The sequence below is a fragment of the Lacrimispora sp. BS-2 genome, assembly GCF_040207125.1.
Taxonomy (GTDB): domain Bacteria; phylum Bacillota; class Clostridia; order Lachnospirales; family Lachnospiraceae; genus Lacrimispora.
On record NZ_CP157940.1, the window covers coordinates 1,899,343 to 1,957,013 of the forward strand.

The window sequence follows — 57,671 nt, forward strand, 5'->3', positions numbered from 1 at the left end:
AAGTGATGTTTTTTACGAATAGTTTTGTCTCACCCACACAGCTGCTCCTTCTCCGTATGCCTAAAGCCACTTCTCTGCCTACCATCATTTGTGCAAGGCTGTCGGAGGTTACGCCTTCTACGGGAACATTGGACTGGATCAGCCTTCCATCCCTAAGAACGCTGACACGGTCTGCTATCTCAAGAGTTTCTTTCAGCTTATGCGTGATAATTACAATGCTTGTCCCATTCTTTTTCAGTTCTCTTAAGATCCGGAACAGTTCTTCTACCTCCTGAGGAATCAGGACAGCAGTGGGCTCATCAAGAATCAGAATCCTGGCACCTCTATAAATAGCTTTTAAAATCTCAACCTTCTGCTGCTCTCCTACAGAAAGCTCCTTTACCTTTTGCGAAGCAGATATATGAAAGCCATAACGGTCGATCATCTCCTGGACATTTTCCTCTGCCTGATTCTTGTCAAAAAAGATTCCCTTTGCCGGTTCACAGCCCACTACGATATTTTCGGTTACGCTTAATACAGGAGTCAGCATAAAATGCTGGTGCACCATGCCTATTCCCATATCAATCGCCTGCTTGGGAGACCTTATATTCATTGGCTTTCCGCCAATCCATATCTCCCCCTCATCTGGCCTGCAGATTCCATACAAAACCTTCATGAGAGTTGATTTCCCAGCTCCGTTTTCTCCCAACAGCGATACAATCTCCCCCTGTTCCAGAGAAAAGTCTACATGGTTGAGAGCACGGACCAGAGGATACTGCTTTGTGATATTTTTCATCTCAACTGCATACATCACATTTACACTCCAATCAGACTCGTTTTATTTGGTGTACTGATTCTTGGCAACCCAGGCATCCAACTCTTCTGCCGTCTTACATGGCGCCAGTTTTTCTGCAACCAGCATTTCCCTTATATCCTCTACTGTTGCTTTGATCTCCTCAGGCAGTTTTACATTGGAACCCTCCGTATCATATCCCACGGCGCTTTCCTTGATCCCACTCATATGCAGTCCTGGTTCCCAGTTTCCGTATATTACTTTTTCAATTTCGTTATAAACCATCCAGTCTACGCTTCTTACGGAAGAGGCCACCACATGATCCGGATCCTCCAGGTTCTGATTAGAGCCTACACCGAATGCATATCTATCTGCTTCCTTGGCAGCACCAAATACCCCCAAACCGGAAGCGCCTGCAATACACTGGATGAAGTCTGCACCTTTGTTGTACATGGAAAGACCTATTTCCTTGCCCTTACCTGGATCATTGAACGCTCCTACAACTCCCTCCAGTACCTGTACATCCGGATTGACATATCTTGCTCCTGCTGTAAATCCTATTACGCCTTCTCTCAGATTCGGAAGGTCATCTCCCAGTATGACACCTATAACATTATCTTTATTTGCTTTCTCCATATCGCTCAGTGTTCCAAGTCCTGCGATCACACCTGCTAAGAAGGTCTGCTCACTCCACTCGGTCTGAATCGTGCTGACGCCCTCAATCTTTGCCGCACTGTCAAGAATCGATATCTTCTGTTCCGGGAATTCTTCTGCTATTTCCTGCATGGCCTCTTCCTGGTCTGCCCCTACGGCTATCAGCAGATCATATTCTCCTGTCTCCGCAAACTGCCTTCCAAAGGGAACAAAATCGCTGATAGAATTAGGTTCAACATAGTCAAACTTGATTCCCAGTTCTTCCTGAGCTCTGGTAACTCCCGCATATGTCATGTCATTAAAGTTTTTATCTCCCAGACCACCGGTACCAAATATGACTCCTACCTTAACGGTATCTCCTGATGCCCCTTCGGTACCCTCGGCTGATGTACTTTCTGCTTCTTCTTTCCCAACTGATGTGCCAGCCTCACTTTCCCCCTTGCTTTTAGATGCGCCGCATCCTGTCGCAGAAACTGTCATTGCCGCTATTAAACATATTGCTGCCAACCTTCTCAATTTCATCTTTGCTCTCCTTCCAATTGTTCCTATGCAATTCTTTATGAGTATTTTTTTCATATCTATATTGTACAATTTTAAAAAGAAAAATAAATAAAAGCTGTGAACTTTATCTTGAAGTATTTTAACTTCATACAGTTTCACAGCTTTATCCTCTATTAATTTTATGACTTTCTATCAATTTTTTGACCTCTGGCCAATTCCGGAGTTATTCCCATATACTCATGATAGACCTTTGAGAAGTAGCTTGGTGTGGTATATCCCACTGCATAGGCTATCTCATATATCTTCATATCTGTATTTAACAGAAGCGATCTGGCCCGCTCTAAACGATAAAGCATAAGATAGTTGCTGAAATTCTGGCCTGTCTCTGATTTAAAAAGGCGGCTTAAGTATTCAGGAGAACGGCAAATTGCCTGGGCCACCACCTTTAACGACAGATCCTGGTTGGCGTAATTTTGATGGATATATTGAACTGTCTCCCGTATACTCTGGGAATAACTGAACTTATTCCCGGAATAAAGCAGACTTATAAGCTTTATACAGATGTCTCTGCACAACCCTGCCGTCTGAAGTCTTGTAACCTTGTGCTCCTCCTGATAGTCCGTAAAATGCTCCGCACATTTCTCTTCTAATCTTATCACGAATTTAATGCATATTTCTTTCGCCCACTCTGTATCCTGCAAGCATACTTCTTTGAAATATTCAAACCATATAATAATGTCCTTACTGACTTTATCTTCCTCATCATGCAGAAGTCTATTTAATATTCTTTGATACTCTTTTCGTATTTTTTCGCGGTCAAGCGGCGCCATCAGCCTGTCATCGTTTATCCGAAAGCAGCCCTTATTATAGAAAAATTCATACTGAAGCATTCGCTCTGTCCTGTCAATCTCCGGCATTATTTGTTCAATTCCCCATGCCGAAGGTCCGGCAACAAGAACTCCTCCTCCATTTGCACTCCAGGTTTCATAAAACGCCGCCAGACTTTCCTCAAGTTTCCTTTCATCTTCAGACTGCATAATGAGATAAATGCTCTCTTTTCGAAGAACAGGGCGAAGAATATGGATTTTTTGTTTTTTGATGAAGTCATCTAAAAAACCTTTCTGATCCCAGCTTTCCGTGCTTTTAAAGGCTGCCACGCAAAACATTTCATTTTCCCTGAATTGATGCTTTTTCCAGAATCCCCCTACAAATTCAGCCTCCTCCATATTGCAGCAGCAGGTATAAATATCCAAATAACCGCTGAAATAACAATCCTCTTTTTTTCCTATAAGCAGCCTTTCATTACTTTCGTGGATTTCCATAAGAGCCTCCAGAATATCCTGTCCCCGAAGCTCTGACTTAAGAAAATATTTCCTGGCACCATAAGTGATAGCTTCCCTTGCGTAAGAGAATTCCGCATAGTTTGTCAGTATAATAAAAGAGACATATGGTATTTCTTCCAGAAGTTTTTTCATCAGCATCAAGCCGTCCATTCCTGGCATTTTAATGTCTGTAATCACCGTATCAACCTGATACTTTACAGCCAGTTCGAAAGCCTCATTGCCGTTTTCAGCTACGCCTGCAATCTCAAAATCCGGATTATTCCCCCGCTCAATGCTGAACTGAATCCATTCTCGTATTGGTGTCTCATCGTCTGCTATCAGTATTTTCACCCCAACCGTTTCCTTTCATTTGTTTCCGGCATCTCCATTATAACCTCAGTGCCTTTGCCCTTTTCGCTCATAATTCGTATACCGTAGGACTCTCCAAAGTTTAGGCGAAGCCTGTCATTTACATTGCGAAGCCCAACTTTGTTCATATTCATTCCCTTCTCCAGAACGCTGCTTATGATATTCTCATCCATCCCCACTCCATCATCCTTTACGCTGATAAAAAGTTTTCTATCCCTGATATAGCTGCTGATAAGAATATGGCAGACCTGCTTCTCCTTTAAGCTGTAAAAAATGGCATTTTCCACAATGGGCTGCATAATAAAATCAGGTACAATACAAGGAAGTGTGTTCTCTTCCATGTTAAATTTCACTTCAAAACGGTCCCTGTACCGGGCTTTCTGAAGCTCTATATAATATTCAAGCGTTTCACATTCCTCTTTTAAACTAATGAATTTTTCTGAGCTTGAAAGGGTCTTTCTAAGAATCTTTGAAAAATCAATCAGCATTTTCTCAGCTTCTTCATTTTTCCCCATCTCTACATAAAATCGTATGGAGCTTAGGGTGTTATAGATAAAATGAGGATTTATCTGTGTCTGTAGGAAATCCAGATGAAGTAAATGCCTCTTCCGCTCTATCGTGCGTATCTCTTCCACCTGACTCTCTAACTTTCCTACCATATAGTTGAAGGAATCCGCAATCTCCGATAGCTCACCCTTCCCTTTTTCCTTCTGACTAATCCTCGCCTTAAATTCTCCTTGAGCAACCTGATTCATCTTGTTCTTAATAATATCAATAGGTTTTAAGATCGTCTGCAGAGCCAGAAAGATAGACGGCAGGAAACAGACTGCAAATACCACCACAAGAATTCCCGCAAACCATGCGGTTCTGTCAAGCGGTGCGAATATATGGCGCAAATCCGCATTTTCCAGCAGATACCAATTGGTTCCTGATATCATTCCATAAAAATAAACGTTATCCGGATATGCGTCTGATATGCCGTAGCCTACTTTTTGAAATTCTTCATCTGATATTATAATATCATTTTTACTGTAAGGAGCTCCAATATCCCTCTTATTCTTTGCAGAAATCACAATGCCATTCCCGTCTACAATACAGTAATCCCTGTCTGGTTCAATCAGCTCCTGATACATATCATATAGTATCACCTCGCTGAACTGAATCAGCACATATCCCCGCACTGTTCCGCTTAAAAGATCCTGAACAGGCCGTACCATATAGAAACTATGACGGTAAAGCCCGTCCTCCTTATCGCTGCGGATCAAACCTTCCAGATAAATGTCTTCCTTTACTCCAGAGTTTCTAAGCTTCTCTGCCTGCTTAATGGATGGCTGGGCCTCTTCCCAGGAAATCTCCGGGAAATCACTGGCATATCTAAGCTTTTCCAGATCATAGATATAAATTCGGAACTTATTACCTCTTTTATAGTTCCCGTAAATCTCATCCCGAATAAGCATTTCAATTTTCCCGCTTCCCTCGGTTTCCTCCATAAGCCATTCCATGACCCCGGCATTCTCAGTGATTTTCTCCAGGCTTCCCCTTAAACTTCGGATCGTAGAGGCCGGCTGTATAATGGATTGACTTAAAATAGACTGATGAAGACTAATGATCTCTTTTCCAACAACCTTTTTCGAGAAACCTGTAATAGCAAACACAAGAATCCCTATTAATATGATTACTGCTGCAAACATTTTCAAAAAGAACCGTTTCATGTAACTCAGTTTCATAAAGTTCAGTTTCATACTCTACTCCCATGGAAAAACTGTCATCCTGGTATTACCTCTTCCTCAGTTCTGACTGCATCAGCTGTCTGGCAATCTCTTCCATCCTTGAACGGGTTTTCTCAAAAAAATACTTATAAGATGAACAGAAATAATTCTGGCCAAGTTGGCCTCCCTCATCGATCTGGCGGTTCCTGCGGCATCCGCCCCGGCATAGATATGCATAGTTGCAGGTTTTGCACTCTTCTGGTTTATTTAGGGAAGCCTCTACAAATCCACTCTCCAATCCCCTGTTTCCCATATCCTCAATAGAATTATCCAGGAAATTTCCGATTTTATACTCATCCATCACATAGAAATCACAAGGATAAACAGATCCATCTGCTTCTACTACATGCTGGATGCTGCAGCACCCCTTCATATCACATGCCTCCGGCGGGTATCCCATCAAAAGGCTGATATAATTTTCAAACTGGCGAATGTATGGCTGTTCTCCTTTCATAAGATCCAGATACCAAAGATCGAACAGCTTTACAAGAAACTCCCCGTAGACCTCCGGCGTCAGAGAATACTCCCGGCTTCCCTTTGGCTCTCCAAATGGATCAAGACAAGCGATATACTGCTGATATTTCCAGTTATTTTTCTTATAAAATTCATAAATTCGCGGAATCCGCTCCGCTGTTCTTCGGTTTACAACCGTCAGGATATTATAATCCACCCCTTTTTTATCAAACAGCTTAAGGGTCTTCATAATTTCGCCAAAGGAACCTTCACCCGCAGAATTCTCCCTATAGGCATCATGGGTATATTTAATCCCATCCAGGGATACACCTACCAGGAAATTATTTGCAGCAAAAAACTCTGCCCATTCTTCGCCCAGCTGGTATCCATTGGTCTGAATAGAATTCATAATCTTTACATTACGTATGTTATGCTTACTCTCAAATTCCAGCAGCTTTTTATAAAAGTCAAGGCCCACCAAAGTGGGTTCCCCTCCCTGGAAGATAAACTCACACTGCCGCTCAGTATAAGCCAGTGTCTTCTTAACGATCTCCTCCAAGGTCTCTAAAGACATAAATCCGTAATTTTGCCGCTCCCGTTTCTGCATCTCGTCATGATAAAAACAATATTTGCATCTTAAATTACAGCTTCCGGAGGCTGGCTTAATCAACAACTGTATTGGTGGCATATCTTTATCTCCTTACATAACTTATTTCGTCATATATTTTTATCTTTGTCCATGTTTCTTTATTATACATGACCACATATAGAAAGTGAATCGTTATTTTATTAATGCTTTTATGGGCCCAGAGTTGCCTCATCTGTTGAAAACAGCATTTTCTTCAGACCAGCCATGGTTATATCCTGCGCCTTCCGCCTCCCTTTTACCAGCTTGAACTGTTCTGACTGAATCTGCTCTTGGATATTCTTCTTCCACCTTTTCGTAGTGTTCAGGCAGGGTTTTTTATTGACCTTCAATTGATTGCCTTTCTTTTGCATATATTCTGTATACTCGCATCTTTACTCAGTTTTTCTATACTATTAACAGCCAAATTCAATAACTTTGTACTTTTTGACTTTCAAAATCTCAGAATTGCTGTATAATCATTAGAGACTCGTTAATGAAACAGATTGTTACTATTCAGACCATTCGATGCTTATAGATAACAGAAAGTACAGGAATGCAGGAACTTTATATTGGATTAAAATAGCCTTTGGCTTTTTAATAAAATAATGCACTTGGGAGGGAAAGAAGTATGAAAATCTTATGTAAAATTCTGGCGTATGTGGAATTAGTATTAGGAATCATTGGAAGCATTTTTCTATCGTACACACTTGGTATGAAGCTAAATTTCCACACTTTAAAATTGGAACGGGATGGAACTGCAACCTTTGCTATCCTTGTCTCAACATTGCTTAGTGTTATAACTCTTTGGGCGATATTGTATGCCTTCTCCGAAATATTGGAAAACCAGGATAAAATATTTAAATTGTTGGAACACCCCGGTAAAACAGAGCCAATGTCCCAATTGCAAAAGGATAAATGACGGCTCTGTTGAAAGGTGTATATGCGGTATCACCAGGCCCACATAAGCAGTAATCGATCGAAGCAAACAAATATGGTACTACCAACGCCGATTGACCTGAAATTAAAACAGACGATGGCATTTTAATAAAAATTATAAAAAAGAAAAGGAATCAATAGATATGAAAAAATTAAACTTATTGACAGCATCAATTATTTTCTCCACATTAATTCTATTAACTAGCTGCGGCAAAAATACAGATTCTGCTTCTGCTATATCTGAAACCGTCAGCGCTGAGATTTCAATAAAAGAATCTAATACAAACGCTGAAACAAAAAACGACTTAGACGCTATTGGAAATGCGGATGTTGAATTAAATATTCCTGCTAAATTTATTGGAAAACAGACGCAAGATGATCTTAACGAATTATGCAAAGAAAAAGGTTATAAATCTATCACTTTAAATGGCGATGGAAGTGCTACATATATCTTAACTAAGAAACAGCATAAAAAGATGATGAATGAACTGAAAGATAACATTAACTCATCAATCTCTGAAATGATCGGTTCTGAAGATTATCCAGATTTTACAGATGTAACGGCTAATGAAAATTTTACCGAATTTGAGATATCCACGAAATCTACTGAATTAAATATGGCGGACCGTTTTTCCATATTAGGCTTCTACATGTACGGAGGCATGTATAATATATTCAACGGTACAGCCGCTGACAATATTTCAGTAAAGTTCGTCAATGCTGATAGCGGAGAAGAGATTTTAACTGCAAATTCCAAAGATGCTGGCAAATAATTTTTTGATGCGCCATTACTATTGACGCATTGGGACTGCTGGCGTCACTATGCCTCAATCTGTCATTATTACCACAAAATAAAATCAGCACTTTGAATCTATGCAGCTTGAAATGCAGCATAAATGCCATATTTAGTATAGTATACGTATTCGTAAAAATAATTGCCGTATCGTCTTCACATGCACTGATAATATTATCGTACAATTTTACATAAATAAAAAGCCGTAAAGCCCTTTATTTTAAGGCCTTTAACGGCTTTTTATATTGAAACAGTTCTTTTATCTCAATCGTATCGGTCAGAGTATCACTCCATTAATTGGAGGCAATTTAAGATCAAATAAATCTTCAATCAAATCGCTTAGCCATTACCAATAAGCTTCTCTATGTAGTATTGAGTATTAATAACAAACCACATTTGGGCATCAAACCTCATAATGGTCCAAAGAGATAATCCCTGGAGATTATATTCTACTACCAGCCTGGCTCGTGCGTCAAAACTTCTTGCATCTTTCGTCCATACTACATGCAGATTCCCATCACTATCCATATAATAGAAATAGGGCGACTGTGCTATTTCACTAAATTGTATTGGTATACCGTTATCCGCTGCAATTTGTACCGCACTGTTATAAGTTATTACAGTAGCGTCCGACGCACCGGGAACATATGGAAGTGTCCAATCATAACCCAGAGCAGTAACTCCCAGAAAGATTTTTTCAGGGGGAATAATACTAACCCAGTAATCTAACATCTCTCTTAAGATATTAACCGGAAAAATTGCGTTTGGATAGCTGTAAGACCTTGCCCAGTCATAGGAAGAAAATATGATTCCATCAACAAATTCAGATAATATTGAATAGTCTATTCTTTCAAAACTAATATTAGAGGTTTCAATATCCGTAGTCGGCGTTATGGTAATCAGTATCTTGTAACCTTCTGAGTGAAATATCTCAGAGGCTCTTTTCAAAAATTCTGCACTGCTGTTTATGGTGTCATAGGTGATACTTTCGGCATATATGTTAATACCATAAAAGCCTTTCTCTTTCATTATGCGAAGGGCATTCTCAATAAGGCGGTCCTGTACAGAAAGATTATTTAAAATATTATAGGACACTTCACGGCTGATTATTCCTTCTTCTGTCATAGTGGAGACAAACATCATGGGTGCAGCGCCATAAACTTTAGCCAGATTGACAATTTCAGTGTCGTCGTATCTGAAGATAATTTCTCCTTCATTTGTAGCCCTATAATTGAATATAGTCAGATACGTTAAAAAAGGTAGTGTTTTTATTAATACAGATTTATCTATATAAGAAAAGGCATAACCAATAGTGGTAACTGTTCTTATTTTATTCGTTTGATAGCTTATGACTATAGTTTCACCGGCATACAAAAATTCTCTATCCGAAAGATAGGGATTATTTCTTAATAAATCCAATGGCGTTGTACCATGCTGCTCCGCAATACTCTCCAAAGTATCGCCAGGCTGGACGGTATAGACTATTTCCGGTTGAACAATCACAATGGTTTGGCCTATTGCCAGATTGTCGGGGTTTGTGATTCCATTTTCCAATATTAATCTGGCAACAGGGATTTTGTAATACTCTGATATGGAATAGATGGTTTCCCCTGGCTGAACAACGTGTATGATCATGGCTTTCCTCAAATGATCTTATTAATTCTATTATATGCCGCTCTTGCTTGTTCATAACATTATAATGCAAATAATTATATGTATCTGAATAATCTCATGCAATAACATGGCTACGGCAATCCTTGCTCAACAATCTATTTATACATTTGTCCATACATGGCCGACTCAATCATGAAGATATGAAATAGTCAATTTATTTCTTTCTTAATAATATTTGATTAAAATATCTGAAACTGAATTGATAATTTCATCGTTCATTTATATTCGCCTATAAATTTATCTGTCCTGTATGTTCATCAACTTTATTAATAAAAGGTATGGCTCTCCGTAACTACTTCAAACGAAGTCTTTCTTCTCTCCATCTATATGAATACAATAAACTTGACTTCTATATTCTTTAGGCACTAGACTTCTCGATTTGCACCAGTGCTCACGAGTGGAGACTTTCACTCCAGAGAACTCTTGCTTTCAGAACTCTTGGTTCGTTTTTGCACTGCATCGTAACCGCTGTTTCTAATACGCAAAATAGTATCGTACTGCCAAGACTGGTGCGACTGCCTGTCGCACATAAAAGGTACTGGATTATTCTCCAATGCCTTTTAACTGATTACAATATTCTTCCCTCTTCTTAGCCAACAACAAACCCGTACTAAAGAAATCCTTCCATATAATATGTGAAGAGGCAATTTCACATGACATCACATGTGAGGTTCGTTTCATCCATTATATTTATTCTGGTTCAAGATTGATAGAAGGTATCCGGCTGATCTGTTTGAATAGGTAGGTTTCTCCATCTATCATAATTGTAAACGTCTGCTTTTTCCCATCATATAGTATTTTGGTATTATGAAATTTGGAGCCATTGATATAATGTTCATTATCTGGTCCTTTTGAATAGGTTCCTTTATCCTTTTCATCATAATTGTAGTAATAAAATGTATAGTTATCATTTAAATCAAACGCCATAGACGCAAAAGGAAGCTTTTCACATGTGAAGGTTCCTTGCAAAGTTGGGGATTCCTTCACTGAATACTTGGATTTCAGCCAAACAAGAAAAATGCCAATTATACATATAAATAAAAAAACAAGAAGTCCAACCAATGTTTTTTTATGTGTTTTCATATTTAACTTACCTCCACCACTTTTCTATTTTTATGGCAGTTCTTAGATCTTATCATTGTTCCGGATCTTCCAAATTCTTCATATGCTGATCAACTCGTTCATCCATTGTTGGAAGTCTCCGGCTATTATTTCTATAATAGCTTGTAAAAATAACACCTGCAAACAACAACGTGTTGACCACCAGTAATAAAATTACACCATTCCATGTTACGTCTTGATTTTGAAGAACATCCTCCGTATAATTTCCGGTAATAATCGGAATCAAATTATTGTTGATAAAATGCAAAATAACAACCGTCCATATGTTATCGGTTTTTAAATAAGCCCAACCATAAAATATTCCCAATGTAACACATGTAATTAATTGTCCTGCCAGGCTTATAATCCCTACGGAAGGAGATGAATAATAAAAGAAATTAATAGGTAAATGCCACACTCCCCAAGCAATTCCAAGAACAAAAACACCGCGAACCATTCCAAACTTTTTTTGCAGTATAGGCTGAAGAAAGTACCTCCAACCGTACTCCTCTCCAAAAAATGCAATAAATATTAAAAAATAGTTTATGGGCAATGTTAATAACATCAGCCAAGTAACAGGCTTTTGCATAATTTCAGTCATGGTTTGCATTTGACCACTTAAGATATACATGATAGCGGTTCTGCTAAAGTAAAGAATTAAATATAGCAGAATAATGAAAGCAGCTATTTTCCAACGCCCGCCTCTCAATCCATAGGCAATACGCTTATCTTTTTTCTCAGTAAGAAGTAAAATCCATGCTATAACAGAACCAAGTACCATTACAAATTGAGAAATGACATTCCAATTCATTCCAGGCACAATAATACTTGCCACTGTACAAACCAATAACAGTAAAGTAAGAATTAAAAAACCAATAAAAAATCTCTTAGGAATCAGCTGATCTTCTTTGTGCGTGATTAAAGCGGCCAGTATCGCTCCCGAAGCAGGGTAAAACATTTGAGCCGAGGGGAAAACCGATACATCAAGCCCCTTAGTATAGCCAATCCCCATTAAAATACCCAGTATATACGGTAATGCAAAGACCACACCCAGAAAAATAAGCATCTGAGTTTTCTCATAATTTTTTTGATGTTCCATTTTAATCTCCTTTTTCATAACATTTATTTAATTGATTCTGTTATCCTATTTATATTTCCCCTTCTTTCCTTAATATCTGTCTCACTGTTTTATTATCTAGACAAAACGCCGATGCCACTCTCTTAATATCATTAAATCGCTGGTATTCCTTTATAATATCCTCATTGGTAAATACGCAATTCACCGGTTTGTTCATATATTTTTCCATAATTTCTCCTATAAAATAATCCTTTTCTATGCGGCCTTATTTCTATTCCGACCAACTGTCAGCGTCGATAGTAAACCCTGCCATACGCGGTGTCAGGCGTTTCTTCAACCATTAACATATGATTGTCATGGCTATCTCTCTCCATCAATCCGTTTATAGCACCTATTTATAAATTTGAAAAATAGTCCTGCTGAAATACCTCTCTTATATGGCTACCAGCAAGTTTTTCCTTCAACAGATAGCAGCCCTCTTGTGCCACTACATAATCTCTCCCATCCTTTGTCAGAAGAATATGTGATGCAGGAACCCCATCTGCACGCAATGCTTCGGAAAGCCTTACATTACTCTGTGCATAACTCTCTGCTTCCACCAGCTTTAATATATATTATCCCCCATTATACTATTTTCCTAATACAAAAGCCATCAGATTTTCATATTCTGATGACTCTAATAATTATTTCTAGTTTTATTTATATTCTCAATTATTTATTCTTCTTGTCACTTTTCTCTTAGACATCTTAAATGAATTTGAAATTTCTTCTCCATTTTCCATTACTGCAATTCGCAATCTCTTATCTATACTAACAACATAATTGAAATTTATAATACACGGCTGATTCCATCAAAAAAAGAAGGGGATAATTTCTTTTCGATTTTATTTAATGAGATATGTATCTGCTTCACAGAATGCTTTCCATATACATAGCAGCCTTTTCCTATCCCGTACAGCTTGTATATCGCACACTTTATCTGTTTTAATTATGAAATCCGGGAATTCGTTTACATTATGATGCTCGTTGTATTAGCTATATATGCTTTACTTCATATTCCTTTTAATTGAATCGGTAAAAGAAGTAATAGAGTCATCATCCGTTATTTCAACATCATCATTTCTGGCCTTCGTTGCATTTGCCATAGTTATTGCTTCTTCTTCAGAAAAACCCAAATCTACCCATGCTTGCACTTCTTCATTCAACATCGTTTCTTCCTCCAATAAAACGTCCTGGATTATCTGTGACTCACAATCATTGCAGCGATATACCCCAATCCGAAAATCACTCCCGCAACCAGCCATGATATGGCACATTTAATTATTGTCATCGTCGTCATTGCGGAGGTCAGCACTCCTGCGTCTGAGGCCGAAACACATACCATAATTGGTTTAATCAATAGAGTCCAATATCCAATGTATACAGCTAAAATTATTCCGGTGAAAAATATTGCAATGGACAAATAGCCTCTCATAAATTCCCCTCCTTGTTTTGCCCCTGTTATATATTATTCACATTATGCCCAAATGTAACACTTTTATAATTTAACTGCACTTTCACCCTTGTTTTTTTGTAGAACTCAGTCACCGTTAGGCACGGATCATCTATGCTGCTTCCAATAACCTGACAGTTATTTCAAATATACGTGTGTGTAAAATATTTCTGGAGGGTCTTATTTTCACCGGTATTTTCCATGTTGGCATTTTCATTTTATTATTTTCCCAGGCTCTTACCTCTTTCTTCTGCTTTGAAAAATAATGATTAAACATTTCTTTCCTCATTTATTTAACAGACTTCACCTCATGCTAACAAAGAAAGTCATGGTTTCCTGGCAAGCTGTAAATCTATAGTATCATATATGGTGATGCGGCCACCTAAATTATCAATAGCTATTTCAATTTCTGAAAAGAATCTTTTTCTTGTATGCTCTTCAATAGCAATATGGTCAGAATAGGTAGCGAGAAGCGATGTGTATTCTTTTGCTGTAAAGGATCTTATCCTATGATATAATTTATAACTTATATCAGTAAAACCATATTTCCGAGCTATATATGCACGCTTTTTCGCTTCATCTTCACTGTATTCATTAGCACTTGGAGCGCCAGGCATATATTCAGAATATATCTTTTGAAGTGCCTCATGAATGTCTTCTCTGCCTTTATCTTTGTATGGATGATTAGCAAAGCGAGCAAAGGCACCACCGCTTTTAAGCAGTTCAAAAGCCTTTGTGTATCCAACTTCTTCCGGTATCCAGTGAAATGCAGATGCGGATTAGATTAAATCGCAAGCATTTTTATCATACTCAAAGTCTTCAAATTTTGCTGTTACGGTTGAAAAAGAAGAAAACTCCTTGAATTTTTGACGACATAATCTTGCTAAATTTTCACCATATTCTACAGCGGTTAGCTTGCATCCTGTTTTTAGAATCGGTAATGTCGCTTGTCCTCCCCCAATTCCAACCTCCACAACATTACTTGTTTTATCAATTGTAATAAAATTAAAAATATCTTCGTATAATTCTGGAACATACTCAGGACGCATTTTTTCATACTTTTCGGCTTCCGTGTTAAAGGTCCATTCCAATCCTTTGATTATTGGCATAGCTTGCTAACTATCAATATTATGTTTCCAATGTACAGTAAATTCATTAAATTTAAAATTTTGTAAATAATCTTAATGATTAGCCTACTTTCAACTTCAATTTTTATTGAAGATATTATTAAAAGCCATCGTTGCCATACTGGCTGCAATACTGCACACTCTCTGCACTTTATAGTCAAGCCATGAGGACGATGTGAATTTCTTATAGTCTACAAGCACTCATGTGATTTCATCTGGCTGTGGATAGCCAAGTACACATCCCTAAATAATTTATCACCATCACACTTTAGAATACCTTTATATTTACTTATCTGTATCAATCAGTCTCAAAATAATTTTCTCCTCTCATTGACTTCCAGATACTTCCTGTATTGTTATTTCTAATTCATCACACTATATTTTTGAGGTGATTACATGAAAAACAATTTATCCCAATTACTTTTTAAAAGTACTAGCACCAGGGTTTACTTTATAACACTCCCAGTATGGTTACAGATAATGTTACATGAAGATTATTCACACATCGGTACCGCCGCTCAATTACACCATATTGCCGGGATATTATTACAGCAACAACATCTAAATTAGATTTATGGCATTATCAGCTGAAAGTTTCATCTGACACCCAATTACCCTCCGATTCCTATAAAAGCCACATTCACCCTTAACCTCTCCTGAGATACATCTATGTATTCACCGTTGTCTGGCAGGATTCCAATCAAGCCATCATTGCTGCCGATCACAGTCCCGAACTATACCAGGATAAACCTGGACAACGACTATCTGTTTATCTTTTAGTTTTACAATCCACCTTCTTTTTCTGCCTCGGCGGTTCCCACAGCCTCCAATCTGAACACAAACTCGTATATGTATAAGCCGGCATCGTTGCAAAGAAGGTCATGGCAAGCGGCGCCCTTACTGCTATAGCGGCCTCTGACGGGCCGACCACATCCGGATAACTGCCGCTTATCCATAAAAACACCTCTCAAGGATACTATCACTTTTAAAAATTGTGTCCTTTCTGTAATTGAATAAGGTGTGCTACTGCACATAATTTCATAGCCTATCGCAGCCAATGAATAGCTTATATAACCCTGGAAAGAAATCTGAGATTAACAGTTCTAAATTTAATGCAATATAATGTAGTGCAAATAGAATTAAAATTGAGGAGAATGTTAATGTATAATAATCTGTATTGTCAACCGGGGTTTCAAAATACAACAGAGCAAATTCCAATTTCATTATCTAAATCTCTTCAGGGAAAATATTTCGTAGGGTTGAGCCGCGAAGAATTTGGCGCCGGCAAATATGCATGGGCTGGCCTTTTTAATCCCAGATGTTCCGGCGTATTGCTTTTCGTAAATGTTTTTACGGTAGGTAACGTTACTGAAATCCCTTTTTCCTTTCAGGTTTGGCTGAATGCAACAACTTCAGGTACAGCGAAGCCAACTGATATGCAAAGCTCCGCAAACACTGCAATACAACCTGTTCCAAAACCGAATGTTCAGTTTTTATATGCAGAAAATGTCGACACAGAGCCTACGGGAGGAACGTTAATATTCGGGCGGCGTTGTCCAGCTGAAACGACAATCGTATCTGAAGAGGACGGAAAATTCATTTGTCCCCCAGGAGGGAATTTCTTGATAAATTGTCTTCCTCCGGAAACAAGTGATGAAAAAATATTGAGCCGCATTGCATTTGGCTGGTGGGAAGAGCCTTATTAATAGCATCTGCTGAATAAGGTCGCCACAAAATGGAAAACTTCAAAATCACTGATAGCTTACCCCTGCAAGCATTTGTGGCTTTTAACACGATCATGCCACAGTTTGCAGGGGCGCCATCGTATTGTCCACCATTTTACGACAGCCCATCCCAAATGCAGCGTCTAGGTCGGTTACATAATGTACACAGCAAAAACACCTTGCATAGTTGGTGAATAAATTGGACTTGTCAACATTTTTTAGACACAAAGTTAAGTTGATTTTATGCATTTCTTCGCTCAAATTGTACAGGAGAAATATAGCCCAGTGCAGAATGCATGCGCTTAGTATTATAGTATAATTCAATATATTTAAAAATTTCCATTTGGGCTTGTTCGAGTGTTTCAAATTTAGCATCTCGAATGAGCTCTCTTTTTAATGTACGATAGAAAGATTCCATCATTGCATTGTCATAAGGATTTCCTTTTCGACTATTACTATGAATCACCTTATGCTGTTTCAACAGCGTTCTAGAATTACCACTTGTATATTGTGAGCCCTGATCAGTATGAACAATTAATCCGTTTTCTGGAAGCTCCCGGCCATATCCTTGCACAAAATCAGCCTTGGGATTAAACGGATTTAGGAATGCAGGGCAAGCAATCAGAAAGTGTCTGATTGGTGTACTGCTCATGATGTCAGTATAAAATCCTATCAATATTAAGTATTAAGCACTTATTTTATCAATCATTCAATTCCCATTGTAGCTTATCCCGTCTTGGGGTAGATGGAGCTGTTAAGCTGATCCACAATTTTGTTGATGCAAATATAGAATGGAATAAGGCGAGCCGCTTGTAAATTAATATTTTTCAAGTTGTATTATTTTATCAAATTGAAGAAGCTATGTGCTGATTTAAAGGTCAGTACATAGCTTCCTAGTTAAAAGGATCATTCCTAAAACATTTAAGTTTAGTAGGTCTGTAAATAAAGATATATCATTTGTTGTAAATCCTAACATTGTCGCACTAATATACCTTAGAATTTCATTACTATTACGAAAAGTAAATTTACCTATTTATTAATGTATCTATTACATTGTCTTTTTTAGAGAGATACCAAGAAAGACAATACTCTAAATCCATTTTATATTGGTTAGCTATCTTGTCAAATCCCCACCTTTTTTGCTGGTCGGATTCCTTTTCCATATGGGTTTTAAAATTTTGCTTTTCAAGGACATCCTCAGTTTCAAGTAACCGATGGGCCATTCTCCGGACGGAAGACGGATCCTCTCCTGGGACATTTTGTTCCCTTAAATGTACACTCAGCGCTATCATTTCAACCGGAGAGGCATTTTCTGGATTTACATTATTCACATAAATTTTACTAGTAAAATTATTCCCTTGCTTATCCCTTCCTATAGCCAGAATGACAGGATTCTCTTTTGTAGAAGTATCATCATACTTCATATGCAGAGGCTGATTTGTTAGACAATGAACCACGCTATACAAATAATCAGGTCTTAGATTATCTACGTTTTCCTCTGCACTTATCTTTTCTATTTCTGAAGAAGTATTTAATTGAAAGATATTATCTTCAACTTTTCTGGCAGTTGGATAACTTAGGGGTTTTGTTACATAGTTATTTCCTATGGTTAAGCTCATTTAAAAACCTCCAATATCAGTATATTAATTAGTATGTAAATGTACCAGATCTCTCTATAGTATTATATGGAGAACCATAAGAAGTAGTTTTAATTCTAAATGTATGTTTTCCCGTCGTAACAGGCCCACAGTCATAATAGCGATCAAAACCAATCGGTGTACCAGCATAATTTGTAATTACATCGTGCCAAAATTCCTTTGTCTTAACATTATCATATGTCGCAACCGCGCTTCCATGACCCATTGTTCTTACTGCAAAATATACACGACCATTCATAGAATCTAGAGCAGGACTACCAAAGTTCTTATCCCAAACTCCTTTTTCTATAATATTCACACTTGAGACCGGTTGTAGCGGCGCCGCAAAAGCAGTCATTGAAAATGCCATTAAAACAGAAATTGTGATTAATAATGTTGATATTACTCTTTTCATATACTTTTCCTCTCTCTCATACAGTAGAATTAATATCCTTACTTACCCCCTAAACTCCCATAAATAATACCATATTTATCCAATCAATTCAAGTGTCGGTGTTAGTCGCCAAGTCGTATATAAAAAAATCATACAACCCTTATCATCCAGTTTACGCCCCTTTACAGTCAATCGGGACACAAAATTTATATAGAAAAGATGGGAAAATCCTTAAAAAATCCTGATTTCATCTATTTAATAAGTCTTTGCTTCAACTTTATATGAGTATAATAATCATCACCACATTTATACACAGGGCTATCCGTTGCCCAACTAGGAAACGTCAATAATTCATACTTAAATTTCACATCATCAACATTGTCATATAAAGCTTTCAGAAAATCTTTCGTGTGTGGTTCTAGTTTATTAAGCGATACTACCAGATTATACTTTCCATTTGTCTCTCTTTCGTAGTCAGACTGTATTCTAACATATAATAAATTTATATATTCACCTGCCTTAAAATTGTGGTTTCATTAAAAAAAGCAACCAAATGGGACTACTTTTATTGGCTTTTATCTAAATATATAACGGCTTATACACTTACCTATAGCGTCTCTGCCACCTGTAACTATATTAAAATTAGTTGAAAATGGTTCTTCTTTTATGGCCCACCGAGTCTTTCCGACACTTAAATCATTCGGTTTCTGCTTGCTTTTATTTTGACTAATTACATTTAGTAGTTCATCACAAAGATTATATGCGCCTAATTTATATGCGGATGATACAGGATCAGTTGTTTTTATACCTAATACCAGTTCTTTTTTCTTTTTCTCTAATAATCTCTTAATATCCATAAAATTATCTCCTTCACTTCTAAGCATATCATACGACAGAAGGGTTAATTTATCAATGACACCCATAAAATCTTGTTTTCAAAAAGCAGCCAAAAAGGCTGCTTTAATTGTTTTTATATAAAGAATGTTATTAGATTATTCACTGATCTACCATGCTCCAATCGCAAAGGGATTCATTTTGTGTAATCCTGCGAAGCTCATCTCTCACTTCCATCAACGCAAATCCCAATAGGTTTTGGCCACGCCATTTCAACGGGTTCTGTGCATCAGAGGAGTCAGCAGAGAGTCGAATTCCCCAAATCGCATCATAAGGGCTTGCTTCCACCAAAACACGGTCGCCAGTCGATAGTAAAAAGTCCCTTAAATCTCGGTTCTGGCTGAATTTGCACCAGTTTCCATTAAGTACAATGGAATATTTGGCCTTATCCCATAGCGCTTGATCAAAACCTCGGACTTTTCTTCCAAGTGCCTTAATCTGACTAGGATTTTGAAGTTCAACAATCTGTTGCCCTATTTCCTTGTCTCCAAACAGTTTTGCTTTCTGTTCCATCATAAATTGCTCCATGCAACAGTAGTTCTGAGCTATAGAGCAGAATTCCTCTATCCACCATTGACTGAAACAGCTTTTGGTGATACTTCCATCTTTTGACGGTTGATGTCCCCAAAACAGGCATAAGTCATGCTGCTTACCAATGGCAACCTCCTGTTGGAGTTGGATTAGAGTGTATTTAGGCACTCCAAGTTGCTGCCATAAGGGAATACTAAATTCTTCATGTGTTAGCACTTGTTCGGTATCATTATCTTCCCACCAGCCTTTCCATGTAACTGGCTCTGGAAATAAGGTCTGGCACTCCGTTCGTTCTTCTTGGGAAAGAGTATCCCACCAGTTGGAAAATCGAATCATGTAATCCTCTCCATAACCCATGCGCCAGCCAATTGAGTATCGTTCAATCTTTGGGTAAGCTAACCAAGGAGGAGGCATTATTTTCTTACCTTTTTTAATATGCATTTTCTATCGTCCCTTCTAAATTAGAAGCTAGCAAAAAAACCTCACCTTAACGCCAGCTTCCAATTGTCATATTATTTTTTTATTTTATCACAAATCCAAGAGCATGGAAATACCTTCCTTTTTCACACTTCCTTCTTAAAATATCTCTTTCAAACCGTGTTTTTATAAAGTACTGCTTTGCTTGTAATAAAAAAGCAACTACCATTTTAGATAGTTGCTGTCATATAATCACCTTATTACTCTTAGCTTCAATATTCTCTGAATTCTTAAATTTGTACCAGGCATTGATGTGTATGAACTGGCTTCTGCTAAACAGATTGGTCCGCACCTATGGATATTAACCTATTTCATCTGTTTCCAATATTTTGATAGAAAACCAAATGTAATAATGGGATTTAAGAAACCGGTTAATGAGGTTATAATACCCACATCATGTATTGCCACATTTAGAACCATTGTAATTATTGTAATAACTATAATGGCATAAAAAGCAATCTTTCTTTTCTTAATTAACAACAGTATATAAGCTGCGCAGCTAGCAACACCTATAACAGCCAAATCAAAAAATCCTAATGTACAATTGACAATTAGAACAAGAGCGCTTAAAACGATGCAAATGATACTCCAGATTTTAATACCTTTACCAAATACTAATGTTTCTTCATTCATCTTATTACCTCACACTTCTTTTTATAATACTACATTTTTATAATCGACCTTATTGATAAATTCTTAAGTTTTTAAAAAAGAAAAGAAGTCGAGTGTTTAGCCCGTTTCTGAATTGACGATAAGCGGCAATAGACAATGCTCTTACTCTTATATATTTTTGAATCCTTGCTCTTCCAATCTGATATTTATCTGACAAGTAGTAAGTAAACGTTAAATAGCGAGAACCTATACTCTTCCTGATCATTTTGAGATAATGGATTCAACTACTATTACTTGGTATAAAAAGTTGAGTACTAAACTTTTGGTACCGGTCAGGAGGAACCTAATGAACTCTACAACTAGTATGATTGCTGAAGAATACCGTATTCAGCAATGGGCTACCGATATCCAGGCTTGCCAGATGCGCCCGAAAGACATATCTGTAGCTGCCTGGTGCCATGAGCATGGTATCACAAAAGCGAATTACTATTATCGCCTGCGTCGTGTCCGTGAGGCTTGCCTTGATGGCGTGGAGCAGACCAATCCGGCTCCGGTCTTTGCCCAACTTCCCACCGGATCAGCTGTTGGAAATTTAATGGAGCCGGATGCAATCATTCGCTTTGGCGACTGTTCCATCGAAATAAGGAATTCAATCTCGGCTGATCTGTTGGAAAAGCTGCTCCAACTCATTCATCATGCTTAATGATGCTGGCAGTGGTTACAAGGTGTTCCTCGCATGCGGTTATACAGATCTGCGTAGGGGAATTGATGGCCTTTCCACTCTCGTCAAGAACCAGTTCCTCCTTGATCCATTCCAGACAGGGATCCTGTTTCTTTTTTGCGGGCGTAGGACTGACCGGATCAAAGGACTCTTATGGGAACAGGATGGATTTTTACTTCTGTATAAAAGACTAGAGGCCGGCCGTTTTCAGTGGCCCCGCAATGAGCAGGAAGTCCTTGCCATCACTCCAGAACAGTATACCTGGCTGATGCAGGGACTGTCTATTGAGCAGACTCGGAGGATCAAAAAGATCCAGCCAAGGAGACCTCTATGAGTTTGTGCAAAACAGAGAAATTATCTGAGGAGAAAAAGTGTACTTTTTTTCATAATGACGCTTATCCACAAGAGAATGCCAAGATTTTTCTCCTGTCCTTGACACCCATCTTGCGGAGTTGTCTCCTTGTGGATATCTGTTTGGGATACCCTGCTTCTCCAGTCATTTCTACTCTTTTTTCTACCTATCTTGTTTCGTCAAAATGCCGATGCCTCCTGATTTCTGGATTCGCTTTTTCCTGCTCTGTATAGTATAATAAGACTATTATAATCAGGAGCGATGGACATGGCCAATACATTTACAGAAGAACAACTGAATGAGTGCAGCAAAGAGATGCTTGTGCAGCTCTTTTTATCCATGCAGGAGCAGATGGGCCAGATGAACCGGAACATGGAGCTTTTGATTGAACAACTTTCCATTGCAAACCAGAAGCGCTTTGGGCGTTCCAGTGAAAAGCTGGACATCGATGGCCAGTTGAGCATGAATGACTGCTTTAATGAGGCGGAGGTCATTGCTGCCTTGGGGACTGACCTGGAACCGGAAATGGAAGAGGTTTCTCCCTGCACCTATAAACGCCGGAAACAGAAAGGAAAGCGTGAGGAAGACTTAAAGGGCATTGAGACCGTGGAGGTCCTGCACGAACTGGACAAAGACCAACTGGAGCAGATCTTCGGCAAAGATGGCTGGAAACGGCTGCCGGATGAAGTTTATAAGCGTCTGGATTTTCACCCGGCTACCTTCAAGGTACTGGAACACCATGTGGCAGTTTATGCTGGAAAGAACAACGAAACCATGGTAAAGGCAAAACGCTCCTATGATCTTCTGCGCAACAGCATTGTGACTCCATCTTTAGAAGCTGCCATCATAAACTCGAAATATGTAAATGCCATTCCATTGTACCGGTTAGAGCAGGAGTTTGCCCGCAATGAGATCCATCTGTCCCGGCAGAACATGGCAAATTGGACCATTCAGTGTGCAGAGCGCTACCTGTCTCTGCTTTGGGACCGTATGCATAAGGAAATGTGCAGCTGCCTGTGAATGGCATAATAAAAATACCCACTTTTGGCGGAGAAAATTCCCCACTTTGTTATGCCTAACATAAAGATACAGTTATACTGAAAGCGTAACAAATGAATCTCCCCATAAGGAGGAAAATTTATTATGCTGGAGGTAGACATGAAAACTACAATTATGACTCTGTATCAGAAAGGATATAACAAAACCCAGATTGGGAAGATGCTTGGCGTTGACAGAAAAACCGTACGCAAAGTGCTCAGGGAAGAAACGCAGGGAAAGGAGCTGCTACAGGAAACACAGGAGGGAACCTGGCCATCCATGCTGGATGAATACCGGGAATACATAGAAATCCAGTTATCCAAGGAATTGTCCATTACCCGCATCCACCAGGATCTGCAAAAAGAGTTCGGAGTTGCCTGCGGTTATACCACCCTGCGTGATTATGTGAAAAAAATAAGGAAATCCCAGCCTCACGCCTACATGGTGCTGCATTCCCTGCCAGGCGAAGAGGCACAGGTGGATTTCGGCTATATCGGAACTTTGAAAGTAAATGGAACACCCCGTAAAGCATGGATATTTGTCATGTCTTTGAGCTACTCCCGATACATGTACGTCGCTGTTACTCTGGATCAGAGCGTGCAGACCTTCATCCGGTGCCACACAGAAGCATTCCGGTACTTTGGCGGAGTTCCCCAGACCGTAAAGATTGACAACTTAAAGGCTGCTATCGTAGAAGCAGACTTTTATGAGCCGACTGTGCAGCGTACCTATGCCGCTTTTGCCGGTCACTATGGTTTCCTGCCCAATCCCTGCCGGGTATACACACCAACCGATAAAGGGAAAGTAGAATCGAACGTGAAATACGTAAAAGAAAACTGCTTTAAGGGACGGGATTTTAAAGAGCTTGAGCACGCAAAGCTGTTTCTCCTGTCATGGCTGAAAGAAACGGCAAACCGCCGGATACACGGGACAACCGGCCGAAAACCGGAGACCGTATATCTTGAGACAGAAAAAGCATATTTAAAGCCGCTCCCTGCACAGGATTTTCTCTTTTCAAAATCCGGGACAGCAACCGTAAGGACAGACTGCCATATCGTTCATGGCGGCAATTATTATTCTGTGCCTTACACTTATATCGGAATGGATGTGGATGTCATCGAAGTGAATCATTTACTGAAGATCTACCATGCCGGAAAAGAGATCGCCCTCCACAGCCTGTGCGAAAATGCAAAGGGCGAACATGTGACGGATAAGAAGCATTACCCATCTACCAAAACAATAACACAGGAGGAGCTTTTGTCAAGCTACCGCGAAAAAATGGCGGAGGTGGGGTCAGGCGCACTGGCATTTTTGGAAGCATTTAAGGATACAGATATGTACCAGTGCCATCATTACCGGAGCATTTCCGGTATCCTGGCACTCCGGAAAAAATATGGGGAGGATGCTATAGACAAAGCCTGTAAAAGGGCATGCCATTATGGGAACATTACCTACCGGGCAGTAAAAAGGATCTGCGAAAGCGGTCTGTATAATCTTCCGCTGGAAGATGCACAGGAATCGTCTATGGAGGGAAGAAGCAAAATCAGAAATCTGTCTGATTACCGGCAAATGACAGGACTGGGGGTGATCAGTCATGAATGATTCATTACAGGAAAAGATTAAAAAGCTCCATCTTGCCGGAATTCTCCAAACGGCGGATATGCGGGCAGAACAGGCAGCAAAGGAGCAGATGTCCTATATCGAATTTCTTGAACTGCTTATAAACGATGAAAACCTTAACCGCTCAAGAAACAGACGCAACGATCTAATGAAGCGTTCACGTATGCCCCAGCACAAAACGATGGAAGAATTCAACTTTTCATGGCAGCCCTGCCTAAATCGTCAGGTCATCTATTCCCTTGGAACCTGCGAGTTTATCAGGAAAAAAGAAAATATAGCTTTTATCGGACTTCCCGGAACCGGAAAGACCCATCTCTCCATCGCGCTTGGCATCAAAGCCATTGAGCAGGGGTATACGGTGCTGTTCACCACACTTTCGGAAATGATGGAGGATTTATACATCTCCCGTGCGGACAACTCTTTCCGTCAGAAACTGAAGAAATACATTTCACCGGATTTGCTGGTGATTGATGAGTTTGGTCTCAAGAAGCTGGGTCAGACAAATGTGGACGACCTTTATGAAGTGATCTCTAAAAGATACGAGGTAACCTCTACCATCATCACTTCCAATAAGCAGTTTGATGAATGGGGGAGTATTCTTTTTGATCCGGTGCTGGCAACAGCTATCCTTGACCGTTTTGTGCATCACTGCAGCTTTATTGCCATAGAAGGTGAAAGCTACCGGATGAAAGAAAGGGAGCGGATCAGTGCTGTGAAACGGCGGGGCAGACCGAAAAAAGAGAGCGCAGAAAATGGAACAAATGAACGAATGGGCAAAATGGAAGATAGCGGGGATTTATGAGATGCAGGAAAACAGACTGACACGAAATGAAGCAATAGAAGCGGCAGATATACTGAGAGATATGCTTGATGATGAGCAAAGAAAAACCGAGCTGCTCAAACAGCGTAATAAAGAACTGGAATTATTACTTATGAAGAATGATATCGCAATTCCTGATTATGAATTATGGCATGACGCTTTGAAGATGGTGTAAAGAAGCAGGGAGAAACTGGGAAAGGCATCAATAGCGGTGCTTTTCCCAGGATAAATAAAGTGGGGAATTTTCTCCGCCATTTTTGGGACTTTTTTATTGACAATCACACTGCCCGGTCATTCAGGCAGATGAGACACCCGTCCTGGTCAACAAAGACGGAAGAAAGGCAGGCTCTAAGAGTTATATGTGGGTCTATCGGACGGGAAAACTATATGACTCACCTCCCATTGTCCTGTATGAATACCAAAAGACGCGCAATGCCAGCCATCCGAGAGAATTCCTCAAAGGCTATCAGGGGATCTGCGTGACAGACGGGTATCAGGTATACCACACTCTGGAAAACGAACGGGAGGACTTAGAGATCGCAGGATGCTGGTCTCATGTCCGGCGTCGATTTGCAGATGTGGTCAAGTCGCTGGGCAAAGAGAAAGCGAAAGACACGCTTGCTTATCAGGCACTGGAGCAGGTCGGAGCAATCTTTAAACTGGAAGCGGCATTTGCAGGCCTGACTCCAGAAGAACGGGCCAGCCGGCGTCAGACCAGCACCAAAGTACTGGTTGAGGCCTATTTTGAGTGGGTAAGAGCCAATCAGAATCAAGTACCGCCAAAATCAGAGACTGGAAAAGGATTTACTTATTGCCTAAATCAGGAAAAGTATCTGAAGGTGTTTTTAAACGATGGCCGTGTTCCAGCCGACAATAACGCTGCAGAACAGGCAATCCGTGGATTCTGTATTGGAAAAAAGAACTGGCATATGATTGATACGATTCATGGAGCCCAGGCCAGTGCCATTATTTACAGCATAGCGGAAACAGCCAAGGCGAATCACTTAAAGCCATACCACTATTTTGAACATCTGCTGACAGAGATACCAAAACATATGGATGATACCAGTGTAGATTTCCTTGAAAGTCTGCTTCCCTGGTCCAATGATCTGCCAGCAGGATGCCGGAAATCTAATTCGTAGTCCAGGCCGTCAGAAATGGCGGCTGTTATTTTGTCAAGGGACTGGCTATGGGGCGTTTACAGTAGTAACATGAGCCCACCCCATCTATATATTCCTGTGCAACCATCGCACGAAATTCAGGCGAGTGTAAAGATTTGGGCATAAAACATACCTCCTAAGTAGATTTTGGTTATTTACCATGTCTACTTAAGAGGTATCATATCAGCAGCTCCTTTAATACTCACTTTATTTATTTTTTTGTTTCTTTAAGTGCCAGACAAAAACTAATTATAAACCATATTACTGCTATAAATGTAATCACATTAATACGTGCTTTAATTATATCTTCCAAGTGCATTGCATCAATGAAAAAAAGACCTAAAAACCGTATACATAAGAATAAAGATGCACATATTATATTGGTTAAATAAAATAATATTTTTTTCATAACTTTAAAATTTATAATATTTTAAACAGGTTCCGTCAGTTTTATAAAACTGATTTTTGTAATTTTGTAAACTCCCAGCATCCTTTACTTTATTTCCATTGAGATTTTGGGCATATACAGTTGAACCATCAAGTCTAATTAATTGAGAACATGATTCAGTGGAAACGTCTGCAAACATATATTTGGTTTCTCTTCTTAAAAAATTGCCTGAATATTTTTGCGTTACTTTATAATCATATTTTACCAATTTCCCATAACCAACAGCAAAGAAAGCTCTGTGGGTAGCATTTTTTCCATCGGATAACTTAGTGCTGGCAGAAGAACCGCTAGTTTCGCTTGTAAATTGAGTTTTCACTGAATTGCTTCTCTTCTCTGAAAATGACATATTGGCTCCCTCCTATTATCACTTGATTTATAGGCACTATAAAAGACACTGGAGAATAATCCAATACCTTTTAATTGATTACAATATTCTTCTCTTTTTTATTCTTCTTTCTTTTCCGGTTCATCTTTAATAGTTGGTAACTTGCTAATCTGTTTAAACAAGTAGGTTTCTCCACCCATCATAACTGTGAATGTCCGCTTTTTTCCATTATATACTATCTTAGTATTATGAAATTTAGGACTATTGATAAAATGTTCATTACCTGATCCTTTAGAATAAGTTCCTTTATCCATTTCATCAAAATTATAGTAATAAAATGTATAACTATTATCCAAATCAAATTCCATAGAAGTAAAGGGAAGTTTATCACATGTATAACTCCCTTGCAAAATTGGAGATTCCCTCATTGATTTCTTGTAATCAAGAAAAATACCAACTACACATATAAATAAAAAAACAAGAAGTCCAACCACTATTTTTTTATGTGTTTTCATATTTACTTCACTTTCACTACATCTAAATAATCCATAGTAGGCACTTTTAGGTATTCATCGCCGGCATATTCCGATTTGCCATTCCCCGCAATAGGTTTTCTTTATTTATTATACTTAGTAACCGTTATGTTTTTAGAAATTAATAATTTAACAGGAGTATTTAAATATGGAGACGTAACCCACTTACCTGAAGCACCCGTTTTCCCCGGACTAACACTCATACTAAAAACACCATACCCTACACTGAATGAAACACTAGTCTCATATCCTCCATCCGACCAGTAAAATCCACCAGTTGATGAAAAAACAGTACCATTGGCTGGTTGATTTGCAGCATAACCAATTTTAACCTTTTTAGCTACATTAGTCCCTACTTTTTCTAATTTATATCCATATGACGGTGAACGCATCTTGTTTAAGTTCACCATTAATTGATCTTCGAAATCTCACTCAGCCTTATCAATTATTTCTTGGGGTATTTTTATAATTACTTCTTGGTTCTTTGTATCAACACTTGATCCAATCTATATACCATCTCAATATGTATAGAATTTCTTTAAAATTGAAATGTCGTATTCAGAAAGGGGGGGTTGTGTGTCAACGCCCCTTTTATAGATAATAAATAATATCTTTTTATTATATTTCACTCTGACTCATTCTTTTTGTCAAGTCCCCCTCTTACTACACGGTAAATTGGTATTGATATTAATAATAGCGGGAATAGCCATATCATACCATTATAATATGCAATTGACGAATTAGCTTTCAGTACACATATTATTAAACTTTCAAAAGTGGCCATTGAAATATAAATGCTATTAGACATCTTTAAATCACTCATTTTAAACCTCATGCTTACTGATATTTTGGGTCAATATAATCTGCTGTTCTTGTGGAATATGTACTTATTCTGGTATTCCCTGTTGGTTGGCCATATTGATATTCCGCATACCGTTCTTGCGTCAATGTATAATCAGCATACACTCCTAATCTGCTGTATTTACTTGAATCCGCTGGAATTGTGGTTGCCACGGAAAACGAATAACTGAAACCTATATTTAATGTAACTCCTTGCCAGGGATAACTTGCGCTAACACTATAATTTTTACCACTAGCAATAGTATAGCTAGATGCCTTTGTCCAATTTGGAGTTCCAGAGTGATAACCAACAAAATGATGATTTAATTTAGACTTGGCTATAGTTTCTTGCAATCTCCACTCTTCTCCATATCGTGGTTGCAAACTTCTATGAGCCTTTACATAAATCTCGTAATCTTCCGCTGTTGGAAAAATCAATTCATTACCACTTTGATCAATATAAACATATTCACTTGTACTTTTTGCTTCCATTGCATTTGTCGTTGACGCAAATACATTTAATGGAGATGCGATAATAGACACAAATGCAAAAACCATTGCGAAAATCTTAACCTTTACTTTTTTTATACTTTATATCTCTCTTCTTAAACATCTTTTTGGCTTATAATGAAACCACCAATTTTTCTACATTTCATTAAATGCCCGTCAAAACTAAATCATTGGAATCATCTCCCTAGTGCTTATTTATTATGGTGACACATTTATTATATAACTTTACATAATAAAATCAAACATCTACTTGTCGCATTCTTCGACAATATGATTAATTCTTAAATATTTTTTGTGATATAATTAATATTATCTTAGTTCTTTTCGAAATGTCTTTTAATTCCTGATTTCATTCCCTAGCCAACTAATTCCACTATTCTTTCTCCACATTTATTTAAGCCATATTTTTGATATGCTTCCTTTAGTGATTCGACACTTTTTCTGCTTGTTTTACTGTAGTGAGATTCGTTACACCGTAAGCGATCAACAGGTTCTTTCCAGAGTTAGTTGTATTTACATTGTTAAAGGTGTATAATTACTCCATAGGACGGTGATTACATGGAGACTAAAATTATAAAACTATTAGATTCTTCTTTAGAATGTATTGATTGTAAAATTAAAGATGATAAGATAATTCTACATATTTATTCCACAAAGCAAAAACTGATCTGCCCTTATTGTGGTAATGCATCTTCAAAAATACATTCTGTTTATCAAAGGGAACTTCAGGATATCCCTTTACATGAGAAACAAACAATTCTACTATTGGATACAAGAAAAGTATACTGTGATAATCCGGAGTGCAGTCACAAAACTTTTTCGGAACGCTTTGATTTTGTTGTACCTAACGGAAAGAAAACGAAACGTCTTGTTGAAAAGATATTAGTGACATCTGTTAAATTAAGTTCAGTAAGTGCATCATCTTTACTTAAAGCGGATTATGTCAAAACCAGTAAAAGCAGCATCTGTGACCTGATTAAAAAAAATGCCTTCCCTTGTGGATAAATCTGCTGTTACAAAAGTTTGTGTGGACGATTTTGCTTTTCGAAAAAGATATACTTATGGCACAGTTATGGTCGATTTAGAAACACACAGAATTATTGATATTATCGACTCAAGAGAAACGAAACAGGTTGAGGATTGGCTAAAATCCTATCCTAACTTAGTGGTTATTTCGCGTGATGGAGCCCAAACATATTCATCTGCTTCAACGAATTCTCATCCAGATGCACTTCAAATCAGTGACAGATTTCATCTGTTGAAAAATCTATCGGATGCAGTACAAAAATATATGTACCGTCTATTTCCTTCCAGATTGGTGATATCTGCCACTTCACAGAATGCAGAAATGCAGGCGCTATATGATACAAGAAACCGTACAGAAAGAATCCATTTTGCACATAAAAAGCGTCAGGAAGGATATATGACGGATGATATTGCTTTGCTTTTGCACTCATCATCCTCTACAATAAGAAAATATCTTGCCATTCCAAAAGATAAAATCCCTGAAGCGAAGGAAAATGCCCGGGAACGTCAGCATATCAGGCAAATGCAAAATAAACAGCAAGCAATTGAAGAGGTCAGAACTTTATATGCACAGGGGAATGCAATTGACAAAATCACATATTTAACTGGTCATACTACCTTAACGGTAAAAAACTATCTGAAAAAAGACTGCCCACTGAGTAATGGACACTACGATTGCAGGAGGCCAGGCAAATTGGCATCTTACGAGCAAACAGTCATTGAAATGCGTTCAAATGGAATAACTTATGACAAAATTCATGAGCATATTTGTAAAAATGGGTACACAGGCACGGTTGCTTCTTTAAGAATGTTTATGCAGAAAGAAAGAACACATTTAAAGAACGTATCAAAAAATGAAAACGAGCCTGTTGAATATATTCCACGCAAGTTCTTTTGTCAGCTTATTTATAGGGAATTAGAACGTGTAAAAGGGTTAACACTTAAACAATATGAAGCTGCAATTAAAAGATATCCTGTCTTAGGAAAAATCTATTCGCTGCTTAGGGAATTTCATCGTATTATATTTTCCCGTCAAAGTAAGGAATTGGATTCATGGATTACAAAAGCAAAACAATTAGAAATTGATGAGGTGGATACATATATTAATGGTTTGAAACATGATATTACAGCAGTAAAAAATGGTATAGATTTTGAATATAATAATGGGTTGGCTGAAGGAAGTGTGAATAAAATCAAGCTGATCAAACGAATTATGTATGGGAGAAACAGCTTTTTACTATTAAAAGCAAAGCTGCTTCTCAATGAATATTATTATCAAATCAACTAACTCTGGAAAGAACCGATCAACAACTGAGTGCCTTTAAAAATAACTTAGGATCAGTTATAATAACCGCCCCTAAGCATTAACGTTTACATTCTTTTTGTACTTCCTCTGACCAAGGCATTAGATTATCCAGTTCTTCTGGATGATTACGCCAGTCTGTACCTGGCATGTAAAGCAGTAAATATTGCAGATAGGTATATACGTTGAGATGATTCGCTTTTGCAGTCTCGGTGATACTGTATACTGCAGCCGATGCATCGGCTCCTTTTGGTGTATCGGCAAATAGCCAGTTTTTTCTCCCAACAGTAAATGGGCGGATGGCATTCTCTGCTACATTATTAGAAATGGAGCATCTTCCGTCAAGAAGATAATTCTCCATGTAGGGCCTTTGATTCTTTGCATAGGTAATCGCCTTGCCAAGAGCAGAACCATTTAGAACTGTTAAGTTGCAAAGCCAACTCCAAAAAGCCTCAAGAACTGGTTTTTCCAGGTCAAGACGCTTACAGAATCGTTTTTCCGGAGTCAGGCCTTTTAAATCTTCCTCGATTTTAAAAAGCCGGTTGCAGTAATCTCTTCCGATTTCTGCATTGGTTAGCGGAGCATCTTTGGCCTTTTTCGAAGGGATTGCTTCCACAAACTTTCTTCTAAGGTGTGCCCAGCAGCCACATCTGGTGATTCCGGATAACTTATTGTAACCAGCATATCCATCCGAGTGGACAAAACCTTTGACGTTCTTTAAAAAGGCTACCGCATGGTCTCCATTTCTGGAAGACTGGTAATCGTAAAGAATGATTGGTTCCTTTTCATCGTTACCTGTCCGGTAAAGCCACATGTAAGATTTCGTCTGTGGTTTCTTACCATCTTCCTTCAATACCTGGACTGGAGTCTCGTCGCAGTGAAGGATATCTCTTTCAAGGAGTTTCTTCCGGAGATGACCAGTGACTGGCATAAGATAATCCTGCGCACATCGAATAATCCAGTTAGCCATAGTCGCCCGGCTAAGCGCGATACCAAGCTGCTCCCAGTCCTTTTCCTGGCGGTAAAGAGGGAGACTGTTCACATACTTTTGGTACATAACATACGCAACGGAACTTGGTGATGCAAGGGAATGATTCATAAGCGACGTCGGTGTATTGGCTTTTTGGAAATACGGCTGATCCGTATGTTTACACTTGGGACATTCATAAGACATTCGAACATAGCGGACAATTCGAAGCTGTGCTGGAATGTATTCCAGCTCCTCACGGACAGTTTCTTTGCCAACAGGTTTTAATTCTGTTTTGCAATAAGGGCACTGCATGTCATCGTCATCCGATTCGCACAGAACTTCACGAACAGGAAGGTCTTTGATCAGTTCTTCCCGTGTGGTTTTCGTGGCAGACTTTTTGTAGCCATTTACATCAATAGTGATGGGCTCTTTTACAGAATTATCTGCTTCGACTTCCGCTTCATTAAAAAGGGAGAGTTGACCCTCCATTTGATTTTTTTGTGTTTTTTCGCTGGAGGAACCAAACTTTTCTTTCCGGAGCAGCATGACCAATTCCGTAAGATTACTGATCTGATTCTGTAAAATTTTTATTGTAGTTTCAAGGTGCTCAATATAGGCATCTTTATCATTCATTTGTCGTTGATTTCCTATCATTTTTGATAAGATAATTATACGATAGAATACACGATAAAGCCAGTAAATACAGGGCTTTTTATGTTTTTTTGCTAACAGAAGGATCCTGGCTTTGCCGGAAGAATTGCTGTCTTTTGTTCCAGTTCCAGACCTTCCATCAACCAGCGGAATTGTTGCCAGGTGATTGGATTTACTTCAGTTTCACAGCGTGGCCATTTAAAGTTTCCATTCTCCAGTCTCTTGTAAAGAAGAACAAATCCATCGCCTTCCCATAGCAGTGCCTTTAAGCGGTCTCTTCGTTTTCCACAGAACAGATACAGGGTTTTGGAAAAGGGATTTAGCTGAAACTGTTCCTGTACAATGGCAGCCAGGCCATCAATTGATTTGCGCATGTCAGTGTAGCCGCAGGCGATGTAGATTTCTTCTGCAATGCTGATATCTCCTAGCATATATGTTTCAGTGCAAGAAGCACCGCCTCAACAGTCTGTTGGTTCACGCCGTTGTATACTTCAATGGTGGCAGAGGGCAAATGTATCATAACTGCGGCCTGTGTTTGTGTTACAGGCGACTGGACCTCCAGCTTTTTAAAAGCAACTGTTTTCTCCGGTTCTACAACCGGAACAGAAAAGGAACCGCATGCTTCCAGACGAAGCTTACGAAGCCAGTAATAATAAGCATGATGTGTAATGCCAGCCTGAGTGCACCAGTCTTTCACCGTAAGATTACTGCCTTGGCATTCGAGAATTAATTGCTGCCACTGTTCCTTGCGGAAACGATTTTTAACTAAAGTAACTTCATCCATAAAAACTCCATTCCGAGCTCAAGTTGAAAAACTCTAACTTGATATTTGGAGTTGTTTTCTCATGGATGGCAACGATCATGTAAGGCACCTTGTTGTTATGCGCTTACGGATGGAGTGTTGCAATGTCAGAAAATATTAGAATAATAGTAAGTGGTAAACCACTCGTCCTATATTAAATTAATGCCGCCTATTTGGGTGGCTGCTAAATTTTACTTTTTCAGTTTTTTACAGCATTCCGGGATTTTAACTGACCATGGTACTAGATCTCCGATATAATCCTTCGGTTCATCATCAAGATGAATTAACATTTGTTCCAACAGATACCTGAAGTATTCGTATGGTTTTAATCCGTTTGCCTTGGCTGTCTCGGCTATGCTGTATAAAACACCGCTTGCATGTGCACCATTGACTGAATCAACGATGTGCCAGTTATGCTTTCCGACGCAAAAAGCTTTGATACTTCTTTCGGCGTCATTATTATCCAGTGGGATCATTTCATCTTCAAGAAACGTACGAAGATATCGCTCCTGGTTTAGCGAATAGGTAATTGCACCATAGGTCTTGGAACCCTTATCGATATCTGGTCTTGCCTGAAGTCTTTTCAGCCATTCGAAATAGGCGTCAACCAGAGGCTTTACGGATTTCTTACGGTTATCCAGCCGTTCCTCGGCAGAAGCCTCCTTATACATGTTATCGATATGATAGATGGCAGAAATTCTCCGGTTGGCTTCATCTGCAATCAGTCCATTGGCTGTACCTTTTCCAATGGATTTAATAAGTTCGGTCCAGCGCCTTTTGGCATGTGCCCAGCATCCTGCAACTTTTAGCTCATCCGGCCTTTCATTGGCAAGTGTATGATACACCTGATACCCATCTGTCATAAGAATTCCGCTATACCCTTCCAGAAATCTTCTTGGATTATCAGCCTTTCTGGTTGGCTGGTATTCATACAGAAAGATTGGTGGTGAGCCATACCGTGTGGAAGTGTGATACACCCACATGTAGTTCTTTGAATTCGGGCTGCGTCCGTCGTCAACGACCTTAAATGGGGTTTCATCGCAATGGATCAGTCTACTCTCAAGTATCCTGCGATGCATCTCTCGGTATACCGGACCAAGATATCTTTCGCTTAGTCGGATCATCCATCCGGCCATGACCTGTCTCGAGATTCTCACGTCATTACGTAAGAATTCTTCAGACAGTCTGTTAATCGGAACTGCATTGACATACTTGGCATTAAAAATGGAGGCAGCTAAGGCTGGTGTCAGGATACTGTTCTTTAACAGACGTTCAGGCCTGTCGGCACGAATAATACCAGTATCATTCTTTCCTGCATAAATAGCTACATGATGTTCGTGCACAAGAAATTTCGCCGGAATGTATTCCAGATCCTTGTATACTTCATTTGGCAGACGATGATAGCCGAAAGGAAAAAGCGCTTCCAGTCTTTCGTCAGAAAGAGTGTGCTCTTCAACTACAGTATCGATATCTTTTAGATCAGTTTCCCGCTTACCTTTTGATTTACGCTGCTTGATGATCATGACTGTTTCGATATCCGGTTCTTTCGGAATTCCATCTTCAACAGTTTTCTCTGCTTCATTGAGGACACAGGAATTATCCAGGTCAAAAGACAGCTGTCCATTGATCTGGGAGGTCTGCTCCGTTTTACGTCCAAATCTCTGCTGTGTTAGCACAGCAAGATTTTCCTGAAGGCCCGAAATCTTTTTCATGAGTTGGTCATTCTGAGATTGTATTCTTTCATTCTGTTCTCTGATTACAGTGAAAGATTCATTCAGCTGCATATACATCGAAATGAGAAGATCTTTTGGAAGTTTATTCAGTTCGTCCGGTGTGATCGTTGATTTATTCATAAGACGATTATATCACCCGAAAAGCCAGTCGCATAGTGTATTAGAAGGAATTTTGGAATTTGTGGATAACGGTATTCTGCTTTTAATGTACAAAGATGAATAATACACATTCAAACTAAAAAACGATTGGGTTGACCTTTTTGATAACTTTTTTCTGATCAACAGAAAGTCCATCCATAAGCCAGCGATATTGTTGGGAAGTGATTTCTCTTGCGTCAGACTCATTACGTGGCCAGATGAAGCTGCCATTTACTAATCTTTTATACAGAAGGACAAAACCGTCCTGTTCATAAATTAGCGCTTTGATCCGATCTGTTCGCTTTCCACAGAAGAGAAATATATTTCCTGTGTCAGTAGGATCCAGCTGGAATTCATTTCTTACAATGGCAACAAGACCATCAATACCACGCCGTAGATCTGTGTATCCACATGCGATGTAAACATGGCGAAATCCGACTGCATCATTTAACATTGGCAACCACCCCTAAGACCATAGTCAATAATTCTTTCGAAGTATCACTATTGACAGAGATGAAAGCGCCATTCATCTGTATGGTCAGGCTTTTTGAGGAAATGTTGTTTGTATTATATGTATGATCTAAAGAGACCGGCGCTTCTGGTTCTTCAAGTTCAACAAACTTCGTACCAACAGACTGGAGTGCTGCTTCTTTGACACGTCGCAGCCAGTAATAATAAGAATTGCGTGACAGCTGATGCTGCTCGCAGTAGTCATCAACCTTTAATCCGCTCTGAGCTCTGTCCTGAAAAATATCAATCCATTGCTGGATTCGGATCTTGGTCGTCGCCACCCGCGTATCCATATGAGAAACCTCCTTTGAGATTATTTTAGAAACTGTGAAAAGTTGAAAACCAACTTTTCACACCTGCCAACATTATCTCAAACTTTTGGTAACATTTGTAGGCACGAGTGGTTTACCATTTACGAATAATAAAAAGGCAGGTATCCATAAATTGATGCCTGCCGTATATAAAAGCTAAATTGATTGAAAGGGCGCAAATTTCGTTTTTAGTTTCTAACTCTAATATATATATATCCCATCACTTTGCCTTGGTCATCCTTAGCATTTGCAAGTGTTAGGCCTTCTCCAACTGCTGTAACTTTTCCTTTATTGGATATCGTTGCTATACCATTGTCCATTATGGTCCATGTGACTGACTTTGTAAAGGTATAGTCATCTATGGTTAATCTGCTTGATTGACCTATTTTTAAATCAATTGCCAAACGGTAGTCGCTTGCATCATCTATTATTAATACATTGATAAATTCTAATGTCCCATCAGGATATTTTGCACTTATCTTTGCGTTGCCTTTTGCTAACGCTGTTACTACTCCGTTTGAATCGACGCTTGCAATTGCCGGATTTGATGATGCCCAATTAACGTTTAAGTTTTCAGATAAATTATGATCAATACTTAATTGAAGTTGTTCATTCGGTTCCAAGACTACCTTTAATACATTACTAGAAGGATTTATTTCCTGAACTTTAGTTCCCCATGCAAATAAACCACCATAAACACCAATATGTGCTTTTGTACCGTCTGGGTTTGTTCCTTTACCTGCATTTTGCCAACCTGTGCTTGTAATGTTAAAATCTGAATCAATAGTAACATTATATAAGGCATTTGTTTTGGTTGCATTACATGGATCCATATATTGTGTAGTAGATCCGCAGTTAACTGCGGATCCATTTATTTTTTTTTCGGTATAATGATACATAAATGGCAGGCCTATAAATAATGAATTTTCAACTTTAGCACTTGCTTCTTTAACATACGCATTGTATCCACCATATCCTTCAGGAAACACACAGTTATAAAACTCATTCATCCAATCATCACCGCTTAAATGATAGAAAGAGACAGATGTGCTATTAAATATAATTCCGTATAATTTAACTTTAATTCTTGAGTTCCTAGAGTTCTCTACAATCATCCATTCCCCCACATTGTCAAACTTAACTTTACCCATTGTTTCCGCAAATAGAGAAAATTTCATTTTATCATAATCTGCGTTCAAATTATTTGAATTTCCTCCAAATAGGTTCTTTACATCGTAGGTACCATCTTTAATAATAATAGCTCCATCTTGGCGACAGTTTACATTTAGATAATCAATCCCTTTTTTAATAGATTGAAAAGGTTCATCTTTACTGCCTGTACCACTTGTATCGTTACCATTAGAACTGTCAATATAAATAATTTCTTTAAACTCTAAAGTTTCTTGATTTACTTTCAAATATTTTGTGTTTGTATCTGCCTTTGCTATTCCAACTGGCAAAACTAAGTTCAATATTAATGCCATAATAAATATAGTAATTACTCTTTTGTTAAGTTTTATCATACTTCTAATTCTCCATTCTATTAAATGCGCTCCTTAAAGCATTATAGCATATAAAGTAAGGCATTGTAAACTTGTTTGCGCTGACACCCTAACGTTTGTGCCAGATCAGAATGGTGCTCTACGGTTCCAGGATTAGTGAAATAGTACTATATTTATTTAGTATATATATCAATTGATAAGATCTACACTTGATGATAATATACAAGCATTCTAAATTGTAAGCGAATAAAACAGAATTACCGGAAACTATAACCGGTTATATTAATAAGCTTACATGTCATTCTTTACTTCAAAATGACTTTCTTTTTCTGTGACATCCTTTACTAATTTAGAATGCTTACCAGCTCTAAGGATTTCTCAACTGCTGTTCTTGACGATGTGGAAACAAAGTTAAAAAAATTAATGAAATTAATTCCAATTACAAAGCCAAAGGTCATTAGTGAGGTTGGATTTTCTAGCGATTTGATTTTTGATGGAAATTAAGAAATTGAGTATTTCATTTGAAAGAGTCGGAAGTTAATCCGACTCTAAACTCAAAAATGAATTTTTTTAGATATTTAATCGTTATCAACTACTTTTACAAGCTGGGCTTTATTAACCTTAAATGCTTTATCGTTGTTAACGTTATTGCATTTTTTACATAAAGGTACAATATACCAGAAGTCACGGGTATCATTCCCACTTTCTTGAACATGTCCGCCGACTTCCCAAGAGTTTTTATTACAACATGCACACAAAGTTGTTATTCCACAGTCATTCTTGTCTAACCAAAAATCCATCCATGATTTATAACCTTTCGGGTTTCAATCAGAAGTACCTTTAATGTTATGTACAATCATACTCATAATTCATTATCTTTCTTGATTTTATTTTAATTATTATAATCTAAAGTTCTTGAAAAGTGAACGGATCTCTATGTAGAACTGCGCTTTCATTGGAAATAAAACTAAATACGACAATATACAAGTGCTCCTGATCTGGCGGTGAATGCTTATTTTATTATAAGGAACGGTGGTGCGTAAAATGGCACAAGAAAAATCAAATAGACGTGTTAATACTACTGCACCGCCTAAGAACACAGCGATTTCAAAAATTAAGCACTTTGAAGATGATGAACCAAATTTTTATAAACGCCCGTCCTGTGGCATAAATTATACAAAGTAAGATGACAACTTTCCAGCCTCTCAAAGTGAACTATATGTGGGTTGGAATTATCATTTATCGATCTGCAAAAAGTGCTTAGACCAAACATTTAAGCACTATACGCAAGCTTATAGAAATGATGAAGATGCAGCAATACGAAGAGTTTGTGAAAAGTATGATATTTATTATTGTATCTCCTGATATGAAGGAGGATATCCATGGGATTTTATATACTGCACGATGAAGTCTTTTATTTGTTTGTGCCGTTCCTTCATTAATTACCTTTCTGACGCACGCTAATGGCTAAAATTCCGTTCATATTACTGTCCATGACAATTCTTTATCATCTAAGCCTCAAAACCGTCTAACTGGCTTAATAATTCAATCCCTTGACTGTGATTTATTCGGTTGATTGCAAGTGCTTTAATGCTGTTCTTATCTCGTTCACAGTAAGCCCTAAGCCAAGTATTGTTACCAGGGTCCACAAATCATCAAGCCTTAATATTTCAGGATTTGCAAAGCGATTATATAAGGTGCTAGTTGGTCTGTTAAATCTCTTTTACATTCCCTTCATGTTAATCTGTTTAATATCCATTCGCTTTTTAAGCGTCACACGTGCGACTAATTTCTTTTGCTCAAATTCTGATAGTTTTAGCTTTGGCATTTTTATACCTCCTTTTCAATGTGCTTAAATATGTAACTACTCAAGAAAAAAATCAATCGTAACTCCAAAATGATCAGCCAATATTTTTAACTTGTCCGCTTTTGGCTTGCTTCTTCCTGATTTCCAATATGAGAACCTTGTTTGCGAAATCCCGGTTGACTTTGCAACTTGATTCAATTCAAGAGGGCTGGACATAGCAAGAGAGATACAGAATCACGTGAATATATTTGGTGTAATTTTGATGTAGAAACTTTCTGTTCAAAATATCCTCATCTTTTTGAGTTGGTCTATTAGTGAAACTTTTGTTAGCCAAAAGAGAACATCAATCTTATAACAGGTTATCCCGGTTTCTTTATTTAGCAACACGGTAATTTTTGTTTAAAATAATTTCATATTTTTTATTCAGTATACAATCCCTTTTAGTATAACGGAGCCTGTGACTTTTTTTCTTGTCACTGGCTCTTTTTTTTGGTTTTCACTTTCTTTCATCATTATCAAATCTTTTTCTCTTAAAGAGTCCTTATCTTTCTCTGGTTCTTACTATTTTTCTATAAATTTATCAAATTTTCTCATATACCCTTTTGGCAATTCTGCGCTTTCTTTCTGGTTCTTTCTGATAAACAAAGCCTTTTCCCTGCTTATTCTTCCTACATTCCTTGATTAGCTAAATAAAAGGAAACTGAGTACCCCCTTTGACCCGAAAACAGCCCAAGTCCTCGCTAGAAACCTTTGCGCAATGAAAGCACAAAAAATAAAGGAGGACATGTAAAATGTCAAATACAAAAGCAAACAATATTTACAACAAATCAAACAATTTTAAAGTTTTAGAATCCCTATTGGCTTTTCTTCCTGAATCCGCTATAATGGCTCTCGACAGTGTGCTTAATGATGCTATGGCAAATAAAAGAGAACAAGTAAAAAAACAGCACCCCTATACCATTACTGCCCCATCAAGCGAGAAAGATCGCTGGCAGACTTCTTATCGGTATCCTAATGGTAGGCGTATCAACATTAAGGCAGCAACAGAAGAAGCCTTGTTGGATAAACTAATTCTTTTATACTCTTCAGATTCTGCAAAGAAGATAACTTTCTATGGTCTCTTTCTTGAATGCCTGGAATACAAAAAAGTAAGTGTAGATAGTCAAAATACTATCAAAAGACACGAACAACATTACGCCAAATATTTTAAACCATCTATCTTACATGAATGCAGGATTACAGATATTGGTGACCTGTTCCTTGAAATGGAGTGCAATCGTATTATCGTGGATTTTGACCTTTCCCGAAAAGAATGGACGAATATTAAAACTATTTTAATTGGTATGTTTAAATACGCTGTTAAGAGTAATTATCTGACAGAGAATCTTGTGGAAAAGATTGAAATTAAGAAGAAATTCAGACAGGTGAACAAAATAGTCAGGAAAATTGCAAGTCTTTAATACCGAGGAATCAGTAGCACTTCTTAACTACCTTAGACACATGTACAGCGAGACTGCTGACAATTCATATCTTGCTATTAAACTAAACTTTTATCTTGGTTTAAGAGTAGGAGAATTAGTTGCTTTAAAATGGAGCGATATTAGCGATGGTATTCTCCATATAAGTCCGTCAAGAGGTAAAGGATCATTATACAAACCATTTTAAGATAGTAGAGCATACGAAAGGCTGCCGTGAACGACTGGTAAGATTGGTACCAGACGCAATCGCGATTTTGCAGAACATAGAACATCGGGGCGAATACATATTCATGCGTAACGGAGAAAGAATCACATCAAGGCGTATTGCATATATTCTTAGAAAATACGCCAAAGATAGCCAATGTATAGTGAAATCTTCTCACAAGATAAGAAAGACATATGTTAGTCGTTTGGCCATGGGTGATGTTCCCGTAGATGATATCCGGAAAGAAATGGGTCATCAAGACCTGGAAACGACTTACGGATATATTTTTAATCCACTGACAGAAGAAGAAACGTATGCTTGCAAAGAAAAGTCTTTGAACTATTAAGCTGTCTACAACTGTATACAAGCTGAAAGACAAAAAAACAGCGGAAACCCTGATAAAATCTAGGTTTCCGCTATTAATTAAAAGTGGAGCAGACGGGAGTTGAACCCGTGTCCAAAAACCAATTCCCTGTTCTTCTACTATCATAGTTAGTTTATTGACATTCCCTCCACCGCCCGGGAACTAACACCCTGACAGCTTCAGTAGCTTCATATTACGACCGCATGCTCAAAGCTTTGCATACGTCGTTTCTCACATAGTCGATGCCGGGATCTTAAAGTGTGAGTGCCTTAAGGCCGACAAGCTGCATTAAGCAGCTAATGCTAATTCGTTATTGTTAGCGTTTATATTTAGGTTTGCCATTTAACGCATCGCATGCGGATAGCTTCACCAGCTGCATAGCCCCTGTCGAAACCAGTACTGCCCCTGACTGGTACTCTTCTAGAGAGCATTCTCATACTAACATGAATGAAATCAATTGTCAAGACCTGTGCATTTCCTGCTGCTATTACCTTGTGGCAACGCTGCCTTTTGATTCACCTTATTCCTTTTTTTGGTTTTTAATTCCTTCTGTTATCCGGCATCTCATCTAAAAGCCTATTTTTAACAGCAGGAAAAGCACACGCCCGCTAAAACCTATTCCGCCTGCAGAGCAGCCATTGTAAAGTAATTATAAGGCTGGTTAAAATGAGGCAGGAAGAAAATGTCCGTCAGCTTTAACCGGTCAATGGTTACCTGCTCCTGAATGGCAAGGGAGAACATGTGTATTGCCATGGAGATATCATATTCTGAGCATAATTGTGCTCCTAAAATGATGCGGGTCTTCTTATCGTATACAATCCTGATTTTCACCTTGTAATTGTCATGCTCAATAAAGGCCGGTTTTTGGGTATCCTCATAATCTGCCACTGCCGCATCATACCCCAGCTTTTGGGCTTTCGCATAGCTGATTCCTGTAGAAACCATCTTAAGATTCCAGATGCAGATTCCGTTGGATCCCTGAACGCCAACAGATTCAAGGGGTGTGCCGCAGACGTTATGTGCAGCCACGATACCGGAACGCACGGCATTGGTAGCCAGAGCAATGTAGTTTGTCTTTTGGATGGAATTATCAAAAACAGTGGCACAGTCACCGATCGCATATACATCCGGGCGGCTGGTCTGCTGCCGTTTGTCAACCAAAAATGCCCCATTGCGGAACAACTCAAGATCCTCTTTACCTAACTGGTTGTTAGGCTTAAAGCCGATTCCCAGTATTACCATATCGGCATGGTATTCCTTTTTGTCGGTGACTACCTTTTCTACCTTGCCGTTTCCTTCAAGCCTTGTCACCATTTCATCATAAACCAGCTGAATTCCATGGCTTGACAGGTTCTCAGACATGATATCTGAAAACTCCTGATCATAATAGCTGGACAGACAGGTGTGCATATTGTCGATCAGGGTGACATTCTTTCCCACACGGCGGAATGCTTCCGCCAGTTCAACGCCGATATACCCTGCCCCTACTACCACAATATCTTTTAAGGCGTTGTTATGTAGCTTGTCAATGACATCTTTCGCATTCTGAAATAATTTTACAAATTGAACGTTGTCCAGCTCTTTCCCTTCAATATCAGGAGAAATGGGAAGAGAACCTGTCGCAAGAATCAGTTTATCATATTCCTGCTGGTATCTCTGTCCATACTTTCCTACAGCAAAGACAGTCTTTTTATCATAATCAATGCGCTCAACTTTCGTTTCCATGTAGACCTTTGCGCCCTTTTTCTCAAAAATATCTTTGCTGCAATAAAACAGGCCTTCGGAGGAGTGAATCTGGTCCCCAATCCAAAGAGCCATACCACAGCCCAGAAAACTGATGTTGTCATTGGAATCAAATATAATAACTTTCTTGTCCTTATAATTATCTAAAATTGTGTTTATTGCTGCCGTTCCGGCATGGTTTGCGCCGATTACCACAATGCGTTCCATAAATTGCCTCCTTAATAATTGTTTTTCTTAATTATAACACGTTGTTAAAATAAAAACAATTATTATTATCGAAATCTATCTATTTTTTTCAACACATTTCACCTGCTACAGGTCATCCACCAGAGCGCTGCTTTTTGCATAGGCCGTGCTTTTTGCTTCAAAAAAATCAGTTTTGATCAGATTGGCATTGCTGTACTGATTGACCCATGTCATGGTTTCCGGCTCCCTCTCATGGCCCTCATAAATCCGCTCCCAGCCAAGGCTTGCACAGCGTAAGTTTCCCAGATACATGATATAGTCCGTGATCATTTCCCTTGTAAGTCCGGGCACTTCATCTCCGATGGCATAACAGCCCCAGGCGATCTCCTGCTCACAGCCTTCCCGGATCATGTCCCGGTAAACCTCTACCCGTTCCCTGGTAAACAACTCCGGTTCTTCCTTTTCCAGTTCCAGAATAATATTGCGGAACAGCCACAAATGAGTGTTCTCATCCCGGTTAATGTAACGGATCTCCTGGGAGGATCCGGTCATTTTATGGTTCCGACCCAGGTTATAAAAGAACATGAATCCACTGTAAAAATACACGCCTTCTAAAATAAAATTAGCCACCACCGCTTTCATGAAAGCATATGCGCTCTTGTCCTTTTGAAACTCATTGTACAGGTCACCGATAAAGGTGTTGCGGGCAAGAAGATGGGGGTCGCTCTTCCACTGATAGAGCACCTCATTCCGTGTCTGAGGTTCGCAGATGGTATCCAGCATATAGCTGTAGCTCTGGCTGTGTACCGCCTCCTGAAAAGTTTGAATGGAAAGGCAGAGATTGATCTCATTGGCAGTCACATATTCTCCAAGGGCCGGTAAATTAGCGGTCTGGATGCTGTCCAAAAACACCAGAAAGGATAATATCTTATCATAAGCTCTCCGCTCCTGAGGACTTAATAAAGGATAATCCTTCCTGTCCCTGCTTAAATTAATTTCTTCAGGTATCCAGAAATTATTCATGGCCTGCCGGTACCAGTCGCTTACCCAGGTGTATTTCATATTGTTAAAATCATTGAGGTTTGTGGTATTGCCGTTGATCATCCGCCGTTTTCTTACTTCAATCTCCCCATCCGGATGAAAAAGGGGTCGTTTTTTTAATTGTTCCATATCACTCTCTCCAAACTCTCCTGTTTTATTATGGTCAACCGGCCGTTTTAACCAGAACCGGCCTCTAACTGGAGCAGGCCTCGCATTCATCCACTTCCAGGCTTTTGGAGCGGATGTAGTAAATGGTTTTCACTCCCTGTTCCCAGGCCAGGATATAAAGCCCCAGCACCTGACGAAGGGTATAGTCATTGGTTATATAAAGATTCATGCTCTGGGCCTGGTCCACATGGCGCTGCCGGACTCCCGCTGCCCTCACAGACCAGCTCTGGTCAATATAATGGGCATTTTTATATTTCCAGAATGTTTCCGGTGATAAGTCCGGTGCCACCCGGGGAACCAGGCCATTCTTTTTTTCCTCCAGATAATACCGGTTCATGACCGGGTCCAGCCCTGCCGTGGTTCCGGCGATCATGCTGGTGCTGCTGGTTGGCGCAATGGCGATGAGCCAGCCATTTCTCATGCCGCCTTCTGCCACCTTTTCCCGAAGGCAATTCCACTTCTCAGAACAATATCCCCGTTTGTCAAAATATGCCCCTGTCTGCCACTCGCTGCCTTCATACAGGTCATATCTTCCTTTTTCCCTGGCAAAATCACAGCTTGCTTCAATTGCCGCGTAATTGATGGCCTCAAATACCTTGTCAGCAAATTTAAGATGCTCCTCTGATTCCCAGGAGATCCCGTTTTTTGCCAGCATGTGATGATATCCGCTTACCCCCAGTCCCACCGGGCGGTAGCGGAGGTTGGTGACTTTTGCATAGGGCACAGGGAAAAAATTCAGATCAATTACATTATCCAATGCCCGGACAGCACTTCTTGTCAATTCCGTCAGCTCCCCGGTCTCCTTAAGATCAATCTTTCCCAGAGAAAGGCTGGCCAGGTTACACACAACAAAGTCTCCCGGCCTTGTTACGGTAACCACCACAGTTTCCCCGTCCACTGTCTGTATCTGCTGGTCAACCTGCTCGACTCCGCTCATGTTCTGGGCAATTTCCGTACACAGGTTGCTGCAGTAAATAATGCCGCTGTGGCTGTTGGGATTGGCTTCATTTACAATATCCCGGTTAAAGGTAAAGGGCGTTCCTGTTTCCACAGCGCTCTTTAAGACCAGGCGGATAATATCTTTAATAGGAATGATCCGCTTGTGGATACGGCTGTCATTCACACAATCCAGGTAACGTTCCTCCCACTGGGCTCCATAAGAGTCCTCCAATGCCCAGCCCTTTATTGTCAGGATTTCATGAGGGCACATTAAGTACCAGTCTCCATCTATGTTCTCCTTTGCCTGCTTCCAGAACAAGTTGGGATAGCAGACAGCCGGAAAAACATCATGCGCCTTCATGCGGTCATCTCCGTTATTGGTCCTGAGAGTCAGAAACTCCGGCAGATCCTTGTGCCAGACATCCAGGTAAACCGCCACAGCTCCCTGCCTTACTCCAAGCTGGTCCACTGCCACTGCCGTATCATTGGCCAGCTTGATCCAACGGATCACGCCTCCCGCAGCTCCCTTAAAACCGCGGATCGCACTCCCTGCGGCGCGGACCTTTCCAAAATAAAGGCCCATACCTCCCCCGAACTTACTGACCTTTGCAAAGCTGTCAATACTCCGGTAAATGCCATCCAGGCTGTCCGGAACAGTATCGATAAAACAGGAGGAAAGCTGATGGTAAGGCTTTCTGGCGTTTGAGAGGGTGGGCGTTGCCATGGTAACCTTTAACGTACTGAGCATATCATAAAACCGTTTTACCCAGGTGTCCCGGTCATCCTTTTCCGGCATGGCAAGGTGCATGGCAATTCCAAGAAACATTTCCTGAGGCGTCTCTAAAGGTGCATTCCGGCGGCTGCGGATCACATACCGGTTAAGCAGCAGTTCAAGCCCGGAATAATTGAACAGATGGTTTCTGCTCTGATCCATATACGCTTCATACCGGTCAATTTCTTCTTTTTTATAATTCTCCAGAATGTAATCTCCGTAAAGCCCGTCCTCTGTCAGAAAACAGATTTTATCGTAAAAGCTTCCGATCTTCCTCCGGTCCAGCTCTTCCTTTAGCCTGGTTTCAAATCGCAGCATGAGCAGCCTTGCTCCTATATACTCCCAATCCGGCGCCTCCTGGGTCGTCAGTTCCACCGCCGCCTGGATAAGCGCCTCAAACCGTTCTTCCAGGCTCATATTTTTCTTACAGAACCCTGTGAATTTTACGGAGAGGTGACAGAGGTCATATGATGCAGAATCCCAATCCTTGCGGATTCCGTCTAAAATTCCCTCCAGTGACTTAACCTCTTTAAAATATTCCAGAATATCCTGTTTTCCATCTGCCTTATCCATTTATAATTCCCGCCATTCCATGTTTTATATTAGTATCAATAACTGTTATCGAATCTCATATGTAAAAATATACCACAACATATAGTTAATTTCAACTACCGGGATACAAAATATTCGTTTTTAAATGATCTGATTTTTTTATTATTGGCAGACAAAAGCCGCAAGATTAAGTCAAACGGATATTCCCGGTCCGCGCCCCTGCTTGATTCGGTTAAAAAACGCCTGAAGTCTTACATCGTAAGATTTCAAGCGTTATCACTAATATGAACATTATAAATAAAAAGCCCTCAAAATTCTTATCTGGCGCCACGAATATAAGGCTTTCCGGCCCGTGATTTTTGTGGGCCGAGCCAAACAGGGCCCTAACGTGATCAGGCAAGGAAGCATGGACAATGCCTGGGAGGAAAGGGGAACTCCAACAGTCTGCAGACGGATCTGCAGCGCATTGGCAGAGCCAAACAAAAAGGCATCTCTCCACATACCGAAAGTAAGGTAACGCCCCAGGATGATATCCTATCGTAACTATAGGTTCAAGCTTGAAACGTCAAATCATTAATTAAAAAAATTTATAATCATTTTGTATTTTTCTTATAAGCGTACATATTACTCCTATTCTCCGCCAAATGCTCCTCCAGTTTCTTTTAAATCCAGTTCTCCAAACAGGCTGTCAACCACTGCCCTGTAATCGGAAAGGTGCTGGGACTTCCGGATCTTTTTGCCAAGTTTTTCGCCCCCGTCAAACATCTGGATCATATAAGCCCATAACTCCTTCATCTTAAACAGGACATTGCGGTCCCCGGATATGATCTCTTCATATCCTTTGAGAACTTCGTCATGAAAGGCTTTTAGCTGCCTCTTTTCCATTTTCTCTCCGCTCTTTATTTCCTCTGCCAGGCCGGGATTTGCCACCATTCCCCTTCCAAACATGACACAGCCTATAGAAGGAAAGGCAGCAATGAATTTCTTATAATCTTCTGCTGAAAACAGGTTTCCGTTGTAGCACAAGGGATTCTTGCTTAAAGAGACCGCTTCCTCCATTACTTTCCAATCAGGCTGATTCCTGTAATAGTCCTTCTGGATCCGGGGATGGATGATCAGTTCCTCTATGGGATATTTGTTATAAATCTCCATAAGCCTTCCGAATTCTTCAGGGCTGTCCTTTCCGATCCTGGTTTTTACTGAGATTTTCATGTCCAATGAAGAAAAAATCTGATCAAAGAATATGGTAAGCTGCTCCGGTTCCCCAAGAAAACCGGACCCTCTGCCCTTAGAAATCACCGTTGGAGAGGGACAGCCCAGATTCAGATTCACCTCTTCATATCCAAATTGTTTTAATTCCTTTGCCGCCCATATAAAATCTTCCCCCTTGTTGGTGAGAATCTGAGGAATCACATGCAATCCCACGTTATGCTCCGGCAGAAAATCATTTTTTTCCCTGGAGGTAAATTTCCGGTTCTGGGTGGGCACGATAAAAGGAGTAAAATACACATCTACCTGCTTAAAAAATTTGTGGTGAGCGTTCCGGTAAATATAGCCGGTGATTCCTTCCATGGGGGCAAAATAATACTTCATATTTCAGTCTCCTTTTTCAGTTATTTCTATATCGGTACATTTTATCACAACAAGAGACAAATTCCTAGAAGGCCATTTACAGAATCTGCCAAATAGTGGTATAATGTAAGACAAAACGCATTATTCTGGAGGATCGATCATGACTCAATTAAAGAACTTAATACCAGCCGCCGCTAAGGCCCTTTTACTTGCCGTTCTTATTTCCACCACCTCCTCTTCCGTCTCATGGGCAGAAGAAGAAACCGGGCCAGCTTTTGCTCCTCCGGTAACCAAAACAGCAACGCCTGAAATCGGACCAGGCATGCGCAGCAGCTCCAACTTTATCGTCGTCCTGGACCCGGGCCACGGCAAGACAGGCGGACATTATTCCGGCTGCCACTTTGAATATAACGGAATTACCTACTATGAAGATGAAATCACCATGAAGATCGCCACTTATACAAAACAGTATCTGGAGCAGTTTTCCAACTATACGGTTTATTTAACAAAGGACAGCGCGGAAACCACCGTCCCTCTGGATCAGCGTGCCGCTTTTGCCGCCTCCGTACATGCGGATCTTTTTGTAAGCCAGCACATTGACTCGGCTTTGGGAAACGGTACAGTGAAAAATGCTTATGGAGTCAGCTCCATGGCTCCCAGGACCGGCCGCTATAACAATGATCTGGCCCTCCAGTCCCAGGAAGCCGCCAATACCATTTTAAAGCAGTTAAACACTCTGGGGCTTCACAACCGGGGACTGATCCTCCGGGATTCAGAGAACGGAACTTTATTTCCCGACGGAAGCCAGGCCGATTACTATGCAATTCCCCGTTATTCCCAGATGTATGGAATCCGTGGCTTTATCATTGAACACGGCTTTTTAAACCACACCAGCGACTTGACCCTGTTTCTGTCAACAGAGGAACAGTATAAGGCATTGGGAGAGGCGGATGCAAAAGGAATCATGGAATATCTGCAAAAAGCGGGAAAATCTGCATTTGTCCAGACAACTCAGACTGCTCAGGCAGCCCAGGGTGCCAATAACCAGAATGAAGGGACTGTTGCCCCTCCCCTTGTATCTGAAAGCAAAGGACCGGGCATGAATTAATATCTGCCGGTCAATGGCTTGCCGGAGAAAAATTGCAGCAGGCATCCTGCCCATAAAAGTACCAGCGCATAAGAAAGCCTCTGCCTTCATCCATGAGGGCAGAGGCTTTCTTATGCGCTGTTTTATTACTTTGTTAAAATACTGATAAAGCGATTCTTTGGGTGCATTCCATGAAAGGTTATTGCAGGACAGCAAAATAAGCAATGTCTCCCAGGATACTAAGTCCGGAAAGAAATAATAAAATTACTAATATTGCCGATAATAATCCTGTGAAATCCGAATATCATCATTATTAGATATCCACAGACTCGGTTATAATTGCAGAATCAAAAGCAAAAAACGCTGTTAAGAAAATGCTAAAAATAATGAAAAAATCCGGATTTCTTCATAATAATTATGATAAATCTCACCTTTTTTTAGTAAATTCATTCATTTTTTTATTGAAATTATATATTATTTGGTACTATAATGAAGTCATCAAAATACAAAACAGGAGGTATGAATTAATGGATGCAATTTATTTTGTATCAATGGGGTCATTGTTGGGGATATTCTTTGCCTGGGTCATGTTTCTTCGTGTCAAAAAACAGCCAGAGGGCACCTCAGAGATGACCCGGATCTCTGAAGCTGTAAGAAAAGGGGCAAATGCCTACTTAAAACGGCAGTATTCAGGGGTCGCAATATTTTTTATTGCAGTTTTTTGTATTTTACTGGTTATGGCCTTTAACGGGTTCTTAAGCTTTTTTACCCCGTTTGCATTTTTGACGGGCGGCTTTTTCTCAGGTCTGTCCGGGTTCATAGGCATGCGGACGGCAACTATGGCTAACTGCAGAACCGCAGAAGGAGCTTCAAAAAGCTTAAATAAAGGACTCCAGGTGGCCTTCTCAGCCGGTTCCGTTATGGGCTTTACCGTAGTTGGACTTGGTCTTCTGGATCTTTCTATTTGGTATTTCATTTTAAACGCAGCCTTTCGTCATCTTCCGGCAGACCAACGAATTGCAGAAATAACAGCGAATATGCTGACCTTTGGTATGGGCGCCTCCAGTATGGCCCTCTTTGCCAGGGTCGGCGGCGGTATTTTTACCAAGGCTGCAGATGTGGGGGCAGATCTTGTTGGTAAGGTGGAAGCCGGTATTCCTGAAGACGATCCGCGTAATCCGGCTGTTATTGCTGATAATGTAGGGGATAATGTAGGGGACGTAGCCGGAATGGGGGCTGATCTCTATGAATCCTATGTTGGCTCCATTGTTTCAACTGCTGCTCTTGCGGTTGCCGCAGGATATGGACTCAAGGGCGTGTCCATACCCATGCTCCTTGCAGCTCTGGGTGTTGCAGCATCCGTCATTGGCACCTTTTTTGTCAAGACAGAGGAAGGAGCCTCTCAGAAGAATCTTCTCAAAGCGCTGAGAACCGGTACCTATATTAGTGCAGCAATCATTATTATTGCAGCGTTTTTTATCATAAAGCTGATGCTTCCCGATCATATGGGACTTTATGCTGCCATTCTTTCGGGATTGATTGCAGGAGTTTTAATCGGAGCTATTACAGAATATTACACATCAGACACCTATAGCCCTACCCAAAAATTAGCGGAGTCCAGTGAAACCGGAGCCGCAACAGTAATTATCAGCGGATTATCCCTTGGTATGCTTTCTACTGTCGCACCGGTAATAATTGTAAGCATTTCTGTCCTTGTAAGTTACTATTGTTCCGGAGGCGCCAATGATTTTAATCTCGGACTTTACGGCATCGGCTTATCTGCAGTTGGAATGTTATCCACTTTAGGAATTACACTGGCCACGGATGCTTACGGACCAATCGCTGACAATGCCGGCGGCATTGCCGAGATGACACATATGGATGCTTCCGTAAGACAGAGAACAGATGCCCTTGACTCTCTGGGCAATACCACTGCTGCTACAGGAAAAGGATTTGCTATCGGATCCGCTGCCTTGACTGCTCTTGCACTGATTGCTTCCTATGTTGATAAAGTACATCAGATCCAGCCGGATTTAAATCTGGATTTAACCATAACCAATCCAAAAGTACTGGTCGGATTGTTAATTGGAGGTGTATTACCGTTCTTATTTGCTGCTCTTACCATGGAAGCCGTTGGCAAAGCTGCTCAGGCAATCGTATTGGAAGTCCGCCGTCAATTTAAGACCATAACCGGGATTATGGAAGGAAAAACGGAACCGGATTATGCTTCCTGCGTTGACATGTGTACAAAATCAGCCCAAAAGCTGATGATCGCACCGGCCATGATAGCCGTTATTATTCCTATTGTTATTGGCTTGTTATTAGGGCCGGAAGGTGTATCGGCTCTTCTTGCCGGTAATACCGTTACCGGTTTTGTACTTGCAGTTATGATGGCTAACTCCGGAGGCGCATGGGATAATGCAAAGAAGTATATTGAACAGGGCGCACATGGCGGAAAGGGAAGCAGCCAGCATAAAGCCGCAGTAGTAGGCGACACCGTAGGAGATCCGTTTAAGGATACTTCCGGACCATCGATCAACATTCTCATAAAGCTTACTTCCATGGTTTCTATCGTATTTGCATCCCTTGTCCTGACCTTCCATTTATTATGATGAAAGATACGTACTCCGGCTGATTCTCAAAAGAACAAAAAAACCTTCAAGCCCGGCAGATCATCTGCCGATAGCTTGAAGGTTTTATTTGCCGGCCATTTGCCCTGGGGCATGGTATGGCCGCAATATTACTCTTCAACAAACATGTCCTTACCAACTCCGCAAACTGGACAAACCCAATCTTCGGGTAAATCTTCAAATGCAGTACCTGGCTCAATGCCAGAATCTGGATCACCGATTTCAGGATCGTACACATATCCGCATGGCTCGCAAACATACTTTCCCATCCCTATCACCTCCTTTAACTTACTGTGCTTTCTTTATAGCATATAATACCATTTTTATCAATAGATTTGTTTCCCATGTTCCATTTTTATTTCCTGGAAGACTCCTTATTTATAGAAAATCTTCTCTCATGGGTGTAAAGATATCTACCAGTATTCCCTTTTCAAGGCATACGCAGCCATGGGTGATTCCATTCTGCTTTAAAAGGCTGTCTCCTGCTTCTACGACCTTCTTTTCATCTCCTATGGTGAACTCAAACTTTCCGCTGGCAACATAGGTGATCTGGGTATGAGGGTGACTGTGGAGATTTCCCACTGCTCCCTTCTCAAACTGATTTTCCACACACATCATGCCATCACAGTATGCCAGAACCTTTCTGACAACACCTTCTGAAGCCTGTTCTCCTTCTATGTCCTTATTAAATACCCACATCTGATCTTTCTGCGGTTTTTTCATCATACCTTCTCCTGGCTCCTTTCTGTCAAGCGGATCTTCGCAATCCCTAACTCCAATTTTTCCACACCTCCGGCTGGTATCCAACCGTAGCCAGCTTTCCGTTTCTGACAATAGGTGTTTTCAATACCTTCTGGTTCTCCAAGACCTTTTCATCTTTATCCTCACCGGCAATATATCTGATAAGCGCCAGGGCTTCCTGATCCTTACATTTTTCATCAAGCATAGCATCAAGTCCTCCTACTGCCTGCTTGACTCCATTGTACTCGCCTTTGCTCAGCCCCTTTTCTTTCATATCAATAAACTGATATTTGATTCCACGTTCCTTGAAATAGCGCTGTGCTTTCTTGGTATCAAAACATTTTCCGGTTCCAAAAATTTGTATGTTCACGGGTCTTGTCCACCTTTCTGGTACTTTTCTTTTTGACAGGCCAATTATAGCACAGGGAACCTCTGGTTTCAATAACCAGGAGTTCCCCACTTTCATCATATTATTTTACATACCGGTGTAATGTCTTTCTCACTGCTCCCGGACCTTCCAGCATTTCATAAAGCATGGCCTCGATCTTTCCGGAAAGACCTGCCTGAACCAAATCGGTTCCAAAAAGAAGGGGATTGGAAAGGATCTCTTCAAGTCCCTCTTTTCCATCAGGCTTTTCTCCCAGCCTGATTCCCTTTAACTGCTCTTTTAATTCTGAAAGCATTGGATCGCTGCTGATATCCATGTTTTTTCCCTCATCATCCATACCAAGGAGATAGCGGAGCCAGCCGGCAATTGCCAGCGGGATAGCGGTCAGGTTCCGGACATCCAGATGATCATCTGCCAGATAAGCCTTTATGGTTTCTCCAAAGCGGATGGGGATCTTCTGGCTGGTATCGGTTGCAATCCTCTGTGGGGCATCGGGGATAAATGGATTAGGCAGACGGTATTCAATGACCTCCCTGATAAAATCCTCAGGGCTTAAGATTCCCGGATCCGTAACCACCGGCAGGCCTTCCTTGTAACCGATCCGCTCCACAAGGGCTGTCAAATCCTCATCCCTCATCTCTGCGGCTATGCTGTTATATCCCAACAGGCAGCCGAACACCGCCAATGCAGTATGCAGGGGATTTAAGCAGGTGGTAACCTTCATCCGCTCTGTCTTGTTTACCGTATCCCTGTCCGTCAAGTATACCCCAGCCTTTTCAAGGGCAGGACGTCCGTTTGGAAACCGGTCTTCCACCACTAAATACTGAGGGATCTCCGCATTGACAAAGGGGGCAATGTATGTGTTCTTGCCGGTGATAATGGGCGCCATATCTTCGATTCCATCTTCCTCCAGTAATTTCTGCACCACCTCTGCTGGACGGGGAGTGATCTTATCGATCATGGACCAGGGGAAGGAAACCTTATGTTCATCCTGGACCCAGGAAAGGAAGTTCCCGGAAGCAAACCCCTTTTCAGTCCATGCCCTTGCAATGGAAAGGATGCTGTCTTTTAGCTTTTCTCCGTTATGGCTGCAATTGTCCATGCTGACCAATGCCAAAGGATGGCCTCCTGCAAGATACCGTTTAAGAAGAAGGGCCGTCACAACGCTCATGGCATGGCTGGCTTTTTCCGGGCCTTCTTCCATGTCCTTTTCCACAACAGGAAAAAGCTCTCCACGGAAATTAGCAAGGGAATATCCTTTTTCGGTTATGGTAAAGCTCACCATCTGCAGAGATGGATTCTCAAAAGCCTTTACCAGATATCCGAAATCCTTTTCATTGCCCACATCAGCCTTTACGCCCCTGGCAACGCTTGCCACTATCTCCCGGTCCATGGTTCCGTCCGGTTTCAGGCCGACCATCATGGTCATATTATCAAAGGGAGTATATATTTTATCAATGATATCATAATCAAACGTATCTGTTGCTATGATGCCGCTTTTTTCAAGGCCTTCATTCAGCAGGCGCTGCTGCAGCACTGCGATGAATCCCCGGAAAATATTCCCTGCACCAAAATGGATCCATTTCGGCGACTGATCCGTGGTCGACCTCATTTTTTCCCAGTCAAATTCCGGCAGCTTTACAGAAGCCTTTTCCCAGGCTTCCCGGTTTGTTAAACAGGACCGATTCAGTTTCATAAATCCATGCCTCCTATTTTCTGTTTTTATGGGTTTTATCAATGGCTTCCCAAAGACCTAATAAGTAATTTGCCCCAATGGCCCGGTCGTACAGGCCATATCCCGGACGGGCCTGTTCTCCCCAGATCATGCGTCCGTGATCCGGGCGTATATATCCCTCAAAGCCGGACTCATAAAGAGCCTCTACAATGGCAAACATGTCTAAATCCCCGCAGGAAGAAAGATGAGCCGATTCATCAAAATCCTTTTCCGAAATATGGTGAACATTCCTGATGTGGGCAAAATGTATCCGCTTCCTGTTTCCAAACTCCCGCATCATGGCTGGAATGTCATTGCTTAAATCACTTCCCAGACTGCCGGTGCATAAGGTCAGCCCATTATAGGGACTGTTGTTTAAGTCAAGAAACGTCCGGATATTTTCCGCATTGGTAATGACCTTTGGAAGCCCGTAAAGAGGCCACGGCGGATCATCTGGATGAATCGCCATTTTAATATCATACTTCTCCGCATAAGGAACTACTGCATCCAGGAAATACTTCATATTGGCCCAGTATTGCTCCCTTGTCATGGACTGGTAAAACTCAATGTCCTGGGCCATGGCATAAAGCCGCTCCGGCTCCCAGCCCGGCAGGGAGTATCCTCTGGCTTTTCCCTCCATGGCCTTTGCCATTTTTTCCGGATTCATCTGAAGCACCTCATCGTGGCGGTAAGCCATAACATAGCTTCCGTCTTCCGTCTGAAAGGCAAGATCACTCCGCGCCCAGTCCATTACAGGCATAAAATTATAGCAGAGGCATTTAACCCCTGCCAGGCTTAAATGCTCCAGTGTCTTTATATAAGCATCAATATACTCATCCCGGGTGGAAAGGCCTTTCTTTATGTCTTCATGGATATTGACGCTTTCGATTACCTCCATCTCAAGACCTGCCTCATTGATTTCCTTTTTCAGGGCTTTTATGGTCTCCAGGGACCAGACCTGTCCCACTGGTACCTTGGGCAGGCAGGTGGCTACACCGGAAACTCCCGGTGTCTGGCGGATCTGGCCGAGGGTCACGCTGTCATCCCCAAAGGGAAACCAACGCATAATCATTTTCATGTTTGAATACCTCCGTTTCTTTGCGGCTATTAAGTCCTGTTTTAAGTATATATCTAGTATACTAGTAGTTCAATCAGCATATTTCATAAATATTGACTATTTTTTTATGTATTATGTACAGGCTTCCGGCTGTTCTCAATGATTTGCATCCGGTCATCAGAAAAGCGGTAATAAGAGATAGGGCTTTCCCTCTCTTATTACCGCTTTCATTATGCATTATGAATCATAAAGGTTGAATCACAGGAAATACCCCGGATATTCTCTTCGCAAGGCTTCCTCATCAATCTTATATCTGGATAAATGCTTATCCATCAGTTCTTTTGCCAGATCACCCTCCTTTGCAGCAATGGCTTCCACAATGGCCTGGTGGTCGGAAACTGTCTTTAAATCCTTTACTGCAATCAGAGACATGCTGCGTATCCTGTCAAAATGAATGGTGATGCTGTCCATAAGCTGATAAACCTGGTCCTTGCCGGTTATGTGAAACAGCAGCCGGTGAAATTCATCATCCAGCTTAAGAAGCTGCTCAGGTGAACGGTTTTCCAGATAAAATTCCTGAAGCTTTACATTATCTTTTAACTCCCTGACCGCATCTTCCCCAGCCGTCTTACAGGCCAGCTCCACTACCGCGCATTCCAGAACATTGCGCATAAAACGCGCCTCTTCCACCAGCTTATAATCGATCAAAGCCACCGCGCTTCCCTTTTGGGGGTAAATTTCCACGATTTTCACCTTTGACAGCTCAATCAAGGCTTCTCTCACCGGGGTCCGGGACAAATTCATTTCTGAGGATAATTCATTTTCGCTCAGCAGCTTTCCCGGAACCAGATCAAGATGTATGATATTATCCTTTAGCATCCTGAGTGCATATTCCCTTCCAGTCTCTTTGGGATACCGTTCTGTCAGCCGCATATCATGACCTCTTTTCTCAAATTCTGTTCATACATAGAATAAG

The 57,671-nt window shown here is 40.2% G+C and carries 60 protein-coding genes, 1 other RNA gene and 1 pseudogene (1 of these 62 running past the window's edge); 16 read left to right on the forward strand and 46 right to left on the reverse strand.

The window, feature by feature from the left end; genetic code table 11:
- The 5 genes from ABFV83_RS08990 to ABFV83_RS09010 all read right to left on the reverse strand — a co-directional run.
- Positions 1-790, reverse strand: the 5' portion of a protein-coding gene (locus tag ABFV83_RS08990) for an ABC transporter ATP-binding protein (protein ID WP_349948901.1). The gene continues 725 nt to the left of window position 1, outside the view; the window shows 790 of its 1,515 coding nt (coding positions 1-790); its start codon is at positions 788-790; its stop codon lies beyond the left edge, outside the window.
- A gap of 27 nt (positions 791-817) precedes the next feature.
- Positions 818-1,948 carry a BMP family ABC transporter substrate-binding protein gene (locus ABFV83_RS08995; RefSeq protein ID WP_349948538.1) on the reverse strand — a complete coding sequence of 377 codons (1,131 nt, stop codon included), beginning with the start codon at positions 1,946-1,948 and terminating at the stop codon, positions 818-820.
- Between the two features lie 158 nt (positions 1,949-2,106).
- Positions 2,107-3,600 carry a helix-turn-helix domain-containing protein gene (locus ABFV83_RS09000; RefSeq protein ID WP_349948539.1) on the reverse strand — a complete coding sequence of 498 codons (1,494 nt, stop codon included), beginning with the start codon at positions 3,598-3,600 and terminating at the stop codon, positions 2,107-2,109.
- Positions 3,597-5,360: a sensor histidine kinase gene (locus tag ABFV83_RS09005; protein WP_349948540.1), complete on the reverse strand. Its 1,764-nt coding sequence runs from the start codon at positions 5,358-5,360 to the stop codon at positions 3,597-3,599. Before ABFV83_RS09005 ends, ABFV83_RS09000 begins: the two co-directional genes overlap by 4 nt.
- Positions 5,361-5,394: 34 nt before the next feature.
- The gene (locus ABFV83_RS09010; protein WP_349948541.1) at positions 5,395-6,528 is read right to left on the reverse strand and encodes an anaerobic sulfatase maturase; all 1,134 of its coding nucleotides are present in this window, start codon (positions 6,526-6,528) and stop codon (positions 5,395-5,397) included.
- 568 nt (positions 6,529-7,096) lie between these two features.
- Between ABFV83_RS09010 and ABFV83_RS09015 the strand changes: the two genes are divergently transcribed.
- A complete protein-coding gene (locus tag ABFV83_RS09015) occupies positions 7,097-7,387 on the forward strand; it encodes a hypothetical protein (protein ID WP_349948542.1) in 291 nt (96 codons plus the stop codon).
- Between the two features lie 160 nt (positions 7,388-7,547).
- Entirely contained in the window at positions 7,548-8,177 is a 630-nt protein-coding gene (locus tag ABFV83_RS09020; RefSeq protein WP_349948543.1) for a hypothetical protein, read from the forward strand.
- 359 nt (positions 8,178-8,536) lie between these two features.
- Here ABFV83_RS09020 and ABFV83_RS09025 read toward each other — a convergent pair whose 3' ends face one another.
- From ABFV83_RS09025 to ABFV83_RS09070, 10 genes are all read right to left on the reverse strand, one after another.
- Positions 8,537-9,832: a LysM peptidoglycan-binding domain-containing protein gene (locus ABFV83_RS09025; protein ID WP_349948544.1), complete on the reverse strand. Its 1,296-nt coding sequence runs from the start codon at positions 9,830-9,832 to the stop codon at positions 8,537-8,539.
- Between the two features lie 729 nt (positions 9,833-10,561).
- Complete coding sequence (locus tag ABFV83_RS09030) at positions 10,562-10,954, reverse strand: hypothetical protein (protein ID WP_349948545.1); 393 nt, start codon at positions 10,952-10,954, stop codon at positions 10,562-10,564.
- Positions 10,955-11,006: 52 nt separating this feature from the next.
- Positions 11,007-12,071, reverse strand: a complete 1,065-nt coding sequence (locus ABFV83_RS09035; RefSeq protein ID WP_349948546.1) for a type II CAAX endopeptidase family protein — start codon at positions 12,069-12,071, stop codon at positions 11,007-11,009.
- 49 nt (positions 12,072-12,120) lie between these two features.
- Positions 12,121-12,279 carry a hypothetical protein gene (locus ABFV83_RS09040; RefSeq protein ID WP_349948547.1) on the reverse strand — a complete coding sequence of 53 codons (159 nt, stop codon included), beginning with the start codon at positions 12,277-12,279 and terminating at the stop codon, positions 12,121-12,123.
- A gap of 817 nt (positions 12,280-13,096) precedes the next feature.
- Complete coding sequence (locus tag ABFV83_RS09045; RefSeq protein ID WP_349948548.1) at positions 13,097-13,258, reverse strand: hypothetical protein; 162 nt, start codon at positions 13,256-13,258, stop codon at positions 13,097-13,099.
- Between the two features lie 29 nt (positions 13,259-13,287).
- Positions 13,288-13,524, reverse strand: a complete 237-nt coding sequence (locus tag ABFV83_RS09050; protein ID WP_054741737.1) for a hypothetical protein — start codon at positions 13,522-13,524, stop codon at positions 13,288-13,290.
- Positions 13,525-13,654: 130 nt separating this feature from the next.
- A complete protein-coding gene (locus ABFV83_RS09055; RefSeq protein ID WP_349948549.1) occupies positions 13,655-13,819 on the reverse strand; it encodes a hypothetical protein in 165 nt (54 codons plus the stop codon).
- A 49-nt stretch (positions 13,820-13,868) separates the two neighbouring features.
- Positions 13,869-14,159 (reverse strand): hypothetical protein, encoded by a 291-nt coding sequence (locus tag ABFV83_RS09060; RefSeq protein WP_349948550.1) that lies wholly within the window; start codon positions 14,157-14,159, stop codon positions 13,869-13,871.
- Between the two features lie 162 nt (positions 14,160-14,321).
- Positions 14,322-14,651: a methyltransferase domain-containing protein gene (locus ABFV83_RS09065; protein WP_349948551.1), complete on the reverse strand. Its 330-nt coding sequence runs from the start codon at positions 14,649-14,651 to the stop codon at positions 14,322-14,324.
- Positions 14,652-15,451: 800 nt separating this feature from the next.
- Positions 15,452-15,625, reverse strand: coding sequence for a hypothetical protein (locus ABFV83_RS09070; protein ID WP_349948552.1), 174 nt, complete (start codon positions 15,623-15,625; stop codon positions 15,452-15,454).
- A 204-nt stretch (positions 15,626-15,829) separates the two neighbouring features.
- On the opposite strand from ABFV83_RS09070, the gene ABFV83_RS09075 reads away from it, so the two are divergent.
- Positions 15,830-16,375 (forward strand): DUF6143 family protein, encoded by a 546-nt coding sequence (locus tag ABFV83_RS09075; RefSeq protein ID WP_349948553.1) that lies wholly within the window; start codon positions 15,830-15,832, stop codon positions 16,373-16,375.
- A gap of 259 nt (positions 16,376-16,634) precedes the next feature.
- Here ABFV83_RS09075 and ABFV83_RS09080 read toward each other — a convergent pair.
- The 6 genes and pseudogenes from ABFV83_RS09080 to ABFV83_RS09105 form a co-directional block, all read right to left on the reverse strand.
- A pseudogene (locus tag ABFV83_RS09080) lies at positions 16,635-16,970 on the reverse strand (IS3 family transposase); the annotation flags it as partial.
- Positions 16,971-17,418: 448 nt separating this feature from the next.
- Positions 17,419-18,012 (reverse strand): hypothetical protein, encoded by a 594-nt coding sequence (locus ABFV83_RS09085; RefSeq protein WP_349948554.1) that lies wholly within the window; start codon positions 18,010-18,012, stop codon positions 17,419-17,421.
- Between the two features lie 28 nt (positions 18,013-18,040).
- Entirely contained in the window at positions 18,041-18,445 is a 405-nt protein-coding gene (locus ABFV83_RS09090; RefSeq protein ID WP_349948555.1) for a DUF4879 domain-containing protein, read from the reverse strand.
- A gap of 554 nt (positions 18,446-18,999) precedes the next feature.
- Entirely contained in the window at positions 19,000-19,281 is a 282-nt protein-coding gene (locus ABFV83_RS09095; protein ID WP_349948556.1) for a hypothetical protein, read from the reverse strand.
- 139 nt (positions 19,282-19,420) lie between these two features.
- Positions 19,421-20,290, reverse strand: a complete 870-nt coding sequence (locus ABFV83_RS09100; protein ID WP_349948557.1) for an NADAR family protein — start codon at positions 20,288-20,290, stop codon at positions 19,421-19,423.
- 342 nt (positions 20,291-20,632) lie between these two features.
- Positions 20,633-20,959 carry a hypothetical protein gene (locus ABFV83_RS09105; protein WP_349948558.1) on the reverse strand — a complete coding sequence of 109 codons (327 nt, stop codon included), beginning with the start codon at positions 20,957-20,959 and terminating at the stop codon, positions 20,633-20,635.
- Positions 20,960-21,284: 325 nt separating this feature from the next.
- Between ABFV83_RS09105 and ABFV83_RS09110 the strand changes: the two genes are divergently transcribed.
- The 7 genes from ABFV83_RS09110 to ABFV83_RS09140 all read left to right on the forward strand — a co-directional run bounded on the left by ABFV83_RS09110 (position 21,285) and on the right by ABFV83_RS09140 (position 26,631).
- Positions 21,285-21,641: an IS66 family insertion sequence element accessory protein TnpB gene (locus ABFV83_RS09110; RefSeq protein WP_349948559.1), complete on the forward strand. Its 357-nt coding sequence runs from the start codon at positions 21,285-21,287 to the stop codon at positions 21,639-21,641.
- Positions 21,634-21,993: an IS66 family insertion sequence element accessory protein TnpB gene (gene tnpB, locus ABFV83_RS09115; RefSeq protein WP_349948560.1), complete on the forward strand. Its 360-nt coding sequence runs from the start codon at positions 21,634-21,636 to the stop codon at positions 21,991-21,993. The genes ABFV83_RS09110 and tnpB (ABFV83_RS09115) overlap by 8 nt, the downstream gene beginning before the upstream one ends.
- Before the next feature lie 285 nt (positions 21,994-22,278).
- Positions 22,279-23,031, forward strand: coding sequence for a transposase (locus ABFV83_RS09120; RefSeq protein WP_349948561.1), 753 nt, complete (start codon positions 22,279-22,281; stop codon positions 23,029-23,031).
- Between the two features lie 123 nt (positions 23,032-23,154).
- Positions 23,155-24,651, forward strand: a complete 1,497-nt coding sequence (gene istA / locus ABFV83_RS09125; protein WP_349944477.1) for an IS21 family transposase — start codon at positions 23,155-23,157, stop codon at positions 24,649-24,651.
- The gene (istB, locus tag ABFV83_RS09130) at positions 24,644-25,471 is read left to right on the forward strand and encodes an IS21-like element helper ATPase IstB (protein WP_349944476.1); all 828 of its coding nucleotides are present in this window, start codon (positions 24,644-24,646) and stop codon (positions 25,469-25,471) included. Before istA ends, istB begins: the two co-directional genes overlap by 8 nt.
- Positions 25,422-25,664, forward strand: coding sequence for a hypothetical protein (locus ABFV83_RS09135; protein WP_349944474.1), 243 nt, complete (start codon positions 25,422-25,424; stop codon positions 25,662-25,664). The genes istB and ABFV83_RS09135 overlap by 50 nt, the downstream gene beginning before the upstream one ends.
- A gap of 118 nt (positions 25,665-25,782) precedes the next feature.
- Entirely contained in the window at positions 25,783-26,631 is an 849-nt protein-coding gene (locus ABFV83_RS09140) for an IS66 family transposase (RefSeq protein ID WP_349948902.1), read from the forward strand.
- Positions 26,632-27,062: 431 nt separating this feature from the next.
- Here ABFV83_RS09140 and ABFV83_RS09145 read toward each other — a convergent pair whose 3' ends face one another.
- From ABFV83_RS09145 to ABFV83_RS09165, 5 genes are all read right to left on the reverse strand, one after another.
- A complete protein-coding gene (locus ABFV83_RS09145; protein WP_349948562.1) occupies positions 27,063-27,443 on the reverse strand; it encodes a hypothetical protein in 381 nt (126 codons plus the stop codon).
- 98 nt (positions 27,444-27,541) lie between these two features.
- Positions 27,542-27,937 (reverse strand): hypothetical protein, encoded by a 396-nt coding sequence (locus ABFV83_RS09150; protein ID WP_349948563.1) that lies wholly within the window; start codon positions 27,935-27,937, stop codon positions 27,542-27,544.
- A 101-nt stretch (positions 27,938-28,038) separates the two neighbouring features.
- Positions 28,039-28,365 carry a hypothetical protein gene (locus tag ABFV83_RS09155; RefSeq protein WP_349948564.1) on the reverse strand — a complete coding sequence of 109 codons (327 nt, stop codon included), beginning with the start codon at positions 28,363-28,365 and terminating at the stop codon, positions 28,039-28,041.
- Positions 28,366-28,580: 215 nt separating this feature from the next.
- Positions 28,581-28,778: a hypothetical protein gene (locus tag ABFV83_RS09160; RefSeq protein WP_349948565.1), complete on the reverse strand. Its 198-nt coding sequence runs from the start codon at positions 28,776-28,778 to the stop codon at positions 28,581-28,583.
- 14 nt (positions 28,779-28,792) lie between these two features.
- Positions 28,793-29,353 carry a hypothetical protein gene (locus ABFV83_RS09165; RefSeq protein WP_349948566.1) on the reverse strand — a complete coding sequence of 187 codons (561 nt, stop codon included), beginning with the start codon at positions 29,351-29,353 and terminating at the stop codon, positions 28,793-28,795.
- Positions 29,354-29,863: 510 nt separating this feature from the next.
- Between ABFV83_RS09165 and ABFV83_RS09170 the strand changes: the two genes are divergently transcribed.
- Positions 29,864-30,310 (forward strand): transposase family protein, encoded by a 447-nt coding sequence (locus tag ABFV83_RS09170; protein ID WP_349948567.1) that lies wholly within the window; start codon positions 29,864-29,866, stop codon positions 30,308-30,310.
- Positions 30,303-31,619: an ISL3 family transposase gene (locus ABFV83_RS09175; RefSeq protein ID WP_349948568.1), complete on the forward strand. Its 1,317-nt coding sequence runs from the start codon at positions 30,303-30,305 to the stop codon at positions 31,617-31,619. The genes ABFV83_RS09170 and ABFV83_RS09175 overlap by 8 nt, the downstream gene beginning before the upstream one ends.
- Positions 31,620-31,695: 76 nt before the next feature.
- On the opposite strand, the gene ABFV83_RS09180 is transcribed toward ABFV83_RS09175, so the two are convergent.
- The 9 genes from ABFV83_RS09180 to ABFV83_RS09220 form a co-directional block, all read right to left on the reverse strand.
- Positions 31,696-33,237, reverse strand: coding sequence for an IS66 family transposase (locus ABFV83_RS09180; protein ID WP_349948569.1), 1,542 nt, complete (start codon positions 33,235-33,237; stop codon positions 31,696-31,698).
- Positions 33,238-33,329: 92 nt separating this feature from the next.
- On the reverse strand, positions 33,330-33,686 hold the full coding sequence (gene tnpB / locus ABFV83_RS09185) for an IS66 family insertion sequence element accessory protein TnpB (protein WP_349948570.1): 357 nt from the start codon (positions 33,684-33,686) through the stop codon (positions 33,330-33,332).
- Positions 33,680-34,039: an IS66 family insertion sequence element accessory protein TnpB gene (locus tag ABFV83_RS09190; protein WP_349948571.1), complete on the reverse strand. Its 360-nt coding sequence runs from the start codon at positions 34,037-34,039 to the stop codon at positions 33,680-33,682. The genes tnpB (ABFV83_RS09185) and ABFV83_RS09190 overlap by 7 nt, the downstream gene beginning before the upstream one ends.
- Positions 34,040-34,248: 209 nt before the next feature.
- The gene (locus tag ABFV83_RS09195; RefSeq protein WP_349945177.1) at positions 34,249-35,910 is read right to left on the reverse strand and encodes an IS66 family transposase; all 1,662 of its coding nucleotides are present in this window, start codon (positions 35,908-35,910) and stop codon (positions 34,249-34,251) included.
- A gap of 115 nt (positions 35,911-36,025) precedes the next feature.
- Complete coding sequence (tnpB, locus tag ABFV83_RS09200) at positions 36,026-36,382, reverse strand: IS66 family insertion sequence element accessory protein TnpB (protein ID WP_349945179.1); 357 nt, start codon at positions 36,380-36,382, stop codon at positions 36,026-36,028.
- Positions 36,372-36,731 (reverse strand): IS66 family insertion sequence element accessory protein TnpB, encoded by a 360-nt coding sequence (locus ABFV83_RS09205; protein WP_349945181.1) that lies wholly within the window; start codon positions 36,729-36,731, stop codon positions 36,372-36,374. Before ABFV83_RS09205 ends, tnpB (ABFV83_RS09200) begins: the two co-directional genes overlap by 11 nt.
- A gap of 206 nt (positions 36,732-36,937) precedes the next feature.
- Entirely contained in the window at positions 36,938-38,272 is a 1,335-nt protein-coding gene (locus ABFV83_RS09210) for an Ig-like domain-containing protein (protein WP_349948572.1), read from the reverse strand.
- Positions 38,273-39,600: 1,328 nt separating this feature from the next.
- Positions 39,601-39,690 carry a hypothetical protein gene (locus ABFV83_RS09215; protein ID WP_349948573.1) on the reverse strand — a complete coding sequence of 30 codons (90 nt, stop codon included), beginning with the start codon at positions 39,688-39,690 and terminating at the stop codon, positions 39,601-39,603.
- 425 nt (positions 39,691-40,115) lie between these two features.
- Complete coding sequence (locus tag ABFV83_RS09220) at positions 40,116-40,274, reverse strand: helix-turn-helix transcriptional regulator (RefSeq protein WP_349948574.1); 159 nt, start codon at positions 40,272-40,274, stop codon at positions 40,116-40,118.
- 575 nt (positions 40,275-40,849) lie between these two features.
- Between ABFV83_RS09220 and ABFV83_RS09225 the strand changes: the two genes are divergently transcribed.
- Together ABFV83_RS09225 and ABFV83_RS09230 are read left to right on the forward strand one after the other, a co-directional pair.
- On the forward strand, positions 40,850-41,518 hold the full coding sequence (locus tag ABFV83_RS09225) for a hypothetical protein (protein WP_349948575.1): 669 nt from the start codon (positions 40,850-40,852) through the stop codon (positions 41,516-41,518).
- A 206-nt stretch (positions 41,519-41,724) separates the two neighbouring features.
- Positions 41,725-42,087, forward strand: a complete 363-nt coding sequence (locus ABFV83_RS09230; protein ID WP_349948903.1) for a tyrosine-type recombinase/integrase — start codon at positions 41,725-41,727, stop codon at positions 42,085-42,087.
- 81 nt (positions 42,088-42,168) lie between these two features.
- Here the strand turns inward: ABFV83_RS09230 and ssrA are convergent.
- The 5 genes from ssrA to ABFV83_RS09255 all read right to left on the reverse strand — a co-directional run bounded on the left by ssrA (position 42,169) and on the right by ABFV83_RS09255 (position 49,099).
- Positions 42,169-42,511: a transfer-messenger RNA gene (gene ssrA, locus ABFV83_RS09235) on the reverse strand.
- Between the two features lie 209 nt (positions 42,512-42,720).
- The gene (locus ABFV83_RS09240; RefSeq protein WP_349948576.1) at positions 42,721-44,055 is read right to left on the reverse strand and encodes an FAD-dependent oxidoreductase; all 1,335 of its coding nucleotides are present in this window, start codon (positions 44,053-44,055) and stop codon (positions 42,721-42,723) included.
- Positions 44,056-44,160: 105 nt separating this feature from the next.
- Positions 44,161-45,204 carry a ribonucleotide-diphosphate reductase subunit beta gene (locus tag ABFV83_RS09245; RefSeq protein ID WP_349948577.1) on the reverse strand — a complete coding sequence of 348 codons (1,044 nt, stop codon included), beginning with the start codon at positions 45,202-45,204 and terminating at the stop codon, positions 44,161-44,163.
- Positions 45,205-45,268: 64 nt separating this feature from the next.
- Positions 45,269-47,527: a ribonucleoside-diphosphate reductase subunit alpha gene (locus ABFV83_RS09250; protein WP_349948578.1), complete on the reverse strand. Its 2,259-nt coding sequence runs from the start codon at positions 47,525-47,527 to the stop codon at positions 45,269-45,271.
- Between the two features lie 609 nt (positions 47,528-48,136).
- Entirely contained in the window at positions 48,137-49,099 is a 963-nt protein-coding gene (locus ABFV83_RS09255; protein ID WP_349948579.1) for a tRNA-dihydrouridine synthase family protein, read from the reverse strand.
- Positions 49,100-49,238: 139 nt separating this feature from the next.
- Here ABFV83_RS09255 and ABFV83_RS09260 point away from each other — a divergent pair, with 139 nt between their 5' ends.
- Positions 49,239-50,186 carry an N-acetylmuramoyl-L-alanine amidase gene (locus ABFV83_RS09260; protein ID WP_349948580.1) on the forward strand — a complete coding sequence of 316 codons (948 nt, stop codon included), beginning with the start codon at positions 49,239-49,241 and terminating at the stop codon, positions 50,184-50,186.
- Between the two features lie 506 nt (positions 50,187-50,692).
- On the forward strand, positions 50,693-52,777 hold the full coding sequence (locus tag ABFV83_RS09265; RefSeq protein WP_349948581.1) for a sodium-translocating pyrophosphatase: 2,085 nt from the start codon (positions 50,693-50,695) through the stop codon (positions 52,775-52,777).
- 128 nt (positions 52,778-52,905) lie between these two features.
- Here the strand turns inward: ABFV83_RS09265 and rd are convergent, their stop codons facing one another.
- The 6 genes from rd to ABFV83_RS09295 all read right to left on the reverse strand — a co-directional run bounded on the left by rd (position 52,906) and on the right by ABFV83_RS09295 (position 57,628).
- Positions 52,906-53,064, reverse strand: coding sequence for a rubredoxin (gene rd / locus ABFV83_RS09270; protein WP_013272313.1), 159 nt, complete (start codon positions 53,062-53,064; stop codon positions 52,906-52,908).
- Between the two features lie 109 nt (positions 53,065-53,173).
- Positions 53,174-53,518, reverse strand: coding sequence for a cupin domain-containing protein (locus ABFV83_RS09275; protein WP_349948904.1), 345 nt, complete (start codon positions 53,516-53,518; stop codon positions 53,174-53,176).
- A 46-nt stretch (positions 53,519-53,564) separates the two neighbouring features.
- A complete protein-coding gene (locus ABFV83_RS09280) occupies positions 53,565-53,906 on the reverse strand; it encodes an ArsC/Spx/MgsR family protein (protein WP_349948582.1) in 342 nt (113 codons plus the stop codon).
- Positions 53,907-54,006: 100 nt separating this feature from the next.
- Positions 54,007-55,620, reverse strand: coding sequence for a mannitol dehydrogenase family protein (locus tag ABFV83_RS09285; protein WP_349948583.1), 1,614 nt, complete (start codon positions 55,618-55,620; stop codon positions 54,007-54,009).
- 13 nt (positions 55,621-55,633) lie between these two features.
- Positions 55,634-56,716 (reverse strand): mannonate dehydratase, encoded by a 1,083-nt coding sequence (gene uxuA / locus ABFV83_RS09290; RefSeq protein WP_349948584.1) that lies wholly within the window; start codon positions 56,714-56,716, stop codon positions 55,634-55,636.
- 237 nt (positions 56,717-56,953) lie between these two features.
- Complete coding sequence (locus ABFV83_RS09295) at positions 56,954-57,628, reverse strand: GntR family transcriptional regulator (RefSeq protein WP_349948585.1); 675 nt, start codon at positions 57,626-57,628, stop codon at positions 56,954-56,956.
- Between the last annotated feature and the right edge of the window lie 43 nt (positions 57,629-57,671).

Coding starts and splice junctions, on each gene's coding strand:
- ABFV83_RS08995 (WP_349948538.1), bottom strand. CDS start 1,948: ATGAAATTGAGAAGGTTGGCAGCAATATGTTTAATAGCGGCAATGACA.
- ABFV83_RS09005 (WP_349948540.1), bottom strand. CDS start 5,360: ATGAAACTGAACTTTATGAAACTGAGTTACATGAAACGGTTCTTTTTG.
- ABFV83_RS09010 (WP_349948541.1), bottom strand. CDS start 6,528: ATGCCACCAATACAGTTGTTGATTAAGCCAGCCTCCGGAAGCTGTAAT.
- ABFV83_RS09015 (WP_349948542.1), top strand. CDS start 7,097: ATGAAAATCTTATGTAAAATTCTGGCGTATGTGGAATTAGTATTAGGA.
- ABFV83_RS09020 (WP_349948543.1), top strand. CDS start 7,548: ATGAAAAAATTAAACTTATTGACAGCATCAATTATTTTCTCCACATTA.
- ABFV83_RS09025 (WP_349948544.1), bottom strand. CDS start 9,832: ATGATCATACACGTTGTTCAGCCAGGGGAAACCATCTATTCCATATCA.
- ABFV83_RS09030 (WP_349948545.1), bottom strand. CDS start 10,954: ATGAAAACACATAAAAAAACATTGGTTGGACTTCTTGTTTTTTTATTT.
- ABFV83_RS09035 (WP_349948546.1), bottom strand. CDS start 12,071: ATGGAACATCAAAAAAATTATGAGAAAACTCAGATGCTTATTTTTCTG.
- ABFV83_RS09040 (WP_349948547.1), bottom strand. CDS start 12,279: ATGGAAAAATATATGAACAAACCGGTGAATTGCGTATTTACCAATGAG.
- ABFV83_RS09045 (WP_349948548.1), bottom strand. CDS start 13,258: ATGTTGAATGAAGAAGTGCAAGCATGGGTAGATTTGGGTTTTTCTGAA.
- ABFV83_RS09050 (WP_054741737.1), bottom strand. CDS start 13,524: ATGAGAGGCTATTTGTCCATTGCAATATTTTTCACCGGAATAATTTTA.
- ABFV83_RS09055 (WP_349948549.1), bottom strand. CDS start 13,819: ATGTTTAATCATTATTTTTCAAAGCAGAAGAAAGAGGTAAGAGCCTGG.
- ABFV83_RS09060 (WP_349948550.1), bottom strand. CDS start 14,159: ATGCCTGGCGCTCCAAGTGCTAATGAATACAGTGAAGATGAAGCGAAA.
- ABFV83_RS09065 (WP_349948551.1), bottom strand. CDS start 14,651: ATGCCAATAATCAAAGGATTGGAATGGACCTTTAACACGGAAGCCGAA.
- ABFV83_RS09070 (WP_349948552.1), bottom strand. CDS start 15,625: ATGGATAAGCGGCAGTTATCCGGATGTGGTCGGCCCGTCAGAGGCCGC.
- ABFV83_RS09075 (WP_349948553.1), top strand. CDS start 15,830: ATGTATAATAATCTGTATTGTCAACCGGGGTTTCAAAATACAACAGAG.
- ABFV83_RS09085 (WP_349948554.1), bottom strand. CDS start 18,012: ATGAGCTTAACCATAGGAAATAACTATGTAACAAAACCCCTAAGTTAT.
- ABFV83_RS09090 (WP_349948555.1), bottom strand. CDS start 18,445: ATGAAAAGAGTAATATCAACATTATTAATCACAATTTCTGTTTTAATG.
- ABFV83_RS09095 (WP_349948556.1), bottom strand. CDS start 19,281: ATGGATATTAAGAGATTATTAGAGAAAAAGAAAAAAGAACTGGTATTA.
- ABFV83_RS09100 (WP_349948557.1), bottom strand. CDS start 20,290: ATGCATATTAAAAAAGGTAAGAAAATAATGCCTCCTCCTTGGTTAGCT.
- ABFV83_RS09105 (WP_349948558.1), bottom strand. CDS start 20,959: ATGAATGAAGAAACATTAGTATTTGGTAAAGGTATTAAAATCTGGAGT.
- ABFV83_RS09110 (WP_349948559.1), top strand. CDS start 21,285: ATGAACTCTACAACTAGTATGATTGCTGAAGAATACCGTATTCAGCAA.
- tnpB (WP_349948560.1), top strand. CDS start 21,634: ATGCTTAATGATGCTGGCAGTGGTTACAAGGTGTTCCTCGCATGCGGT.
- ABFV83_RS09120 (WP_349948561.1), top strand. CDS start 22,279: ATGGCCAATACATTTACAGAAGAACAACTGAATGAGTGCAGCAAAGAG.
- istA (WP_349944477.1), top strand. CDS start 23,155: ATGCTGGAGGTAGACATGAAAACTACAATTATGACTCTGTATCAGAAA.
- istB (WP_349944476.1), top strand. CDS start 24,644: ATGAATGATTCATTACAGGAAAAGATTAAAAAGCTCCATCTTGCCGGA.
- ABFV83_RS09135 (WP_349944474.1), top strand. CDS start 25,422: ATGGAACAAATGAACGAATGGGCAAAATGGAAGATAGCGGGGATTTAT.
- ABFV83_RS09145 (WP_349948562.1), bottom strand. CDS start 27,443: ATGTCATTTTCAGAGAAGAGAAGCAATTCAGTGAAAACTCAATTTACA.
- ABFV83_RS09150 (WP_349948563.1), bottom strand. CDS start 27,937: ATGAAAACACATAAAAAAATAGTGGTTGGACTTCTTGTTTTTTTATTT.
- ABFV83_RS09155 (WP_349948564.1), bottom strand. CDS start 28,365: ATGGTGAACTTAAACAAGATGCGTTCACCGTCATATGGATATAAATTA.
- ABFV83_RS09160 (WP_349948565.1), bottom strand. CDS start 28,778: ATGAGTGATTTAAAGATGTCTAATAGCATTTATATTTCAATGGCCACT.
- ABFV83_RS09165 (WP_349948566.1), bottom strand. CDS start 29,353: ATGGTTTTTGCATTTGTGTCTATTATCGCATCTCCATTAAATGTATTT.
- ABFV83_RS09170 (WP_349948567.1), top strand. CDS start 29,864: ATGGAGACTAAAATTATAAAACTATTAGATTCTTCTTTAGAATGTATT.
- ABFV83_RS09180 (WP_349948569.1), bottom strand. CDS start 33,237: ATGAATGATAAAGATGCCTATATTGAGCACCTTGAAACTACAATAAAA.
- tnpB (WP_349948570.1), bottom strand. CDS start 33,686: ATGCTAGGAGATATCAGCATTGCAGAAGAAATCTACATCGCCTGCGGC.
- ABFV83_RS09190 (WP_349948571.1), bottom strand. CDS start 34,039: ATGGATGAAGTTACTTTAGTTAAAAATCGTTTCCGCAAGGAACAGTGG.
- ABFV83_RS09195 (WP_349945177.1), bottom strand. CDS start 35,910: ATGAATAAATCAACGATCACACCGGACGAACTGAATAAACTTCCAAAA.
- tnpB (WP_349945179.1), bottom strand. CDS start 36,382: ATGTTAAATGATGCAGTCGGATTTCGCCATGTTTACATCGCATGTGGA.
- ABFV83_RS09205 (WP_349945181.1), bottom strand. CDS start 36,731: ATGGATACGCGGGTGGCGACGACCAAGATCCGAATCCAGCAATGGATT.
- ABFV83_RS09210 (WP_349948572.1), bottom strand. CDS start 38,272: ATGATAAAACTTAACAAAAGAGTAATTACTATATTTATTATGGCATTA.
- ABFV83_RS09215 (WP_349948573.1), bottom strand. CDS start 39,690: ATGAAGGAACGGCACAAACAAATAAAAGACTTCATCGTGCAGTATATA.
- ABFV83_RS09220 (WP_349948574.1), bottom strand. CDS start 40,274: ATGTCCAGCCCTCTTGAATTGAATCAAGTTGCAAAGTCAACCGGGATT.
- ABFV83_RS09225 (WP_349948575.1), top strand. CDS start 40,850: ATGTCAAATACAAAAGCAAACAATATTTACAACAAATCAAACAATTTT.
- ABFV83_RS09240 (WP_349948576.1), bottom strand. CDS start 44,055: ATGGAACGCATTGTGGTAATCGGCGCAAACCATGCCGGAACGGCAGCA.
- ABFV83_RS09245 (WP_349948577.1), bottom strand. CDS start 45,204: ATGGAACAATTAAAAAAACGACCCCTTTTTCATCCGGATGGGGAGATT.
- ABFV83_RS09250 (WP_349948578.1), bottom strand. CDS start 47,527: ATGGATAAGGCAGATGGAAAACAGGATATTCTGGAATATTTTAAAGAG.
- ABFV83_RS09255 (WP_349948579.1), bottom strand. CDS start 49,099: ATGAAGTATTATTTTGCCCCCATGGAAGGAATCACCGGCTATATTTAC.
- ABFV83_RS09260 (WP_349948580.1), top strand. CDS start 49,239: ATGACTCAATTAAAGAACTTAATACCAGCCGCCGCTAAGGCCCTTTTA.
- ABFV83_RS09265 (WP_349948581.1), top strand. CDS start 50,693: ATGGATGCAATTTATTTTGTATCAATGGGGTCATTGTTGGGGATATTC.
- rd (WP_013272313.1), bottom strand. CDS start 53,064: ATGGGAAAGTATGTTTGCGAGCCATGCGGATATGTGTACGATCCTGAA.
- ABFV83_RS09275 (WP_349948904.1), bottom strand. CDS start 53,518: ATGAAAAAACCGCAGAAAGATCAGATGTGGGTATTTAATAAGGACATA.
- ABFV83_RS09285 (WP_349948583.1), bottom strand. CDS start 55,620: ATGAAACTGAATCGGTCCTGTTTAACAAACCGGGAAGCCTGGGAAAAG.
- uxuA (WP_349948584.1), bottom strand. CDS start 56,716: ATGAAAATGATTATGCGTTGGTTTCCCTTTGGGGATGACAGCGTGACC.
- ABFV83_RS09295 (WP_349948585.1), bottom strand. CDS start 57,628: ATGCGGCTGACAGAACGGTATCCCAAAGAGACTGGAAGGGAATATGCA.